This is a genomic window from Microbacterium tenebrionis, assembly GCF_020682665.1.
Lineage (GTDB): Bacteria > Actinomycetota > Actinomycetes > Actinomycetales > Microbacteriaceae > Microbacterium > Microbacterium tenebrionis.
In genome coordinates this window covers 505335-562353 of the sequence record NZ_JAGTTM010000001.1, presented here as the reverse complement: position 1 = coordinate 562353, position 57019 = coordinate 505335, and the positions used below count along the sequence as shown (strand labels likewise).

The window sequence follows — 57019 nt, the reverse complement described above, 5'->3', positions numbered from 1 at the left end:
CATCGTGCCCAACAGCTTCGTCGTGCGCCTGAGCGCCGACGACCACGACCGGATGCGCGCCCTCGGCGGCGCGCTCACCGACGAGCTGCACGCCCTGCTCACCAAGCACGCCAAGGCACAGGGATACAGCTTCGCCGGCCCCGTGTCGATCGCGCTCGAGTCCGACGAGAAGGTCGCCACCGGCACGGTGCGCGTGAGCTCCGGCACGATCGAGGGCCGCGTCAGCTGGCAGGCCGTGATCGACGTCGACGGACGCCGCCACCCGATCTCCCGTGCGCGCACCGTCATCGGCCGCGGCTCGGATGCCGACATCACCATCGCGGATGCCGGATCCAGCCGCAAGCACGTCGAGGTGCTGTGGGACGGCGAGCGCGCCATGATGCGCGACCTCGGCTCCACCAACGGCACCAAGGTCAACGGAGAGAAGGTGCGCGAGGCACCGCTGCCGACCGACACCACGATCACGATCGGCCGCACCGATCTCGTCTTCCGCGTCGTCGCGGTCGCCGACCCTTCGACGGGCCCAGGAAGCAGCGGCGGCTCAGGGAGCGGGGTGGCAACCCGATGAGTGAGCTCGTCCTCCTCCTGCTGCGCATCGGCTTCCTGGTGCTGCTGTGGTTCTTCGTCTTCGGCGTCGTCTACTCCCTCCGTGCCGACCTGTTCGGTGTGAAGGTGCGCAAGCTGCCCGCCGCGGCCGCCTCCGGCGGCGTCGCCCCGACCTCCGCGCCCTCCGCGCCGACAGCTGCGGTTCCGCGGTCGGCACCCCGGGGCGGCGCGCGCACGAGCGGCCCCGCCACGACCTCCACCGTCTCCAAACTCGTCATCACTTCGGGTCCGAAGGCGGGGCTCGAGCTGCCCCTGGGCACCGAGGCGATGACCATCGGCCGATCGAGCGAGTCGGGCCTCGTCATCCGCGACGACTACACGTCCAGCCACCACGCCCGCCTGCTGCTGCGCGGCGATGCCTGGGCGATCCAGGACCTCGACTCGACCAACGGCACCTTCCTCGGCGGAAAGCGCCTGGGCGGCACCCCGGCCCCCATCAGCATCGGCGACACGATCAAGGTCGGCGCAACGACCTTCGAGCTGCGGGCCTGAACCCGGCATGGTCTTCGAAGGATCCGCCTCCGCGATCTCCCACACCGGGAAGGTCCGGTCCAACAACCAGGATTCCGGTTACGCCGGAGCGAACCTGTTCGCCGTCGCCGACGGCATGGGCGGGCACGCGGGTGGCGACGTGGCATCCACGATCGCCATCCAGCACCTCGAGCGGCTCGACCAGGCCTTCTCCTCAACGGATGACGCGCAGGCCTCCCTGCAGGCCGCAGCGACCAGCGCAGCCGGCGACCTCATCCGCGCGGCCAAGGAGCAGCCCGAACTCGCGGGCCTGGGCACCACCGTCAGTGCGATCATCATGGTCGACGACCACGCGGTCATCGGGCACATCGGCGACTCGCGCATCTACCTCTATCGCGATGACGAGCTGACCCAGATCACCGCCGACCATACCTTCGTCCAGCGCCTGGTCGACTCCGGCCGCATCACGCCCGAAGAGGCGCGCTACCACCCCCGCCGCTCCGTGCTCATGCGGGTTCTCAGCGACATGGACAACGACCCCGAGCTCGACATGTTCGTCATGCCGACGCTCCCCGGCGACCGCTGGCTGCTGTGCTCCGACGGCCTCTCCGGCGTCGTCGACGAGGCCCACATCCTCAAGGCGATGCGCCTCGGTCTGCCGCCCGGCCGCACCGCCGACAACCTGCTCAAGCAGGCCCTCGACGGCGGAGCCCCCGACAACGTCACGATCGTGCTGGTCGACGTCGGAGGACAGCATCCGCTCTCCTCCGGCACGCCCACCATCGTCGGCGCGGCATCCACGCCTTCCGGCGTTCTCATCCCGCCGGAGCGCGCTCCCAGAACGAGCTGGCTGCACCCGGTGCGCCAGGCGGCCAACGAGCCGTCGCACTTCGAGCCGGCCGCCGACTACCTCGAAGAGCTCATCGAAGAGGATCGCCGTCGCGCACGGCGTCGCCGCATCGGCTGGATCGCCGCGCTCGTCGTGTTCGTGCTCTCGCTCACCGGAGCCGGCATCCTCGCGTACAACTGGACCCAGACCCGCTACTTCGTCGGCGCCGACGAGGACAGCGTCGTCATCTTCCAGGGAGTGCAGCAGAACATCGGGCCCATCTCACTGTCGGCCGAACTCGAGGACACCGGCATCCTGCTGGCGAACCTCCCCGCCTACCAGCGCGCCACCGTCGAGCGGACCATCACCGCCCGTTCGCTCTCCGACGCGATGGCGATCGTCGAGCGGCTGCGCGCCGGCGAAGAGGCCGTCGTCGGCCAGACGCCCTCCCCCGCCCCGACGACCTCGCCGGTACCACTGCCGACCGAGACCCCGAACGGCTCCCCGGCCGAGTCCGGCACCACCACGACGAACGACGGTGAGGTGATCGGATGAGCACCGACGTCTCCGCGGACACCGCCGTCATCAAGGCCCTCAAGCGCATGCGGATGCCGCAGACCCAGCGCAACCGCGAGTTCTGGCTGCTGCTCTTCGCCTGCGCCATCAGCGGTGCAGCCCTCGCGCTCGTGCAGCTGGGGGCGCTCGGCCTCATCGACCCGTTCATCCTCTTCATCGGCGGCGGACTCGTCGTACTCGTCTTCGCCCTGCACTTCGTGCTTCGCGCCGTGGCATCCGACGCCGACCCGTTCGTGCTCCCGATCGCGACGCTGTTGACGGGCCTGGGCATCGCGATGATCTACCGGCTCGACATCGCCGAGCACTACACGGGCTGGGCCGCCTTCTCGACCAAGCAGCTCGCCTGGACCGCGATCTCCCTCGCCGGCGCGATCGCCGTCGTCATCCTGCTGCGCAACTACCGGATCCTCTTCCGGTACACCTACCTGTTCGGCCTCGCCGGCATCCTGCTCCTGCTCCTGCCGTTCATCCCGGGTCTCGGCGTCTCCGAGGCGAACGCCGACGTGTGGGTGTCGATCGGCGGGATCTTCTCGTTCCAACCCGGTGAGATCGCCAAGATCTGCCTGGCGATCTTCTTCGCCGGCTACCTCGTCCGCACTCGCGAGAGCCTCGCCTCGGTCGGCAAGCGGTTCCTCGGCATCACCTGGCCGCGCATGCGCGAACTCGGACCCGTGATCGTCGTCTGGCTGATCTCGCTGGGCATCATCGTCATCCAACGCGATCTCGGCACCGGGATGCTCATCTTCGGCCTGTTCATCGCGATGCTCTACGTCGCCACGGGCAAGACGAGCTGGGTGCTCATCGGTCTCGGCATGGTCGCCGCCGGGGTCGCCGCCGCCACCCAGATCCTCCCGTACGTCCACGGGCGCTTCACGAACTGGCTCTACGCGTTCGACCCCGAGGTCGTCGACCCGCGCGGGCCCGGCTTCCAGCTCGTGCAGGGCATCTTCGGTCTCGCGCACGGCGGACTGATCGGAACGGGCCTCGGTCAGGGCCGCCCGCAGATCACCCCCCTGGCCGAGAGCGACTACATCATCCCGAGCCTGGGCGAAGAGCTGGGGCTGATCGGCCTGTTCGCGATCCTCTGCCTCTACATGGTCTTCATCAGCCGCGGCGTCCGCATCGGCATCGCAGGGCAGGACGACTTCGGCAAGCTCCTCGCGACCGGCCTGTCGTTCACGATCGGCCTGCAGGTGTTCATCATGGTCGGCGGAGTGACCCGCGTCATCCCCCTCACCGGTCTCACCACGCCCTTCCTCGCAGCGGGTGGATCGTCGCTCGTCGCGAACTGGCTCATCGTCGCACTGCTGCTGCGGATCTCCGACGGCGTGCGCCGCCAGCCCAGGGTGGTGATCGGCTGATGACGAAGGAGATGCGCCGCCTCAGCATCGTGATGCTGTTCATGTTCCTGTCGCTGTTCGTCGCGACGAGCTGGATCCAGGTCGTCGCGGCCGACGATCTCGCGCAGGCCGACGGCAACACCCGGTCGCTGCTGGACAGTTACGAGATCCAGCGCGGGTCGATCATCGTCGACGGGATGCCGATCGCGAGTTCCGTGCCTTCGGACGACGAGTACCAGTACCAGCGCGAGTACGTCGACTCACCGATGTGGTCGAACATCACCGGGTTCTTCAACCCCGCCCTGCAGTCGTCCACCGGTATCGAGAACGCCCTGAACGGCGACCTGTCGGGCACCGGTGCGAGCGCCTTCCTCGCCGAGATCGAGCGCATCGTCTCCGGTCAGCCGCAACGCGGATTCAGCGTCGAGCTGACCCCGGATGCCGATGCGCAGCGCGCCGCGTACGAGGCATTCGGCGACAAGCAGGGCGCGGCCGTCGCGATCGAGCCGTCGACCGGCCGCATCCTGGCGATGTACTCGACGCCCGGATACGACGCGAACGAGCTCGCCGTGCACAGCGCGGCGGAGGCCGAGCAGCGGTACAACGAGCTCGACGCCCTGAAGCCCAACCCGCTCGTGAACAACGCCACGGCCGACGTCAACCCTCCCGGCTCCACGTTCAAGGTGCTTGTCGCCGCCGCGGCGTACGCCACCGGTGAATGGACACCGGAGTCGACACTGCCCAACCCGGCCCGCTACGCGCTGCCCGGCTCGAACAACCAGGTGCGCAACGCGTGGGGCGGCACATGCGGATCCGGCGACACCGTCACGATCGCCGAGGCGATCAAGCTCAGCTGCAACATCCCGATGGCGGAGCTCGCCGTCGAGCTCGGCAGTGAGACGATCTTCGCCATGGCCGAGAAGTTCGGCTTCAACCAGGACTTCACCACGCCGCTCCCCGTCGCGGTCTCCAGCTACCCGCAGGGCCTGGACGACGCCCAGACGGCACTGAGCGGATTCGGGCAGGGCCAGGTGACCGCGACGGCGCTGCAGGTCGCGATGATCTCCGCCGGGCTCGCCAACGACGGCCTCATCATGAAGCCGAGGCTCGTGGATGCCGTGATCGGCAACGACCTGTCCACGGTGCGGGAGTATCCGGACGAGGAGTTCGGCCGCGCCGTCGATGCGGACGTCGCGAACGACGTGACCGCCGCCATGGTCGCCAGCGTCGCGGATGGCGCGGCGCAGGGTGCAAGAATAGACGGGGTCGAGGTCGCCGGTAAGACGGGAACGGCCGAGATGGGCGGCAGCAATCCGTACACACTGTGGTTCACCGGTTTCGCGCCGGCGGACGACCCGCAGATCGCGGTGGCCGTCGTCGTGGAAGACGGCGGCGGAATGGGACAGTCGGGATCCGGTGACACACTCGCCGCCCCGATCGCGAAGAAGATCATTGAGGCGGTGCTGAACAAATGAGGCCGACGCAGGGTGTGTCGTTCGGTGGTCGATACGAGCTGCAGTCGCGTATCGCGATCGGCGGTATGGGCGAGGTCTGGGAGGCGACGGATCACGTCATCGGGCGTACCGTCGCGATCAAGATCCTCAAGGACGAGTACATGGGGGATCCCGGATTCCTCGAGCGGTTCCGCGCTGAGGCGCGCCACGCCGCGCTCGTCAACCACGAGGGCATCGCGAGCGTCTTCGACTACGGCGAGGAGAACGGCTCAGCCTTCCTCGTCATGGAGCTCGTCCCCGGGGAGGCCCTCTCCACGATCATCGAGCGCGAGGGATCGCTCAGCGCCGACAAGACCCTCGACATCGTCGCCCAGACGGCATCCGCTCTGCAGGCGGCTCATGCCGCCGGTCTCGTGCACCGCGACATCAAGCCGGGCAACCTGCTGATCACCCCCGACGGCCGCGTCAAGATCACGGACTTCGGCATCGCGCGCATCGCCGACCAGGTGCCCCTGACCGCGACCGGTCAGGTCATGGGCACGGTGCAGTACCTCTCCCCCGAGCAGGCCTCTGGCCACCCGGCATCCCCGGCGACCGACATCTACTCGCTCGGCATCGTCGCGTACGAATGCCTGGCAGGCAAGCGCCCGTTCACCGGCGAATCGCAGGTCGCGATCGCGATGGCGCAGATCAACGAGCAGCCCCCGCCGCTGCCGGTGACCGTGCCGATACCGGTGCAGAACCTCGTCATGGCGATGATCGCCAAGAAGCCCGCCGATCGTCCGTCGTCGGCGGCGACCGTGGCGCGTGCTGCGCAGGCGCTGCGCCGCGGCGACCTCAACTCGGCCGCGATCGCCGTCCCGGCCATCGCCGGCGCCGCTGCCGGTGACGATGCGACCCGCATCCTCACCTCGGCCGCAGGCGACGGCACGACCCGCATCCTGCCGACCACCGCCCAGCTGCCCACCGAGCAGCAGGGCGAGGCCGAGGAGGGCAAGAAGAAGAAGCGCAGCCCGTGGACGTGGCCGCTCGTCGCCCTCATCGTCCTGCTCGTGATCGTGCTGGCAGGCACGCTGTTCGCACTGCTGAACCAGGGCGAACCCGAAGCCGACCCGTCGACGCCGCCGGCGACCACGGCATCCAAGTCCCCGTCGCAGACGCCATCGCAGACGCCGTCGGCCGAACCGGTGAACGTCGACGCGCTGAACCTCGTCGGCATGACGTGCGACCAGGCGACCTCCACGCTCGAGGCCGAGGGACTCGTGCCCAACTGCATAGCGGGCGATCCCGCGCCGCAGGAGTCCGACCAGGGCATCATCTACCGCGTCAACAGCGGCGGAAACCAGCCTGTCGGCGCGACGATCGACTTGCTCTACTACGGCGAGCAGACGCCCCTGCCCGACCCGACGGCCCCGAACCTCCCCGACACCGCCGATGCCGGCAGCGAGGTCCAGGTCACGTGGCCCGGCTACAGCTGCCCGTCCGGGCAGGGCCAGGTCAGCGCGTACAACTTCACGGTCAGCGGCGGCGTCTTCACGATCAACGACTCCGCGACGGCGACGTTCGGATCCGAGGACCGCACGGCCGCGATCTCGGTCACGGGCAACCCCGGTGAGGCCCTTGTCGTGAAGTACACGGTGACCTGCTCCGGCGGCAGCGCGGGTGCCCGCACAACCGTGGAGTCCCCCGAAGATGTCGCGTCGATCCAAGAGGGTGCCGCCCTGCCCGATCCCGGTGACGGGGTGACGCCTCCTCCCGCTGGATGACCAGGTTCCAGCGGATAGGGTTGCAGAGCTAGTCGGAGTGATTTTCCAGGGGGACGGACGTGTCAGCAGAGCCGCGCATCATCGCTGAGCGGTACCGCGTGGATGAGCTCATCGGCCACGGCGGCATGGCCAAGGTGTACCGCGGCTACGACCTGACCCTCGGCCGCGACGTCGCGATCAAGATCCTCGACCCCGAACTCGCCCGCGACACGGCCTTCCGCACGAGGTTCCGCCTCGAGGCGCAGGCGGCATCGCGCATGTCGCATCCCTCGATCGTGCGCGTGTTCGACGCCGGCGATCCCGGTTCCGCCGACGGCAGCACGGCCTCCACCAGCGAGCCGTACATCATCATGGAGCTCGTCCAGGGGCAACTGCTGAAGGACATCATCGCCGCCGGCCCCGTGCCCGTCGAGGACGCCGTGCGGTACATCGACGGCATCCTGGAGGCGCTGGACTACTCGCACCGCGCCGGTGTCGTGCACCGCGACATCAAGCCGGGCAACGTCATGGTCACCGCCGCCGGCAAGGTCAAGGTCATGGACTTCGGCATCGCCCGCGCGGTCTCGGACTCGTCGTCGACGGTCGCCGAGACGACCCAGATCCTCGGCACAGCCGCGTATTTCTCTCCGGAGCAGGCCAAGGGCGAACCGGTGGACGCCAGGGCCGACCTGTATTCGACGGGCGTCGTGCTGTACGAGCTGCTCACCGGGCGCCAGCCGTTCCGCGGCGATTCACCCGTGGCCGTCGCCTACCAGCACGTCAGCGAAGCGCCGGTTCCGCCGACCGAGGTGAACGAGGAGGCGCCGCGGACGCTCGACCCGATCGTGCTCCGCGCACTCGCGAAGGACCCCTACCAGCGGTATCCGGATGCCGCGAGCTTCCGCGTCGCGCTCGACTCGGCCGTGACCGGCAAGGCGCCGACGAAGAAGCAGCTGGGAGAGCTCACCAGCGAGCTGTACGGTCCGAGCCCGCGCCAGGCGCAGGAGACCGCGCGGTCACTGCGGCAGCTGAGCTCGGACACGACCATGACCCGCACGCAGTCCGGTCCGCCAGTGGCGTGGATCTGGGCCGGCGTCGCACTGCTGGCCGTCCTGCTCATCTCGGTGCTGCTGTGGGTCATCATGATGCCCCGCGGCGAGGAGATCCCGTCTTCATCGCGGATCATCCCCGACCTCGTCGACGTCTCGGCCGAGCGCGCGCAGGCAGACCTTGCCGACATGGACCTGCAGGCCGAGGTCGTCTACGAGGCGAGCTCCGACGTCAGCGAGGATAACGTCATCCGCACCGACCCCGAGGCGGGCCAGTCGGTGAAGGTGGGCGAGACGGTGACGCTGTACGTCTCGTCCGGCGCGGAGACCGTCGAGATTCCCCCGCTCGTGGGTCTCTCGCTCACTGCGGCGAAGCAGGAGATCGCGGATGCCGGACTCGAGCTCGGCAGCGTCACCCCGCGCAACGACCCCGAGAGCCAGACCGACACGGTGCTCGAGCTCACGGATGCGAATGAGGGTGACGAGGTCGCGCCGAACACGGTCGTGAACCTCGTCGTGGCCAGCGGACGGGTGACTCTTCCTGACGTGACCGGCTGGACGCTGGATGCCGCATCCGCCCAGCTCGAGGAGCTCGGGCTGAACGCCATCCCGATCGAGTCCGCGGACTGCCCGGCCACGAATCCGGCCACCGTCGCGTCGATGTCGGCCCCTCCGGGCGATGTCCCCGTGCAGTCCGACGTCGAGCTGCGCTACTGCACCGGCCAGTAGCGCAGGTCGTCCGGACCACTCAGCAGACGGAGCCGAGGGAGCCCAGCCAGTTCGCGAGCAGTCGGTGACCGTGCTCGGTGAGGATGCTCTCGGGATGGAACTGGACGCCCGTGATCGGCAGCTCGCGGTGCGTGACGGCCATGACCGTGCCCGAGTCACTGCGCGCCGTCACCCGCAGTGCGGCGGGCAGGTCCTCCTCGGCGAGCGCGAGCGAGTGGTAGCGTCCGACGTCGAAGGGCGAGGGGATGCCGTCGAACAGCCCCGTTCCGGTGTGCACGACGGACGACGCCATGCCGTGCATGAGCTCCGGCGCCTCGGAGACCTCTGTGCCGAAAGCCGCGCCGATCGCCTGATGCCCGAGGCACACGCCGAGCAGCGGCATCCCGATGTCGGCGCACAGATGCACGACGTCGACGGATGCTCCGGCATCCCGCGGCCTGCCGGGCCCCGGCGAGAGCATCACGCCGTCGTAGCGGGGCATCATCGCGGCGAACGCGCTCGCGTCCGCGGCATCCGCCTCGACCAGATCCACCGAGGCGCCGAGGTCGCGCAGGTACCCGACGAGGGTGTGCACGAAGCTGTCATGGTTGTCGACGACGAGGATGCGCGCGCTCACTCGAGATCGACCTCGTCGGGCGTGATGAGCGGGCTGACCCACGGGAACACATAGAAGAACAGGCCGTACAGGATCGCCGCGACGACGACGAGCAGGATCAGCACCCGTAGCCACCACGGGCCGGGGAGGATCCGCCAGAGCGCTGCATACATGAATACTCTCCTACCAGGACGGCGGGGCGACGTCGTCCACCGGGCTCAGGGATTCGGGTGCGCCCTCGGCGCGGGGCTGGAAGCCCTCGAACACGGCGTATCCGACGATGCGCTCGGCGAGCGAGTACAGCGGCGAGCAGGCGGTGAGGGTCAGGTACCGCTCCCCCGTCTTCACCTCGGGCATCTGCGGCACGTCCGCCAGGACGTCGACGGCGCTGGGCTTGACGTACTCGAGGTTGCGGAACCGGTAGGTGAACCAGCCTTCCGGGGTCTCGACCACGATGGCGTCGTCGACGCGCAGCTTGTCCATGCGGTTGAGTGGAGCGCCCCACGTGGTGCGGTGGCCGGCCACCGAGAAATTGCCGACCTGACCGGGCATCGCCGACTGATCGTACAGGCCGATCCATCCGTGGTCGAGGGTGATGGGCCTGGTCGTCCCGCCGGCGATCGCGACGTTGTAGTCCGAACCGAACCGAGGGATCAGCATCTGCGCGAAGCGGACGCCGGCGCCTGGATGCTCCAGCGTCGGCGGCTCGTACCAAACGGTGCCGTCCTCCTGCGGGGTCGCTGCCGGAGGCTCCGGTGCGGGCAGCGCCGCCCACTCCTGCGAGACGGCGTGACCCTCGTTGTTCTGCTGGGCCCCGATGATGATGTCGCCGATCCACATCTGCCAGGCGACGAACAGCAGCACCACGACGCCGGCCGTGAGGAGCAGCTCGCCGAGCACGCTCGTGAACGTCGCGCGTGAACGCGGACGACGTCGGCGGGACCGCGGCGGCGGCTGCGCGACGGATGCGGTCATAGGTGCGATCCTATCCGCGCCGGGTGACCGCCGATTCCGGGAATGGGAACGGGCGGGCTCTTGGGTAGAATGACGGCATGGCACGTGACCGGAAGAGCGAAGAGCCCATCGTCGAGCGCACCGAGAGCGAGCAGGCACCCAACGCCGTCTGGTTCAAGCCCGTCATGCTCGGCTTCATGCTGCTCGGCCTCGCCTGGATCCTCGTGTTCTACTTGTCGGGGGCGACCCTGCCGATTCCGGGCATCGGGTCGTGGAACCTCGCGATCGGCCTGGGCATCGCGCTCATCGGCTTCCTCATGACCACGCGCTGGCGCTGACCGCCTGCCAACCAAAGCCCTCCGGTTCGCCGGGGGGCTTTTTCGTGCTCCTGCGCGGGCGCGACCCAGATTTATCCACAGGCTTGTGCACAGGGTGGGGAGAATTACACCGGTGTTATTCACAGGGGTGGAGAACCCTGTTAACAACGCCTGACCAGGATTTCGCCGAGCTGCGCGGTGGTGGCCTACGCGGTGATGAGGATGGGGGGCACGACGAAGACGATGACGAGCAGCAGCACGGCGATGGCCGCGAGCAGGACGATCTGCCAGACGCGCTGATCCCTGCGGCGGGTGCGCGTGTAGACGAGCGCGACGATCGCGCCGACGATCGCACCGCCGAGGTGCGCCTGCCACGCGATCCCGCCGAAGACGAACCCGATCGCGAAGTTCACACCGAGCACGATGAGGATGCCGGTGACGTTCCCGCCGATGTGCCGGCCGATGATGAGCAGGGCCGCCATGAGACCGAAGATCGCACCGGATGCCCCGACGGTCGCGACGTTCGGAGCGAGGAGGGCGACCATGACCGAGCCCCCCAGGCCGCTGATCAGGTACAGGGCCAGGTAGCGGGCGCGTCCGAGCATCGGCTCAAGGATCTGGCCCAGCATCCAGAGCCCGAGCATGTTCAACGCAAGATGGATGAAGCTGCCGTGCACGAGCAGGGTCGTCAGCATCCGCCATGGCTGGAACGGAGCGCCGGACAGGTCGGGGTAGAGATACGCGGCGGCGAACAGCAGCGCGTCGCCCACGGCGTCGCCGACGCCGGGGATGAGCTGCACGAGGCTGATGAAGGACGTGATGATCAGCAGCGCGTAGGTGACGACGGGCTTGCCGCTGCGGGCTGTGGCGATCGGCGATGCGGATGCTCCGCCCCAACGCCGCGCGGCCTTCTTCTGCGCGGGGGAGCGATTCGCTCGGTCGTCCTTCATGCACTCCGGGCAGATCACGCCGACGGCGGCCTGCGTCTGGCATTCGGGGCAGATGGTGCGCATGCAGCGCTGGCAGAGCACGAAGCTCTGCCGATCCGGATGGCGATAGCAGTAGTTGTCGCTGTTGCTCGCGAACTCAGAGGACGTCATCCGGATCGGCCAGGCTTATCGCGTCAGACGGCGGCGATGTCGACGGAGTGCAGCACGACGGGCTCGACCGGGCGGTCGCCGGCGCCGGTGCGGACGGCGGCGATCTCGTCGACGACCTTCTTCGAGGCGTCGTCGGCGACCTCGCCGAAGATCGTGTGCTTGCCCATCAGCCACGGCGTCGGGTCGGTGGTGATGAAGAACTGCGAGCCGTTGGTGCCCTCGAGCTCGCCCGTGATGGCGTTGCGGCGCAGACCCGCGTTGGCCATGGCGAGGATGTAGGGCTCGTTGAAGTTCAGCTCGGGGTGGATCTCGTCGTTGAAGTTGTAGCCGGGGCCGCCGACGCCCTGACCGAGCGGGTCGCCGCCCTGGATCATGAAGTTCGGGATGATGCGGTGGAAGATGACGTCGGTGTACAGCGCGCCCTCGCCGGGCTTGCCGGTGGCCGGGTCGGTCCAGGCCTGCGTGCCGTCGGAGAGCCCGACGAAGTTCTTGACCGTCTTGGGGGCGTGGTCGCCGAACAGGTTGATGACGATGTCGCCGTGGTTGGTGTGCAGAGTTGCGACGTGAGAGTGCTGAGGCATGTGTCCATTCTCGCAGAGCATGCGGCGCGGCGGCCGGAACCGGGCCGGACAATAGCGGGGACGTCCCGTCGTGACAAGGGGCGGCAGAATCAGTGCCGGTACTCAGACTCTTCTGGCAAGATGGTGAACCCGTACTCCCCATCGACAGGAGAACAATCGTGAGTCTGACCCGCAAGCGCAAGAAGCAGCTGCGCCGTCTGCAGAACGACGCCAACGAGCTCTGGGAGCACCAGCAGGAGCTCGTCGGCCACGCCGCCGACATCGCTCGTGAAGCCGGTCGCCAGCTCGGCAACGTCGGCCGCGAGCAGGTTCTTCCCATCGTCCAGCATGCCTACAACCGCCGGGTCGCCCCGACCGTCGACCGCGGCATCAAGCTCGGCCGTCACGTCGTCGACGACAAGGTCGTGCCGATCGTCGGCGGTGTCGTCGGCAGCGCACTGTCGGCATGGGATGTCGCCAACGCGAAGCGCCAGGGACTGACCGTCTCGAAAGGCCGCATCGTCAAGAAGAAGCAGGGCCCGGGACTCGGGTCGATCATCGCGATCGTCCTCGGCGCCGCTGCGGCCGCCGGCGTGCTCTACGCCGCCTGGCAGGCGCTGCGCACCGACGACGAGCTCTGGGTCGCCGACGACCCGCTGTCCGCGCCCGACGCGTGACATCCGCACCGGCCGCTCCGCGCCCTGAGCCCGTCGAAGGGCCGGAGCGGCTTTCCCGCGTCCGGGATGCCGCGGCCGCCCGTGGTCTCGAGATCGAGATCCGCGAGCGGCCGAACGCGCGCAGTCTCCACGAAGCTGCGGAGCTGCTCGGCATCCCGGCATCCGGCATCGTCAAGACCCTCGTCGTGAAGCGCAGCGACGATACGTATCTCTTCGCGCTGGTCCCGGGCGGCCGATCGATCTCGTGGCCCAAGCTGCGCGCCGTCGTCGGCGTCAACAAGCTGCGCCTCCCTGAGCCCGAGCTCGCCCTGGCGGCGACCGGCTACGAGCGCGGCACCATCGTGCCGATCGGCAGCACGACGGACTGGCCGATCTACGCCGATGAGTCGATCGTCGGCCAGCGCATCGCGATGGGTACCGGCGCCCACGGCTACAGCCTGTTCGTGGATGCCGACGACCTCATCGCCGCCTACGGCGCGACGGTCGCCGACATCTCGGTTCCGGAGTAGTCGACGGTCAGAGAACGCCGCCCATCCGCAGCGCGATGTCGACGAGCTTGACGCGCTGCAGGTTCGCGACCTCGTCGAGCGTGAACCATCCGGCCATGTCGGTCGAGCCGTTCTCCTCGAAGCGGAGGCTGCCGCCGATGATGTCCGCCGCGTAGACGATGCGCAGGGTGTGCAGCGGAGCATCCGCGTGATGCGTGCGGCGTCCGGCCGGGATAACGCGCGAGTGGATGCCGAGCAGCTCGCCGACGCGCACCGCGTAACCGGTCTCCTCGTCGACCTCGCGGCGCACGGCGTCCTCCGGATCCTCACCCGGTTCGAGCCCGCCGCCCGGCATGGTCCAGGCGGCGCGGCGCCCCTCCGTCCAGCGCGCCAACAGCACCCTGCCGTCATCGTCAGTGATGACGGCGTACGCAGCGACGCGCAGATCCATGGGTTCACCATACTCGGCGCCGCAGGCATTCCTCTCCGCGGGAGGTGGCGTGAATCGTCAACTCACCGGACGCGACCGCTCGCGAGTCCTCCGGCCCGACGACCCGCGTTCAGCGATGCATCGCGTCGAGCGCAGCCTCCAGGCGGGCGACCGTGCCGTCGACGTCGGCGAGCTTGTCTAGTCCGAACAGGCCGATGCGGAACGTCGAGAACCCCTCGGGCTCGTCGCAGTGCAGCGGCACGCCGGCCGCGATCTGCAGACCCTGCTCCCTGAACGCCGCGCCGGACTTCAGAGCCGGGTCATCGGTGTGCACGACGACGACGCCGGGGGCGGCGAACCCGTCCGCGGCGACCGACGGCAGCCCGCGCGCGGCCAGCAGTTCGCGCACGCGCGACCCCAGCTCGACCTGCGCGTCTCTCAGGGCGGAGAAGCCCCGGTCACGCGTCTCGACCATGGCTGCGAGATTGCGCACCAGGGCATCCGTCGGCATCGTCGCGTGATAAGCAGGCCTACCAGCCCGGTACTCGTCGGCGATCGCGAGCCACCTGGCGAGGTCGATCGCGAAGCTCGTGGACGGGCGCGTGGTCACGGCCTCCCGCCCGGCCTCGCTGAGCATGACGTAGCCCGCAGCGGGTGTTCCGCTCCAGCCCTTCTGCGGCGCGCTGAGCAGCACGTCGACGCCGAGGTCCTTCATGTCGATCCACATCGCGCCCGAGGCGATGCAGTCGAGCACGAACAGACCGCCCACCTCGTGCACGGCATCGGCGAGCGCGCGGATGTAGTCGTCGGGGAGGATCATCCCGGCCGCGGTCTCGACGTGCGGTGCGAAGACGACCTCCGGGCGGCGAGCGCGGACGGCGGCCACCGCCTCGTCGATCGGGACGGGCGACCACGCCGCCTGGACGTCGTCGCCGTCGGGGCGCGCGGTGAGCACGGTGACGTCGTCGCTGATGCCGGCGGCATCCAGAATCTGCGACCAGCGGAACGAGAACAGTCCGTTTCGGATCACGAGGGTGCGGCGCCCGGTTGCCAGTTGACGGGCGACGGCCTCCATCGCGTACGTACCGCCACCGGGAACGACCGCGGATGTGTGGGAGGCGTACGCCTCGTCGAGGATGCCGAGCAGTTGCTGCATCGCATCGACGAAGCGCGCCGACATGTGGTTGAGGGACCGGTCGGTGAAGACCACGGAGTACTCGAGCAGGCCTTCGGGATCGACGTCGTCGTGCGGGAGGGTCATGCGCCCAGCATTCCATATCGCACGGCCGACGCCCCTCCTGATCGTCCCGCCCTGGGGGAGGCGTGGATCAGGAGGGGCGCCGGGGCTCAGCGGGCCCCGGGGAGCCCGCGACCATCAGGCCGCGTCCGGAGAGCGGCGGCGACGGAACAGGAACAGCGCTCCGCCGGTGACCAGCAGTCCGAGGATGACGATGAGGAGGGCGACCGGCACCGAGCCGCCCGTCGACGGCAGGCCGCCGTCCGCGCCGGCCGCCGCGGTGACCGCGAGCGCGGCCTCTGCGGACAGACCCGAGTCGGATCCGGTCACGACCAGCGTGTGATCGCCCACCGGCGCATCCAGCGGCACGGTCACCTGCGCCCGGAATGAGCCGGAGCCGTCGACGGTGACCTCGGCCAGCCGGATCGGGTCGGAGTGCAGGTCGACCTGCACGACCTCGCCCGCCTGGAATCCGCGGCCGATGACCTCGATGGATCCGCCCTGCACGACCGTGCTCGCCGACACGTCGATCTCGGCCTCGAGCACGGGAGCGTCGCGGACGGTGATCGTCAGCGTCTCCGACACGGATGCCTCGAACTCCTCAGGATCGGAAGGGGTGAACCGGGCGACGTAGGTGTGCTCGCCGGAGGTGGCGATGCGCACATCCGCGCTCGCGGTGCCGCCGGTGACGCTCGCCGCGCCGACCACGGTCTCGCCCTCGACGATCTCGACCTGTCCGGCAGCGGATGCCGGGTCGACCGTCGCGGTCAGGGTCACCCGGTCTCCGGCGACCGGGTCGGACGCGTCGGAGCGCAGGGCCGTCGTGGTCTTCTGCGCGCTCTCGGCCGGTGCCGTCACGCGGATCGTGGCGCTGGCCGGGGTCTCGGAGACCTCGCCGATCGCCGTGACCGGATACGCGCCGTCGGCAGCGGCATCCGGAACGACGACCTCGGCGGCGAGCGCGCCGTCGGCGTCCGCCTGCGCGCTCACATCCTCGCCGTCGCCGAACCGGACGGCGATGGCCTCCTCCGGAGCGAAGCCGGTGCCGGTGACCGCCACGACCTCACCCGGTGCCGCCTCATCCGCACCCAGCACGATCTCGGGGGCGTACTCGGGTGCGGGGTCGTTCACCTCGATCTTCACGGACGCGTCGGCCGACCGGACGCCGTCGTCCGCCGTGACGGACACCGTGTAGGTGCCGGCTGCGGCATAGGCGTGCGTTCCGACGATCGCGCCGTCGACGACCTCGACAGAGGTCACGGCCGAGCCGTCGCCCCAGTTGACGATCGCGGTCTGCCCGGGCTCGCCGCCCGTCGCCGTCGCCAGGGTCGCGGTGAACTCCTCACCCGTGATCTGCGCGTCGACCGCGGCGGGCTCGAGGGCGAGGGGAGTCGCGCCCGTGCGGTCTCCGTCGGATGCCACGGCGAACACGTGCACGCGTCCGTCGCGCAGCGTGCCGGCCTCGGTCGGCATCGTCAGCGACTCGACGATCTTCGGGGCTCCCGAGGCGTCCGTGTCGAGCATGATCGGGGCGGTGGCGTAGATCGCGGTGTTCTTCACCGTCGACTCGGCCGACGTGCCGGACAGGCGGCCCTCCGAGACGGCGACGACCGTGTTGCCGAACGCCGGGTTGCCGGATGCTCCCACCCAGTCGCCGAACGAGATCTTCACGGTCTGCTCGGTGCCGTCGGTGAAGTGCAGCACGGCCTCGGGCTCGCGGTTCTTCTCGGTCGCGGTCCCGACGAACCCGATCTGCGTCGCGCCCTCGCCGAGATCGATGCGGACCGTCTGACCCTCACCGGTGATGTTGTCGGGCTTGCCCGGCTCGATCGCGGGGAGGTCGTAGGTCAGGTCGGAGCCGGGAACCGTCACGGTCTCGCCCTGGACGAAGCCGTCAGCGGCGAGCTTGTCACGGAAGTAGCCGTAGTTCTGGCCGTCGCAGTTCGCAGCGGTGACGCCCAGGTCGCCGATGCAGACCACGTTGAAGGATCCTGCGAGCGTGTCGTCGCGGAACACCGTGATCGTCGTGGATGCCGCCGCGGCGGCTCCGCCGGAGTCACGGACGGTCACCGTCGCCGTGTAGACGCCCGGGGCCGTGAAGGTGTGCGGCGCGCGTACCTGCCATCCGCCAAGGTCGTCCCTCGTCAGCGTGACCTCGTCGACCTCCGAGCCGTCGCCGTAGTCGACCGAGACGTCGTATCCGGAGGCGTCGTCCTCGGTGCCGACGACCGTCGCGAGCACGCCTGTGAACGATGTGTCCACGGCCACCTGCTGGTCGGAGCCCGCCGTGACGGTGAGGCCGTCTGCGGCATCCGCTTCGGCGAACAGCTCGACCTCGGCGAGCGCGAGCGCGCCCTCCTGGGACGACGCCTGGAGTCGGATGCTCGTGAAGGCGCCCGTCGCCTGGGGGCTGAACGGCCGCGTCTGCGTGCCCCAGCCGAAGCTCTGGCCATCGCGGCTGTCGAGCTCGACCCAGTTCTCGCCGTCCATGGAGCCGGACAGCGTCCAGCTGCTCGGGGCCGACGCGGCCGCGGCGCTCGTCAGCGTGTACTGCCCGATGCTCACCGGGCCCGACTGGGAGGTCCACACGAGGTCGGCACTGCCGCCTGAGAACGTCGCCGAGGAGCGCATGCTGTCGTCCACGAGCGCAGCGACGTTCGTTCCGTCGGCGGCCGTGAGAGTGCCGCGCCCGGTCTTGGTCGCGTCGACCATGGTGTCGGGAACCGCGAGGTCCTCCTCGAGATCCTTGGCGCCCCACGAGCTGGCGGTGTCGCTCATCGAGAACTCCAGCGTGCCTCCTGCTCGCAGGAGGTCGCCGTCGAAGGTCGTCTGGTCGATCGGCTCGCCGTTCAGCGTCACGCCTTCGACGTAGGTCTTGCCCTCCGATGCACCGGGGGCCTTGATCACGATGTCGCGGTCGCCGAACGACAGGGTGGCGCTGTCGAACAGCGGAGTGCCGATCGTGTAGTCGCCGGAGCCGACCTCGAGCGGGTAGAAGCCGAGGGCCGAGAAGACGTACCAGGCCGAGAACTCGCCGTTGTCCTCATCGCCCGGGTACCCCTGACCGATGTCGGAGCCGACGAAGAGCCGGTTCTGGATGTCGCGGATGAGTTCCTGCGCCCCGCTCGGATCGCCGGCCTCGGCGAGCACGTACGGGATGTGGTGGGCGACCTGGTTCGACATGCCGAGCATCCCCAGACGCACGTCGCGCGCCTCGCGCGCCTCGTGGATGCCGGAGTGATCGGCCATCTCCCGCGTGGTCAGGAAGCTGTGCAGCTCGTCGACCAGACCGGCGCGCCCGCCGTAGAGGGCGGCGAGGCCGGCGACGTCGTGCGGTGCGTGGAAGGCGAAGGTCCAGCCGCTCGCCTCGGTGAACGCGCCGCCCCAGGCCTTCTTGTCGAAGTCGGCGCCGTCGGGCCAGCTGCCGTCGGCGTTGCGAGCCGTGAAGACCCCTGCATCGGGGTTGTACATCTCGGCGTAGTGCTGAGCACGCGCCTGGAAGTACTCGGCCTCCTCGAGCAGCTGGTCGACGCGGGCATCCGGGGTCTCCGGGTCCTCGGCGAGCGCCGCGGCCATCTCGGCGATGCCGAAGTCGTTGATGAAGCCCTCCAGGCCCCACGATGCGCTCTGATGAGTGCTCTCGGCCGTATAGCCGAGGAAGATCGACTGGTCGAGGCCCTTGCGGCCGACGGCGTTGCTCGCAGGCAGCACCGTTGCGTTCTTCAGGGCGGCGTCGTACGCCTCCAGCGCTGTGTCGGTGTCGAGCGCTCCGGCGAGGTACGCCTCGGCGAACGCGACGTCCGAACTCGTGCCGGTCATGAGATCGGCGTAGCCGGGCGAGGACCACCGGGCGATCCACCCGCTGTCGCGATACTGCTGCACGAAGCCGTCGACGAGTTCGTCGGTCACCTCGGGGTAGAGCAGCGAGTACAGCGGCCAGGCGGTGCGATAGGTGTCCCAGAAGCCGTTGTTGACGTAGATCTTGCCGTCGACGATCTTCGCGTTCGTGTTCGTGTCTGTGGCCGCGCCGGTGGTGCCGGCCACGGGGCTGGCGTACTTGTAGGCGGGATCGGCGGCGGTGCCGACGTTCTCGAACTGCGAGTTCGGGTACAGGTTCAGCCGGTACAGGCTCGAGTAGAGGTTGACGAGCTGGGCGTCGGTCGCGCCCTGAACGTCGTGGACGACCGAGAGGCGGTCGTTCCAAGCATCCTGAACCGCCTGGTGCGCCTCCTCGAACGAGACGCCGTCGAGCTCGAACCCGTGGTTCTTCTGCGCCTGCTCCTGCGAGATGAACGACGATGCGATGCGCAGCTCGACGGTCTTGTCGCCGGTGGTGTCGAACGCGGCGTAACGAGCGGTCTTGTTGCGGTTGCCGTTGGTGGTGGGGCCGGCGGCACCCGGAGCGGTGTCGAACGTGCCGTAGACGAACATGCGGGTGCGACCGGGCCATCCCGATCCGCCGTCGACCCAGCCCGAGACGGTGTCGCCGTGGATGGTGAGCTTGGACGAGTCGACGGTCTGGTCGACGAGCACGGATCCGGCGTCTCCGTCGAACGTGAAGCGATAGATGGCTCCGTGGTCGGTGGCGGTGACCTCGGTGCGGATGCCGTTGTCGAAGGTGACGTCGTAGATGTCGGGCCGTGCGGTCTCGTTCTCGCGGTGGAACGTCAGCCGACGGTCGTTCAGCGTCGAGGTCGGGTTCGCGTTGGCGGCGGGGAGCACGGCGAGCTGGTTTCGGTCGCCCATCCAGATGCTCGGCTCGTGCGAGAAGCCGATGCCCTGCAGCGCGGGCAGGTTCTGCGCGGTGTTCGCGCTCTGGTACTCGTACAGCGTGCCGACGCTGTTGGCGTTCGTCATCGGGGTGATGAAGTTGAACCCGTTGGGCACGGCGGTGGCGGGGAAGTTGTTGCCGCGCGAGAAGCTGCCGGACGAGTTGGTGCCGCGACGGGTATCGACGTACGACACGAGGCCGGCAGAGGTGTCGCGCGGTTCGAGCGCATCGATGGTGATGTCGTCGATCCAGCCCGACACCGAGGTGCCGGCGGCGGCCGGCTCGACGGCCGAGACCTCATCGCCGGGGTGGTCGTAGGAGAGCCGGATGCCGGTGACGGTCTTGCCCGCGAAGGCGCCGAGGTCGACGGTGACCTTGTTCCACTGATCGGGCCAGAGCGCGTTCGATGTGCCCTGGGCGCGTGCGTCGGCTGCATAGCCGTACGAGTCCACGGCCCCGGACTGCGACAGGGTCTCGCCGCCCGCGAACGTCAGGTCCACCGCGACGAACGTCGAAGCGTAGGTCTGCTCACCGTCGAGCTCGGGGAAGACGAGGTACGACAGGGCGGTGTCGGCCTCGACCGCGATGTCCAGGTCGTCGTAGAGCACGCTCGTCGAGGAGGCGGGCCCGTCGGCGATGTGCTGGCCGACGTAGTGCAGCGAGCGGACGCCGGTGAAGCCGACGCCGGTCTTGGCGGTGCTCGAGCTGCGCGGTCCGTCGCCGATCTCGAGCATGAGGTCGGAGGGCTCGAGTTCGGCGTCGAGGGACGTGATCGGCTCCCAGCCGGCGAGCTGGACGAGGCCGCCAGACTGGTTGGCGAGCACCTCGAGGCGGTAGTGCAGGTAGGGCGCGCTGGGCTCGTCGAGGTCGAAGACGCGGGTCTGGCCGCGGCCGGTGAAGGTCTCGCCGCTGCGCTGGTCGATCGTGGTCCACGTCGTGCCGTCGTCGGACCCCTGCACGCGGAAGTCGCGGGGATCGCGCTGGGCGGCATCGTTTCCCGACGTCAGGGTGTAGCGGGCGATCGGCTGGGCCTCATCGAGGTCGTACTGCGCCCATCCCGAGTTCTTGAACATCAGCCACTTCGACCCGGCGTTGCCGTCGGCGAGGTTCGCGGCGACCTCTCCGGGCGGGTTCTCCGCGGATGCGGTCACCTTCGTGACGTGCGAGAGGATGCTGCCCGGCGCGAACTTGGCTCCGGAGATGTTCACCGCGTCGCCCGTGCCGGTCAGGACGGGGGCCGCGTCGTCCGATTCGAAGGACGACGAGAACGAGGTCGCATCGTCCGCCGTCGCGGGGCTGGAGATCAGCATCGCCGCCGTCACCGACAGGGTGATCGCCGTTGCGATCGCTGCGCGCCGTGTGCGCGTCGCTCGTGTCCGGTTCGAAACCGTCATGCCCGCTCCTTGTGCATCGTTGCCCGGGGTCAATGACATCGCTGTCATACGATGAGAAACGTATCACAGCGGACGCGTGCGGGGGAAGGTGCAGTTCGCACCTCGCACCGCGAAGCACATCGCATCGCGTCATAATGAACCACCGGGTTACGGGGGACGAGGAGACCACATGAGCAGGACGGCCGATCCGGCATCCCCTCGGGCGACGCTGGCGCAGGTTGCCGAGCGGGCGGGGGTGAGCCTGAAGACGGCATCGCGCGCACTCGGCGGCGAGGACTATGTCAGCCAGGACACCCTTTCACGCGTGCTCGCCGCTGCCGCGCAGCTCGACTATCAGCGCAATGCCGCCGCGAGCCTGCTCGCCAGCGGGCGTCTCGCCGACTCGATCGGGCTGATCATGGGTGATTTCACGAACCCGTTCTACTCCGCACTCGCTCAGGCGATCGAGGACGAGGTGCGCCCGCGCGGCATCCATCTCTCCGTCGCGAACTCACGGGAGTCCGCCGACGAGGAGAGGCGGGTGGCGAGGGATTTCGCCGACCGGCAGACCAAGGCACTGATCGTCGTGTCAGCCCTGCACGACCACGCCGAATACGCGCAGCTGCAGGCTCGAGGCGTGCCGATCGTGTTCGTCGATCGCCCGGCCGAGAACCTCGCCGCCGACTCCGTCGTGTTCGACAACCGGGCCGGCGGACGGCTGGCGGCGCGTCACCTGCGCGACGCCGGACACTCGCGGATCGCCTTCATCGGCGATTTCGCGTGGCTTCCGACGTCCCGCGAGCGGATGGCCGGGATGGCCGATGTGCTCGACGGAGATGCCCCGGTCTGGCGCGAGCTGCTGCGTACGGACGTGCACGACGTCGCATCCGCGCGCGCGGCGACGGCGGGGCTGCTCGCGCTCGACGAACCGCCGACCGCAATCGTGGCGGGGAACAACCGCATTCTCCTGGGTGCGCGGGAGCAGATCGGCGAGGCCGCGGACGCCCCGGCGCTGGTCGGCTTCGACGACGCCGAATGGGCGCGGTTGCTGGGGATCAGCGTCGTGACCGGCGACGTCGAGGCGCTGGGCAGACGGGCCGCGGCACTGGCCGTGCACCTGCTGGGCGACCGTCGGCACGCCTCGGAGCAGGTCGTGCTGCCGATGACCCTGACCGTCCGGGAGTCGAGCGCCCGTCACGGGACTTCGCGCATGGGGTAGTGTTCTTCGCATGACAACCCGTTGGTATGCGTATTTCGAGTCGGCTCTGGAGGGGCCGGCGATGAACTGACGCATCCCGACACCTTCAGAGCCGACAAGCCAGAGCATTCGCTCTGGCTTTCGCCGTTTCGGCGGGCTCTGCATCCGGGTCCGCCCTCTCACCAGGACAGGACCCATGAGCACCATCACCGCAAGCGAGACCACCGCCGACCTGCACGTCTCGAGATTCACGACGCTCCCGTCGCCCCGCGACATCTCCGCCGATTTGCCGATCGGGGAGGAGCGGGCCGGCCTCATCGCCCGCACCCGTCACGAGGTCAGGGCGATCATGGCGGGGGAGGACGATCGGCTGCTCGTCGTCGCCGGCCCCTGCTCGATCCACGACACGGCGGCGGGACTCGAGTACGCCGGACGCCTCGTCCGAGCGGCCGAGGAGCACCGCGACGACCTGCTCATCGTCATGCGCACGTACTTCGAGAAGCCCCGCACCACGGTGGGGTGGAAGGGCCTCATCAACGACCCGCGCCTCGACGGCAGTCACGACATCGAGGCGGGGCTGCGGATGGCCCGCGGGTTCCTGCGCGATGTGACGGCTCTGGGGATGCCATGCGGCACCGAGTTCCTCGAACCGATCAGCCCGCAGTACACGGCCGACCTCATCACCTGGGGCGCGATCGGCGCGCGGACCACGGAGAGCCAGATCCATCGGCAGCTGGCATCCGGTCTGTCCATGCCGATCGGCTTCAAGAACGGCACCGACGGCGGGCTTCAGGTGGCGCTGGATGCTGCGGCCGCGGCATCCACCCCGCAGGCGTTCCTGGGGATCGGCGCCGACGGCCGTGCGAGCCTCGTGTCGACGACGGGCAACCCCGACACGTCGATCATTCTCCGAGGGGGAGCGGACGGCCCGAACTACGACGCAGCTCACGTCGCCGAGGCAGCCGCTCGACTGGATGCCGCGATGCTCACCCCGCGCGTGATCATCGATGCGAGCCACGCGAACAGCGGCAAGGACCACGTGCGTCAGGCGCTGGTCGCGGCGGAGCTCGGCGAGCAGATCGCGACCGACGGCGTCGCGATCGCCGGCGTCATGCTCGAGAGCAACCTCGTCGCCGGCGCCCAGAAGCTGGACGTCTCCGCACGGACGCGCCTTCAGTACGGGCAGAGCGTGACGGATGCCTGCATGGGGTGGGATGCCACGGCCGACGCGCTCGCCGCGCTGGCGGAGGGCGTGCGGCGGCGGCACGGTTGAGGCCCTGGCGCATCGAGACGGGGCTTAGCACGACGAATCAGGCCCTGCCAGCACAAGTCTCGTGCGGCAGGGGCCCGTTTCGAAGTATCTGTGGAGCCTAGGAGATTCGAACTCCTGACATCCTGCTTGCAAAGCAGGCGCTCTACCAACTGAGCTAAGGCCCCGAAGGGGTATTGAATTGGAGGGAACGGTGGGGCTACCAGGACTTGAACCTGGGACCTCTTCATTATCAGTGAAGCGCTCTAACCGCCTGAGCTATAGCCCCGTCAACCTCCAAGACTTTACCGGAGTTTGACGGAAAATCCGAATCGACGCTGATCAGTCCGCAGCCCGGAGTTCGACGCTCCCGGCGGACAGGTCGACCTCGACCGCGTTGCGGGCGCTCGACGAGGTGCTGAGCCCGTTGTCGAGCGATCCGGCGCTCACATCCTGGGTCACGTCGTACTCGACGTCGGGCAGCGTCAGCTCGAGCGATCCGGCGTTCACGCCCACCTTCACCTCGCTGGGAGCCGAGCCGGTGAGCGTTGCGATGAACTCGCCGGCGGACACCTCGAAGGATGCCGTGTCAGCGTCGGCGATCTCGACATCGGCGTTGCCGGCGCTCATGTCGGCGCTCACCGAGTCAGCACTGCCCGTCAGCCGCAGCGCCCCGGCCGAGACATCGACGTCGAGCTCGCCGAAGTCGCCCTCGACGTCCAGGCGTCCCGCGCTGAGGTCGAGTGCGGCATCCAGACCGGACAGATCCTGCGGCAGCACGAGCTCGACGCTCGCGTCGCTGTTCCAGTCGCCGAACCACGACCAGTCGCCGCCCCAGCCCCACCAGAGATCCGGGTTGTGCAGCCGCAGTGTGTCTCCGTCGCGCTCGATCTTCCAGTCGCGATCGCCCCCCGTCACGTGCAGTTCGGCCTCGTCGACGTCTCCGAAGCGGATCGTGACGTCGCCGGCCGATACGTCGGCATCGAGGTCGGTGACCCCGCTGGCGTCGACGGTGGCGGAACGATCCGCTCGGTCGACGACGGCGTTCACGGCGCCGAACGCGGCGGTCGTCCCCGCACCGGCGAGCGCGATGCTGCCGATCACCGCCGTGACGATCGCCACGGCCTTGAAGCCGGTGTTCTCCTGCTCGTTCATCGTTCTGCTCCTGTCTGCGTGGGCGCGCTTCCGCCCGAATTCTCGATGTGCGCCAGTGCTGCGAGCACGCGCCGGTTGCCCGACTCGTCCGGCTCGAAACCCAGCTTCTGGAAGATGGAGGTGATGTTCTTCTCGACACTCGCCTCCGAGAGGAACAGCAAACCCGCGATCGCCTGATTCGACTTGCCTTCGGCGATCAGGGCGAGCACCGTGCGCTCGCGTTCGGTGAGCTGCTGCATCCGATCATCCCGATTGCGCCGGGTGAGCAGCTGGGCGACGACCTCGGGGTCGAGGATCGTCGCCCCCTCGGCGATCCGCTCCACGGACGCCACGAACTCGGCCACGTCCGCCACCCGATCCTTCAGCAAGTAGCCGAGCGGACCTCCCTGTGCTGCGATGAGGTCGCTGGCGTACCGCTCCTCGACGTACTGCGAGAGGACGAGCAGCGGAAGGTGCGGGTGCGACGCCCGCAGGGCCAGCGCCGCGCGGATGCCCTCGTCGGTGAACGTCGGAGGGAGGCGCACATCAAGGATGCAGAGCTCGGGGTTCGTGGTCCGCACCGCCTCGGTCAGCGTCTCGGTATCGGCGAGAGCCGCGACCACGACGTGGCCGGAGTCCTCCAGCAGTCGCACGAGTCCCTCGCGCAGCAGCACCGAGTCCTCGCAGATCAGGATGCGCATGGCAAACTCACCTCCAGTGACGTCGGACCGCCCTGCGGGCTGTCCAGCCGGAAGGTGCCACCGGCCGCGAGCACCCGATTCGACACCCCGTCGAGTCCACCCCCGGGCTGCACCTGCGCGCCGCCCATGCCGTTGTCCTCGACCCGCGCCCAGAGCGTTCCGCCTTCGCGCAACCGCACCACGACCCGGCATTCGCTCGCCCGCGAATGCTTGGCGGCGTTGGTCAGCGACTCGGCGATGGAGAAGTACACGGCCGCCTCGGCATCCCGGCTGCACCGCCCATTCATGCGCACGTCGAGGCTCACGGGGATGTGCGATCGGCTCGCGAGCGCCGAGAGGGCGGCATCCAGTCCCCGGTCATCGAGCACGGACGCATGGATGCCGCGGGCGAGCTGCCGCAGCTCCGTGATCGCCGCCTTCGTCGAGGTGTGCGCCTCGCCGATCAGCTGCTTGGCGGCATCCGGGTCCGTGTCGATCTTCTGCTGGGCGAGCCCGAGCGTCATTCCGACCGAGACCAGCCGAGGCTGGACGCCGTCGTGCAGGTCGCGCTCGATGCGGGTGCGCTCGACATCGGCCGCGCGGACGGCGCCCTCGCGCTGCGCACTGGTCGTGCGCACCTGCTCGGTGAGCTCGGCCTCGCGGTTCGCGACGACGATCGCCCGGGTCAGCACACGGTGCAGCAGCGCCAGACCCACGATCGCCGCAGCAGACACCACCACGCCGATCGCACCGAGCACCGGTGCCCAGCCGATGGCCGTCTCCGCACCGAAGAACGGGATGGTGACCGTCTCGGCGCCCGTGAGGGGCGCGAAAGCCGCGATGGCCGAGCGGATCATGCCCTCGAACAGGCGCAGGACGATCGCACCCATGATGCACGCGATGACGAAGTTCGCGATCGCGCGCCACGTGCGCCCGTCGATCAGCTGCCGCCACAGCGAGTGCAGCCACCCGCCGAAACCGGTGTGCGGGCTGCCGCGCCAGCGCAGCGGAGGAAGATCGAGACGGTACAGGCTGCTGGCGCGGGCGACCTCGAACCATGCGGTCGCGTAGAAGAGGTACACGAAGCCGACAAGGAAGAGCAGTCCGACACCGACGACGAGGATGAGGCCGAGCCCCAGGCCCAGCAGCCCCGAGAGCATCGTGAGGGCGAATGCGCCGATGACGCCGAGCCCTGCCAGATGCAGGACGGTCATCAGGATGCGCAGCGGCGGAGTCTTCGCCGGGGCAGGCGCCGCGGGCGGAACCGGCGACGCGGGAGGGACGGTCTGAGTGGTCATGCCTCAAAGGTAGGCGGGGGTCCGGGGTCGCCGACACCGAGTCATCCCGAGAGCTGCGGTCGGGTTTTCCCTACCCGTGCGCCATCATGGTGGAGTGAGCGATACACATCCGAATGAACCCCATGGCGCCGGCCTCGGCCAGAGGCTGAATTGGCTGCGCGCCGGCGTCCTCGGCGCGAACGACGGCATCGTGTCCGTGGCATCCCTCGTGGTCGGGGTCGCCGGCGCCACCACCGCCAATGCGCCCGTGCTGCTGGCGGGCATCGCCGGCCTCGTCGGCGGCGCGATCTCGATGGCGCTCGGGGAGTACGTGTCGGTGAGCAGCCAGCGCGACTCCGAATGCGCGCTCATCGAGAAGGAGCGCGAGGAGCTCGAGACGCTCCCCGAAGAAGAGCTCGACGAACTCACCGAGCTCTACCGACAACGGGGACTCAGCGAGGACACCGCGCGCCAGGTCGCTGTCGAGCTCACCGAGCACGATGCTCTGGCCGCTCACCTCGAGGTGGAGCTGGGGATCGATCAGGACGACCTCGTGAACCCCTGGGACGCCGCGATCTCGTCGGCGATCTCGTTCACGATCGGCGCCCTGCTGCCGCTGCTGGCGATCCTCCTGCCGCCCGTGGAGTGGCGGATTCCGGTGACGTTCGTCGCTGTGCTCGTCGCACTCGCGGCGACCGGTGCGATCTCGGCAGGGATCGGCGGTGCGTCCCGTCTTCGCGCATCGATCCGCCTCGTCGTCGGCGGCGCGCTGGCACTCGCGGTCACCTGGGCCATCGGCACCCTGCTGGGCACGTCGGGCGTGGCCTGATCGGCGCCAGAGACGACGAACGGCGGATGCCGGAGCATCCGCCGTTCGTGAGGGGTTCTCAGTTCGACATGAAGCCGACAAGCAGCCCGCCGGTCACCTTCACCGCCAGGTTGTAGATACCGGCGACGACAGCGCCGAGCACCGTGAACACGATGAGGTTGAGGATCGAGACCACGGCAGCGAACGCCATGACCTGGGGCAGGCCCATCAGCGAGGCGAGCGAGACCGAGTTGTCGGTGATCTGGCCGACGAAGTCATCCGCACCGGCGAGCAGACCCGTGGTCTGGAGAACCAGGTAGATGAGGAAGAACGACACCATCGTGACGATGGCCATCGCAACCGCTGCCAGGAACGAGAGCTTCACCGCCGACCAGAAATCGACATAGACCAGGCGCAGGCGGACCTGCTTTCCACCGGTCTTGCGCGTGGACTTCTTCGCCAGCCTGTCGGCTACTGTGCTCATGCGTCTGTTTCCTCAGGGCTCGGGTTCGTTTCGGGGGCCGTGGCCGTTTCAGGGGCGTCGTTCTCTGTCGCCGCCTCCGCCTCGTCGTCGTCGAGGCCCCGCTCTCCGTTGCGGGCGATAGCGAGGATGCGGTCCTTCTCGGACGTGCGGGCGAAGAGCACACCCATGGTGTCTCGACCCTTCGCGGGCACCTCGGCCACGGCAGAGCGTACCACCTTGCCACTGGAGAGAACCACCAAGACCTCGTCGTCCTCGCTGACGATCAGACCGCCCGCCAGGACCCCCCGATCGTCGTTGAGCTTGGCCACCTTGATGCCGTATCCACCGCGGTTCTGCACGCGGTACTGCTCGACCTCGGTGCGCTTGGCGTACCCGCCGTCGGTCACGGTGAACACGAAGCCCTCGGGTGCGGCGACGGATGCCGACAGCAACCGGTCGTCGCCCTTGAACTTCATGCCGGTGACACCCGCGGTCGCGCGGCCCATCGGCCGCAGCGCGGCATCCGTCGCCTGGAAGCGGACCGACATGCCCTTGCGGCTGATGAGCAGGATGTCGTCGGTGGCGTCCACGATCATGGCGCTGACGAGTTCGTCGTCCTCGCGCAGTCGGATCGCGATGACGCCGCCCTGGCGGTTGGTGTCGTACTCGCTCAGGCGCGTCTTCTTCACCAGACCGTCGCGCGTCGCGAGCACGAGGTAGTCCGCGTCGTCGTAGCCGGACAGATCGAGGATCTGCGCGATGCCCTCGTCGGGCTGCAGCGCGAGCAGGTTCGCGACGTGCGTGCCCTTCGCGTCGCGGCCGGCCTCGGGGATCTCGTACGTCTTGGTGCGGTAGACCCGGCCCTTGTCGGTGAAGACCAGCAGCCAGTGGTGGGTCGTCGTGACGAAGAAGTGCTCGACGATGTCGTCGGCACGCAGCTGGGCGCCCTTGACGCCCTTGCCACCGCGGTGCTGCGAGCGGTAGTTGTCGCTGCGGGTGCGCTTGATGTAGCCGTCGCGGGTGACGGTGACGACCATCTCCTCCTCGGCGATGAGGTCTTCCATCGACACGTCGCCGTCGAAGCCGTGCAGGATGTGCGTGCGGCGCTCGTCGCCGAAGCGGTCGACGATCTCGGTGAGCTCTGCGCGGATGATGGCGCGCTGACGCGACTCGTCGGCGAGGATCGCCTTGAAATCGGCGATCTTGATCTCGAGCGCGTCGGCCTCGTCGATGATCTTCTGACGCTCGAGAGCGGCCAGACGGCGCAGCTGCATCTGCAGGATCGCGTCGGCCTGACCCTCGTCGATGTCGAGCAGCTTCTGCAGACCCTCGTTCGCCTCTTGAGGGGTGGGAGAGCGGCGGATCAGCGCGATGACCTCGTCGAGTGCGTCGAGCGCCTTGAGGTAGGCGCGCAGGATGTGCATGCGCTTCTCAGCCTCGCGCAGACGGAAGATCGTGCGCCGCACGATGACGTCGATCTGGTGCGTGATCCAGTTGGCGATGAAGCCGTCCAGCGCCAGGGTGCGCGGCACGCCGTCGACGATCGCGAGCATGTTGGCGCCGAAGTTGTCCTGCAGCTGGGTGTGCTTGTACAGGTTGTTCAGCACGACCTTGGCGACGGCGTCGCGCTTGAGGACGACGACGATCCGCTGACCGGTGCGGTCACTGGTCTCGTCGCGGATGTCGGCGATGCCGGTGACCTTGCCTTCACGGGCGAGGTCGCCGATTTTCACGGCGAGGTTGTCGGGGTTGACCTGGTAGGGCAGCTCGGTGATCACCAGGCACGTGCGGCCCTGGATCTCCTCGACGTCGACGACCGCGCGCATCGTGATCGATCCGCGGCCGGTGCGGTAGGCCTCGTGGATGCCCTTCGTGCCGAGGATCTGCGCCCCGGTCGGAAAGTCGGGACCGGGGACTCGCTTGATCAGGCCCTCGAGGAGCTCCTCGCGCGGAAGCTCGGGGTTGTCCAGCGCCCACAGCGCGGCATCCGCCACTTCCCGCAGGTTGTGCGGAGGGATGTTCGTCGCCATGCCGACCGCGATGCCGACGGACCCGTTGACGAGCAGGTTCGGGAACCGCGCCGGCAAGACGTCGGGCTCCTGGGTCTGGCCGTCGTAGTTCGGCGAGAAGTCGACGGTCTCCTCTTCGATGTCGCGCACCATCTCGAGCGCGAGCGGAGCCATCTTCGTCTCGGTGTACCGGGGGGCGGCGGCGCCCATGTTGCCCGGTGAGCCGAAGTTGCCCTGCCCGAGGGCCAGCGGATAGCGCAGCGCCCACGGCTGCACGAGGCGCACGAGGGTGTCGTAGATCGCCGTGTCGCCGTGCGGGTGGTACTGACCCATGACCTCGCCGACGACGCGGGCGCACTTCGAGAACGACTTGTCGGGCCGGTATCCGCCGTCGTACATGCCGTAGATCACGCGGCGGTGCACGGGCTTGAGGCCGTCGCGCACATCGGGCAGCGCACGGCCGACGATGACGGCCATGGCGTAGTCGAGATAGCTGCGCTGCATCTCGGACTGCAGGTCGACCTGGTCGATCTTGCCGTGCTCGTGCCCCTCGGGGCCGGTCATTGAGCCTGTCGAAATGTCGTCAGTCATGTGTTTCTTTCCGTCAGCGCCGTCGGCGTCAGATGTCGAGGAAGCGGACGTCCTTGGCGTTGCGCTGGATGAACGTGCGTCGCGATTCGACGTCCTCACCCATGAGCACGCTGAAGATCTCGTCCGCGCTGGCGGCGTCCTCGATGGTCACCTGGCGGAGAGTCCGCGTGGTGTGGTCCATCGTGGTCTCCCACAGCTCCTTGGCGTTCATCTCGCCCAGACCCTTGTAGCGCTGCACGCCGTTGTCCTTCGGGATGCGCTTGCCGTTGTCGAGACCGTGCTTGAGCAGCGCGTCGCGCTCGGCATCGGAGTACACGTACTCGTGCGGCTGGTTCGACCACTTCAGCCGGTACAGCGGCGGCATCGCGAGGTACACGAAACCGGCTTCGATGAGTCCGCGCATGTAGCGGAACAGCAGGGTCAGCAGCAGCGTCGTGATGTGCTGGCCGTCGACGTCGGCATCCGCCATCAGGACGATCTTGTGATAGCGGGCCTTCTCGATGTCGAAGTCCTCGCCGATGCCCGTGCCGAAGGCCTGGATCATCGCCTGGACCTCTTTGTTGGCGAGGGCCTTGTCGAGGCGGGCGCGCTCGACGTTGAGGATCTTGCCGCGCAGCGCCAGGATCGCCTGGGTGTGCGGGTCGCGGCCTTGCACGGCCGAGCCGCCGGCGGAGTCTCCCTCGACGAGGAAGATCTCGCTGATGGACGGATCCTTGCTCGTGCAGTCCTTGAGCTTGTCGGGCATGGCGGCCGATTCGAAAACGCTCTTGCGGCGCGCGGTCTCGCGCGCCTTGCGGGCCGCAAGGCGCGCGGTCGCGGCGTCGATCGCCTTGCGGACGACATTCTTCGCCTGCCCCGGGTTGCGCTCGAACCAGTCGCCGAGCTGATCCCCGACGACCTTCTGCACGAAGGCCTTCGCCTCGGTGTTGCCGAGTTTGGTCTTGGTCTGACCCTCGAACTGCGGCTCTCCGAGCTTGATCGAGATGACCGCGGTGAGCCCCTCGCGGACGTCGTCGCCGGAGAGGTTGTCGTCCTTCTCCTTGAGGAGGTTGTTCGCGCGGGCGTATCGGTTGACGAGCGTCGTGAGCGCTGCGCGGAAGCCCTCTTCGTGGGTTCCGCCCTCGTGCGTGTTGATCGTGTTCGCGTACGTGTAGACGTTCTCGGAGTACCCGGTCGTCCACTGCATCGCGATCTCCAGCGAGATCTTGCGCTCGGTGTCCTCGGCGTCGAAGTCGATGATCTCCTCGGTGACGACCTCGGCGTGACGCACCTTGTTCAGGTACTCGACGTAGTCGACGAGGCCGCGCTCGTAGAGGAAGACATCCTCGCGCTGCTTCGTGACGGTCTGCCCGTCCTCTTCGATCTCGTAGGTCGCGCCCTCGCGCTCATCGCGCAGCTCGATGCGCAGACCCTTGTTGAGGAAGGCCATCTGCTGGAAGCGGGTGCGCAGCACGTCGTATTCGAACTCGACGGACTCGGTGAAGATCTCGGGGTCCGGCCAGAAGGTGATGTCGGTGCCGGTCGCGTCGGTCGGCTCGCCCTTCTCGAGCTTCTGCTGCGGCACACCGCCGTCGGCGAAGCTGTGGTGCCAGGCGAAGCCCTTCTGCCTGACCGTGACGTCGAAACGGGTCGACAGCGCGTTCACGACGGACGAGCCGACGCCGTGCAGACCGCCGGAGACGGCGTAGGCGCCGCCGCCGAACTTTCCGCCGGCGTGGAGGATCGTGAGCACGACCTCGACAGTCGACTTGTTCGGGTCGGAGGAGTGCGGGTCGGTCGGGATGCCGCGGCCGTTGTCGACGACACGGACGCCGCCGTCGGCGAGCAGCGTCACGAGGATCGTGTCGGCGTAGCCGGCGAGCGCCTCGTCGACCGAGTTGTCGACGATCTCGTAGACGAGGTGGTGGAGGCCGCGCGGACCGGTGGACCCGATGTACATGCCGGGGCGCTTGCGCACGGCCTCGAGGCCTTCGAGGATCTGAATCTGGTCGGCACCGTAATCGGAGGACGGCGGCGTGGCCGCACTGGGTGCGGTTGTGGATTCAGGCTCGTCAGCAGGATTTTCAGGCGTCATCAGAGGGCGTTCTCCACATCGATATCTCGAATGCCCAGTCTACCCTCATCAGACCCGCTTCATCGCGCTGAACGGCCGTGTGTGGCCCTGAAATCGATCCGGACCCCTTCTGTGGTGTCCTACCCGTAGGTATCGCGCGGACCCCGCCCTGGGACGGCTCTGGGCCCCCATTTCCAAGAAGGGACGTCCGGACCGATGAAGCGGAGGTTCTCGACACCCGCCTGCGGATAGCGTCGTCCGATCTCGGTGAGAATGGTCGCGCGCATGAACTGCAGGTTCTTCGCCCAGGCCGTCGAATCGCACTTCACGGTCAGCATCCCGTTCGAAAGCGACACAGGTTCGGAGTGCTTCGCGGTGTCGGCGCCGGCGAGATCCGCCCACTGCCGGACGAGGTCCTCACGGGCCAGCGTGATGTCCCATCCGGACTCGCGGCTGAGCTTGTCGAGCACGGCACCGAGGGCTCCCGGATCACGACCGGGGGTGAACGGCGCGTTCTCGTCGTCGTCGCGGATGCGGCGCTTGCGCTTCCAGCTCTTCGAGCTGGGCTGGAGACCGCGCAGCCGGAGGTAGGTCGCGACGGTCTCTGGGGTGTCGGCATCCGTCACGGCGTCTCCTCCCCGTCATCCGTCGTGCGCTCGTCGCTCGTGCGGTCGTCGCTGATCGTACCCGCATGGATGCGGACGACGTGCCGGTGCAGGGGTTCGGGGATGTCTTCCTCGACCGCGGCTGTGACGATGACCTGCTCGTACCCGGCCGTGAGGCTCGCCAGGCGCTGACGCCGATCCGCGTCGAGCTCGGCGAAGACGTCGTCGAGGATGAGCACCGGGTCGCCGGCGGGGGACTCGGCCCTCAGCAGCTCGGCGGATGCCAGACGCAGCGCCAGCGCGACCGACCACGACTCGCCGTGCGACGCGTACCCCTTCACGGGAAGACCGCGGACCCGCAGCAGCAGATCGTCGCGGTGCGGCCCGACGAGGGTGAGCCCCCGGTCGAGCTCCTGCGTGCGCTTCGCCTGCAGCGCGGCGCGGAACTGATCCGCCAGTGCGCCGCGCGAATCGGATGCCTCGACCTCGCCCTCCTCCGGGTCGCCGCCGCGCACGGACAGTGCCCATTCGAGCTCGGGACTGTGGTCGGCCCCGGCGATCGCCGTGTAGGCATCCGCCAGCGGCTGCTGCAGATCGGATGCCAGACGCATCCGTGCCTCGATGATCTCGGAGCCGAGCGCGACGAGCTTGTCGTCCCACACGTCGAGCGTCGTGAGCGCGTCGCCGCGGATGCCGCGGGCGCGAGCCGACTTCAACAGCGCCGTGCGCTGCTTGAGCACCCGGTCGTAGTCGCCGAGAACCGCCGCCATGCGCGGAGTGCGCTGGATGAGCAGCTGGTCGGCGAAGCGCCTCCGCGACGACGGGTCGCCGCGGACGATCTGCAGGTCTTCTGGGGCGAACAGCACGACATGCGCGTAGCGGGGGAGTTCGCTCGTCTTCGACGGCGAGCCGTTGATTCGCGCTTTGTTCGACCCCTGCCGGTTGATCTGCACCTCGGTGAGGACCCGGCGCTCGCCGACCGAGAGCCGCGCACGGATGACGGCGAAATCCTGCCCGTCGCGGACCATCGGGGCATCCGCCGAAACGCGATGCGAACCGAGCGTCGCGAGGAAGACGACCGCCTCGGCGAGATTCGTCTTGCCCTGGCCGTTGCGGCCGACGAGGACGTTGGGCCCGCGGAGAAGAGTGAGATCGGCGGTCGCGTAATTGCGGAAGTCGACCAGATTCAGGTGCTCCACGATCACGGGTTCAGCCTACTTCGGGGGTGGGACAGGGGAATCGTCCCTGATCCTCTCGAACGGTCAGCGGAGGAGGAGGTTGGGCTGCAGCAAGTACTTGAACGAGTCCGAACCCGCCTGGTCGACCGACGTCTGGCTCGTGATCAGGACGGGGCTGAGCTTGTTCGCGTTGTCGCTCGAGGTGAACGTGACGCGGACGAACTCGCTCTTGACCGCGCCGAGTGCCTCGGTCAGGTACTGCGGGTTCAGGCCGAGCGTCACATCGTCGCCGCCGGAGAGGTGCGCATCGACCGACTCGGATGCGCGGGCCTGCTCGCTTCCCGAGGCATCCATCGTCACGCTGTCGGAGCTGAACGTGAACCGCAGCGGAGCCGCACGGTCGAGCACGAGCGAGACGCGGCGCACGGCCTCGATGAGATCCGCGGTGTTCACGACCGCGTAGTGCTCGGTCTGCTCGGGGAACAGCCGGCGGACGGGCGGGAAGTTGCCCTTGATCAGCAGCGAGGTCACGGTCTTGTTGCCGGCGGTGAAAGCGATGATCTCGCGGTCGCCGGTGCCGGAGAACGCGACCTGGATCGTTCCGGCGTGACCGAACGTCTTGCCGACCTCGGTCAGAGTGCGGGCGGGGACGAGCGCGGTCTGTTCGGACGCCTCGCCGTCCCAGGGGACATCGCGCAGCGACACGCGGTAGCGGTCGGTGGCGACCAGGCTGAGGCTCTGGCCCGAGACCTCGAGCTGCACGCCGGTGAGGACGGGGGTCACGTCATCGCGGGATGCCGCGAAGCCGACCTGCGCGATCGCGGTGCCGAAGTCGTCGGCCGGGACGACACCGGACGAACCGGAGACTTCGGGGATCGACGGGTACTCCTCGACGGGCATCGCAGCGAGGGTGAAGCGGGCGGATCCGCACGTCACGGCGATGCCGCCGTCGTCCTCGACGGCGATGTCGATCGGTGCGTTCGGTAGGCGGCTGGCGATGTCGGAGAGCAGACGGCCGTGGACGAGGATCGTGCCGGGCGTCTCGATGCTCGCCTCGATGGTCGTGCGAGCGGATGCTTCGTAGTCGAACGCCGAGAGGGTCAGTCCGCCGTCACCGGCTTCGATGAGCACACCGGCCAGGATCGGCTGAGGATTGCGCTGCGGGAGCAGCTTGACCACGAACGACACTGCTTCGCTGAAGACATCACGGCCTACCTGAAACCTCACGGGCTCTCCCTCGTCGTGAATGACATGACCTGAGCGGCGTGACCCACCTCAGGGGTTCCCATCGTAGCCGCAGAGCGCACATGCGCCATACGGCCCGTTTCCGCACACCCGACCGCGCTTCGAGGTGATGGGATGCCGTCTTCAGAGGAATGAGTTCTTAACGGTGTTAACAGCTGTGGATACTGTGGATAAGTCGGTGGATATCAGCATTCCGTAGGGAACTACACGGGTGTGACATGTGGAATCGGTGAGGAATCCGCGTGAATACGGCGGTGGCGCAGCATCCGCTTCTGACCGAGTTATCCACAGTATGCCGGGATCCGCACACATCCGTCCCGAACGCGGACCGCATTCATCCACAAGTTATCCACATGTGCAGAGCGGCATTTAAAGGGATGCCGATGCCCGCTGTCAACCCTTCGACGGGCTCAGGGATCAGCGACGGCCGAGCTGCGTGGTGATCTCGGTGACCTGGTTGTAGATCGAGCGGCGCTCCTTCATGAGGTCGCTGATCTTCTTGTACGCGTACATCACAGTCGTGTGATCTCGGTTGCCGAACAGCTGCCCGATCTTCGGGAGGGAGAGGTTGGTCCGCTCGCGGCACAGATACATGGCGATCTGGCGTGCCGTCGCGATCTGCTGCGACCGGCTTGAGCCGTACAGGTCGTCGACCGTGAGCTTGAAGTACTGCGCGGTGGCCGTGATGATGTCGGTCGGCGAGATGATGTTGTCCTCGGCCGTGTCGACGATGTCGCGCAGCACGGTCTGGGCGAGGGAGATGTCCAGCGGCGAGCGGTTCAGGCTCGCGAAGGCCGACACCCGGATGAGGGCGCCCTCGAGCTCGCGGATGTTCGACGAGACGATCGTCGCGATGTACTCGAGCACCTCGTCGGGGATGTGCAGCGCCTCGCTCTGCGCCTTCTTGCGGAGGATCGCGATGCGCGTCTCGAGGTCGGGGGCCTGCACGTCGGTGATCAGGCCCCACTCGAAGCGGCTGCGCATGCGGTCCTCGAAGCCGGTGAGGTGCTTGGGCGCGACATCGCTGGTGATCACGATCTGCTTGTTGTGATCGTGGAGCGTGTTGAACGTGTGGAAGAAGGTCTCCTGCGTCTCGGCACGGCCCTGCAGGAACTGGATGTCGTCGATGAGAAGGATGTCGACGTCGCGGTAGCGGGCCTGGAATGCGGAGCCCCGGTTGTTGGCGATCGAGTTGATGAAATCGTTCGTGAACTCCTCGCTCGAGACGTACCGGACCTTGACCCCGGTGTACAGCGACTGCGCATAGTCGCCGATCGCGTGCAGGAGGTGCGTCTTGCCCAGCCCGGAGTCGCCGTAGATGAACAGCGGGTTGTACGCCTTCGCCGGCGCCTCTGCGACCGCGACCGCTGCGGCGTGGGCGAACCGGTTGGACTGGCCGATGACGAAGTTGTCGAACGTGTACTTCGGATTCAGGCGCGACTCGTGGCGCATCTGCGTCGGCAGCTCGACAGGCAGGTCGGTGCGCGGCGCCTCGGGCCGGCCGAAGTCGGCGACCGCGATCGGCGCGGTCGGTTGCTCGGCGAGCTCATGGTTCACGACCACGCGGAAGGAGGTGACCTCTTCCCCGATGCGGGCGAGCCCCTCCATGAGCGGGACACGGAGCCGCTTGTTGATCTGCGCCGCTGTGAGATCGTTCGGGACGTCGAGGTAGAGCGTGCCGCTCATGACCCCGGCGGGGACTGCGAGACTCAGGAAGCCCTGGAGCTGCGGGGTGACGCGATCATCCTGATCGAGCAGGTCCAGCACCTGCGCCCAGATCGGAACGTCAGGCTGGGCGGGTGTCGACATGGTGCTCCGGGCGGTGGGTCGAGGAGGGCCGGACGATTCTCGCCCCGGCACCCCCTGTGGATAACTTCGGATGCCACGGTAGTCATCCCGGCCGCACGGGGCAACCTGCCTGTGGAGAACCCAGGTGTGTGCTTGCCTCGACAGGCCTCGCACTTGTGGATAATTGACGAACGACACGGGGTTCGTGCCGGGTGCTCAGCGCGGGGAATTTGCTCTCTGCGCCGCCAGGACGTAACCTTAATCGGTTGACTTATGCCCGGATCCGGGCAGTTTCCCCAATGTCTCCGGTCGTACTCATCCGGTGACGCCATTCCCGGAGTGATTCCATGAGCAAGCGTACGTTCCAGCCCAACAACCGTCGTCGCGCCAAGAAGCACGGCTTCCGCGCCCGCATGCGCACCCGCGCCGGCCGCAGCATCCTGTCGGCACGCCGCGCGAAGGGCCGCACCGAGCTCTCGGCGTAAGCCCTCGGCCCGAACCGCTGTGCTCGCCCGTCCGTTCCGACTGACGCGAGGCACTGACTACAGGTCAGTCGTCCGTCGCGGTGTCCGGTGCGGGGGCGGCCGAGTCGTCACCTCGATGCTGACGACCGGCGAAGCGCGCGAACCCCGGTTCGGGTTCATCATCAGCAAGCAGGTGGGTACCGCTGTGATCCGTAACACCGTGCGCCGACGGCTCAAAGCCGTGTGCGCGGACGCGATCGTAGACGTCCCTCAGGGCACGGATGTCGTCATCCGTGCCCTTCCTGCATCTGCGACAGCGACGTTCGCCGAGCTCCAGGCCGACGTGACGCGGTGCCTGGCCCGGCTGAGTCGTCCGGCGGCGAGGTCATGAGCGCCCTGCCGTCCTACGCGATGGGCGCAGGACATCTGCATGCCCGTGACCTCGGGCGCAGCATCCCCCTCATTCCCCGCAATCTCGTGCTCGGATTCCTCACCGCCTATCGCGCCGTGATCTCGCCCATCTACGGGGACGTGTGCGCGTACTACCCGTCGTGCTCGGCTTACGCTGTAGGAGCGGTGCAGCAGCACGGTGCGATCAAGGGAGCAGCGCTCTCGGCCTGGCGCATCCTGCGGTGCAACCCCTGGAGCAAAGGCGGCGTCGACGACGTGCGCCCTCACGACCATTTCCGACACGACCTGACCGCACGAGGTTTCGTCGTACCCTCCCGAAAGGACTGAACAGTGGGTCTTGACCTTCTGCTCGCCTCTGCGACACCCGCCGCTGGCGACACCGGTGGCGGCTTCGACCTCCTCGGCACGATCCTGTGGCCGCTGAAGTGGGCCGTCGAGCTCATCCTCGTGGCCTGGCACTGGCTGTTCACGGCCGTGGGCCTGCCGGCGGCATCCGGCATCACCTGGATCCTGTCGATCGTCGGCCTCGTCATCGTCGTGCGCGCCTCGGTATTTCCCCTGTTCGTGCGGCAAATCAAGAGCCAGCGCAAGATGATGGAAATCGCTCCTGAGATGAAGAAGATCCAGGAGAAGTACCGCGGCAAGAAGGATCAGCTCTCTCGCGAGGCGATGAGCCGCGAGACCATGGGCCTGTACAAGAAGCACGGCACCTCTCCGATGTCGAGCTGCCTGCCGCTGCTCATCCAGATGCCTATCTTCTTCGCGCTGTTCAGCGTGCTCAACGACGTGTCGAAGCACGCGGATGCCGGCATCGGCGGCGTCGGTCTTCTCAGCGCCGAGCTGACGAAGCAGTTCTACGACGCGACGATCTTCGGTTCTGTCTCGCTGCACGGGACCCTCGGTCAGGCCATCGAGACGCAGAACACCATCGCGATCGTTCTGCTCGTCATCCTCGTCGTGCTCATGATCGGGTCGCAGTTCTTCACCCAGCTGCAGATCATCTCGAAGAACCTGTCGCCCGAGGCCAAGACCGGCCAGGCCTACCAGATGCAGAAGATCATGCTCTACGTGCTGCCGCTGGGCTTCATCTTCTCGGGCGTCTTCTTCCCGCTCGGCGTTGTCGTCTACTGGTTCATCTCGAACCTGTGGACGATGGCCCAGCAGTTCCTCGTGATCCGCGAGATGCCGACCCCCGGTTCCGAGGCGGCCAAGGCCCGCGAAGAGCGTCTTGCTCGCAAGGGCAAGGCGATCGACTCCTCGGGCAAGGTCGTGCCGATGGCCGTCTACGAGGCTGAGCAGAAGCGGATGCTGGACGAGGTCGAGAAGGCCAAGCAGGCCGCTCCCAAGCGCGAGCAGCCGATGAGCAAGAAGCGCGCCAAGAAGAAGGGTTCGAACTGATGGCCGTGGAGAACGTCGCAGAGCGCTCGGAGCCGTCGATCGACGAGCTCGAGCACGAGGGTGATGTCGCCGCCGACTTCATCGAAGGGCTGCTCGACATCGCCGACATCGACGGAGACCTGAACCTCGACGTGCGTCAGGGCCGGGCTTACGTCTCGGTGGAGTCCGAGGACTCGAGCCTGTCGGTTCTCACTGACCCCGATACGGTGCAGGCGCTGCAGGAGATCACCCGCCTCGCCGTGCAGAGCAAGACGGGCGCGTTCTCGCGTCTCATCCTCGACGTCGGCGGATCGCGGGATGCGCGTCGTCGTCAGCTCGAGAAGCTGGTGGACGCCGCAGTCGCGAAGCTCGACGAGGGTGCATCGCAGGCGTCACTGCCGTCGATGTCGAGCTATGAGCGCAAGCTTGTGCACGACATCGTGGCCGACCGGAACCTCGTCTCAGAGTCGTACGGCGAGGGCGCGGACCGTCACACGGTCATCCGCCGGCGCTGATGTTTCACGTGAAACATCGCAGAGGATGCTGAGATGACTGTCGAGGTTGAGCCCGACGTCGCTGTGTCACTGTTCGGTGATCGTATCGAGGTGGCACGAGCCTTCACAACGAACCTCGCTGCGCAGGGGGAGGAGCGCGGACTGATCGGTCCGCTGGACTCCCGCGGCTGTGGACCCGACATGTGCTGAACAGTGCCATCGCCGCACCGCTCTTCCACGGTTCGGCTGCGGACGTCGGTTCCGGCGCCGGACTGCCCGGCCTCGTGCTGGCGATCGTCCGGCCGGATGTGTCGTGGACCCTGATCGAGCCCATGGAGCGTCGCGTCGCATGGCTGTCGGAGCAGGTGTCGGAGCTGGGCCTCTCGAATGCGACGGTGCTCCGATCTCGTGCGGAGGACGTGCCGGCGGGGCAGTTCGACGTGGTCACCGCTCGTGCCGTCAGTGCACTGCGCACTCTGTTGCCCTGGACTGCCCCACTGGTGCGCGACGGCGGCGAGCTCGTACTGCTCAAGGGTCAGAATGCGGAGGCCGAGATCGATGCCGCCGCCAAGCCGCTGAAGAAGTTCAAGGTGTCTGACGTTCGGGTCGAGGTTCTGGGTGAGGGAGTGCTCGCCGAGACGACTCGCGTCGTGCGGGGGACCGTTCGGGGCTGAGCCTGAATGGGCCGGTGTTTCACGTGAAACATCGTGGTCCACTGGGATCGTTTCGACGCGGTCGCGCCTCGCTCAACCCGCTTCGACTTGCTGCGCTCACTCAACGACCCGATAAGCAACAACCTCTCCTCTCGTTCCGTTGATCGTCGGGACGCTGCTTGCGGGTCGTTGAGCGGAGGGCGGAGCCAGTCGTTGAAGCTGTCTGGGTAGAGGATGTTTCACGTGAAACATCGACACCTGCTGCTGGCAAGGTTTCGGCTCGGCTGCGCCTCGCTCAACGACCCGCGATACACGCGACGAAGAGCCGTGCGGCGCGTTGATCGGACCGGAGCCCGGACGGTGCGGCGCTGCGATCAACGCGCCTCCTCTCTTCGCTCGCTCAACGACGCGATGGGAACTCTGGGGGGCGACACTTGCGGGTCGTTGAGGGAGCGGCCACAGGGCGAAGGCGAAACGGGGTGAGCGGAGGGCGAGGCCCGGAGTCGAAGCCGCACCAGCACGTCATGTTTCACGTGAAACATGACCGCGGATGCCCTGCGACTTCGGCGGATGCAGAACGGCAAGTAGAGTGGAACGCGGCCATCGAGAGGAGTGGATGTTTCACGTGAAACAGTCCGAAAAGACATCGCCGAACGAGGCTTTCGGGGTGGATACGCCCCTGGCACGCGAAATCGCCGACCTGAGCGCCCGCCGACGCAATCTGGAGGACGTGGATCTCCACTTCACCGGCTCGACCCGCGTCCTCACCGTGTCGAACCAGAAGGGCGGCGTCGGCAAGACGACCACCGCCGTCAACATCGCATCCGCGCTGGCATCCTTCGGTGCGAAGGTCCTCGTGATCGACCTGGATCCGCAAGGAAACGCATCCACGGCCCTCGGGGTTCCGCACAACGCCGAGACCGCGAGCATCTATGACGTCCTCATCGACGACGTTCCGCTCGCCGACGTGGTTCAATCGAGCCCGGAGTCCGAGACGTTGTTCTGCGCGCCCAGCACGATCCACCTCGCCGGCGCCGAAATCGAGCTGGTGTCGCAGGTAGCCCGTGAACACCGACTGCGCCGCGCGCTCGACCAGTACGTCGCCGACAACCCGGTCGATTTCGTCATCATCGACTGCCCGCCGTCGCTCGGTCTTCTCACGATCAACGCCTTCACGGCGGCATCCGAGGTGTTCATCCCCATCCAGTGCGAGTACTACGCGCTCGAAGGGCTCAGCCAACTGCTCGGCAGCATCCAGATGATTCAGAAGCACCTCAACCCCGGGCTTCACCTCTCGACGATCCTGCTCACGATGTACGACGGACGCACCCGTCTCGCGCAGCAGGTGGCCGATGAGGTCCGCAATCACTTCCCGGAGCAGGTGCTGAGCACGGTCATCCCGCGTTCGGTGCGTGTGTCCGAGGCCCCCAGCTTCGGCCAGACGGTCATCGCGTACGACGGGAACTCCGCCGGCGCGATCGCGTACCGCGAGGCCGCTGTCGAGATCGCGTCGAAGAGTCAGACGACGCAGAGCAAGGAGAACTGATGGCGAAGCGTACTGGACTGGGCCGAGGAATCGGAGCCCTCATCCCGACGGCAGATCAGACGACCCAGCGCCCGGTGGACGTGTTCTTCCCCGGTGCGCCGATCCAGGTCGCACCCGAGAAGCCCGATCTGCAGATAGATGACGCTGCTGAGCCGGAGCTGGAATCCGTCCCCGGCATCCACTTGATCCAGGTCGATCCGATGAAGATCGTCCCCAACCCGCGTCAGCCGCGCACGCACTTCGACCCGGAGGACCTGGCCGAGCTCGTCCACAGCGTTCGCGAGTTCGGGGTGCTGCAGCCGGTCATCGTCCGCCGCAACGGCGACGGCGACTACGAGCTCATCATGGGGGAGCGGCGTACCCGTGCCGCACGCGAGGCGGGCCTCGACGCCATTCCGGCGATCGTCCGCGACACCGCCGACGAGGATCTCCTCCGCGACGCACTGCTCGAGAACCTGCACCGTTCCGAGCTGAACCCGCTCGAAGAGGCATCCGCATACCAGCAGCTCCTCGAGGACTTCGGCATCACGCAGGAGGAGCTCGCCACGCGCATCGGCCGCTCCCGCCCGCAGATCAGCAATACGATCCGCCTGCTCCGCCTGCCCGTGCCCGTTCAACAGCGCGTCGCCGCCGGCGTTCTCTCTGCCGGCCACGCGCGCGCCCTGCTCTCCCTCGACGATCCCGAGCAGATGCAGCGGCTCGCCGACAAGGTCGTCAATGAGGACCTCTCCGTCCGCGCGACGGAAGAGGCCGCCAAGGCGCTCCCGGCATCCGGCGCGAAGAAGGTGAAGCCGCAGGCCGGCGCCCGACGGGCGTACCTCGACGAGGTGGCAGGCAACCTCGGCGACCGCCTGAACACGCGCGTCAAGATCACGCTCGGAGCACGAAAAGGCCAGGTCGCGATTGAATTCGCCTCGATCCAGGACCTGAATCGCATCCTCGCCGAACTCGGCGAACAGCAGTACGGATCCTGAACCGCGTCGCGATCCTCCCGCCGTCGCATCCCTCGCGCTCGTAGAGTGGGGAGTGAGCAGGGAGAGATACATGTCTCAGAACAAGGGCACATCAGGGCGCTTCAGTGCCCGTGTGATCGGCATCAGCATCGCGGCAGCGCTCGGCGGCTTCCTGTTCGGATTCGACACGGCCGTCATCAACGGCGCCGTGGATGCGCTGGCCGGGGCCTTCGACCTCGGCCCGGGGCTGCAGGGCTTCGCCGTGTCATCGGCGCTCCTCGGCTGCGCCGTCGGAGCATGGTTCGCGGGCAGCCTCGCGAACAGGCTCGGCCGCATCCCGGTCATGGTGATCGCCGCGATCATGTTCCTCGTGTCAGCGATCGGCTCCGGACTCGCCTTCGGCGTCATCGACCTCATCGTGTGGCGCGTGATCGGCGGTCTCGGCGTCGGTGCGGCATCCGTCATCGCCCCCGCCTACATCGCCGAGGTCTCGCCGGCCAAGGTGCGCGGGCGCCTCGGGTCGCTGCAGCAGCTCGCGATCGTGACCGGTATCTTCACCGCCCTGCTGTCGAACGCGCTGCTCGCGAACATCGCCGGGTCCGCGGCGAACGTGCTGTGGCTGGGCATCGACGCGTGGCGCTGGATGTTCATGGTCGAGGCCATCCCCGCCGTCGTCTACGGTCTCATGGCGCTGAGGCTCCCGGAGTCCCCGCGTTTCCTTGTCGCCAGAGGCAAGGTGGACAAGGCCTCGCAGGTGCTGTTCGACTTCACGGGCGAGACCGATGTGAATCTCAAGATCCAGGAGATCGAGGAGAGTCTCGGCGACGAGAAGAACGAGTCCCTGAAGGACCTGCGCGGCGAAAGGTTCGGGCTGAAGCCGATCGTGTGGGTCGGCATCCTGCTCAGCGTCTTCCAGCAGTTCGTCGGCATCAACGTCATCTTCTACTACTCGACGACGCTGTGGCTCTCCGTGGGCTTCGATGAGTCGAGCGCTCTCATGACGTCGGTCATCACGTCGATCACGAACATCGTCGTCACGATCATCGCGATCGTTCTCGTGGACCGGGTCGGCCGGCGACCGATGCTGCTGATCGGATCGGTCGGCATGGCGGTGACCCTCGGCATGATGGCCGTCGCCTTCTCGTTCGGGACGCTTCAGGACGGCGCCGTCACCCTCCCTGAACCGTGGTCGCTCATCGCGCTGATCTGCGCCAACGGGTTCGTGGTGTTCTTCGGCGCGACCTGGGGGCCGCTGGTGTGGGTGCTGCTGGGGGAGATGTTCCCCAACAAGATCCGTGCGGGCGCCCTCGCCGTCGCAGCCGCTGCCCAGTGGATCGCGAACTTCTTCATCTCGACGACCTTCCCGGCCTTCGCCGAGATCGGGCTGACCTTCGCCTACGGCTTCTACGCCTTCTTCGCCGTCGTGTCGTTCTTCTTCGTGTACTTCCAGGTGCCGGAGACGAAGGGCAAGGAGCTGGAGACGATGACGGATGTCGTGAACCTCCCGCGCCGTGGGGGCAGAAAGCGCGCGTAGGCTTGAGGTATGTCTGAAGCCGTCCCCCGCCGCGCAAGTCTCGAAGTGCTGCGCGCAGAGGCGTCGGACGAACTGGCCGTCCTCATTCAGGAGCGGCTGCTCAGCGGCGAGGACCCCTGGGACTTCATGGAGGATCTCCCGAGCGTCGACGAACTCGTCGTCTACCTGCTGCGCGCCGACAACATCGCCGCGAACGACGGGGTGCGGCCCAACGCGGCCAGGAACTACCGCGTGATGCGCCAGATCGCGCTGGAGTACCCCGAGCTCACGCCCGCCGTGTGGGGGCTCCTCGGCGAGGGGCCCCGCTACCGCCGGTGGGATGCCACGGTGGCCGACGCCTCCTGACGCTGGTCGCGGCGCGTCCTGACACCGCCACGACTGACCCGCAGACGCAGAGAAGGCGCGGACCGCACGGTCCGCGCCTTCTTCGTTCGTCCGGGGATCAGCCGATGAAAGCGGCGAGATCCTGCTCGAGAGCGGGCTTCGGCTTGGCGCCGATGATGGTCGTCTTGACGTCGCCGCCCTGGAAGACCTTCATCGCCGGGATCGACGTGATCTGGTACTTCATGGCCAGCTCAGGGTTCTCGTCGACGTTGAGCTTCATGATGGTGATCTTGTCGGGGTGCTCGGCCTGGATCTGGTCCAGGACAGGGGCGACCATGCGACACGGTCCGCACCACTCGGCCCAGAAGTCCACGAGGACGGGGCCCTCGGCCTGCAGGACGTCCTGCTCGAACGTCGCCTGGCTCGTTACCTTGGCAGTCATCTGCTTATCTCCTTGATCGAAGGTCACCTGCTGCAACAGCAGCGGTGTCGAAACTGTTCCCTACGCGATGATCGCGGCCGCTTCGGCGGCCGGGACCTCGACCGAGGCATCCTCGAGATCCGCGAGGAAGTTCTCGGCGTCCAGCGCCGCGACCGCTCCCGACCCGGCGGCCGTGATGGCCTGACGGTACGTCGGGTCGATGACGTCGCCGGCGGCGAAGACGCCGGGAACGGACGTGCGAGACGAGCGCCCGTCGACCCAGATCGTGCCCTCCGGAGTCAGGTCGAGCTTGTCGTGCACGAGGTGGGTGCGCGGGTCGTTTCCGATGGCGATGAACAGGCCGTCCAAGGCCAGCTCGCGCGACGAGCCGTCGACCGTGTCGCGCAGGGTCACGCCGGTGAGGGCATCGCCACCCTCGATGGAGGTCACCTCGCTGTTCCAGATGAACTCGATCTTCTCGTTCGCGAACGCGCGCTCCTGCATGATCTTGGATGCCCGGAGGGTGTCCTTGCGGTGGATCACGTAGACCTTGTCGGCGAAGCGGGTGAGGAACGTGGCCTCCTCCATCGCGGAGTCGCCGCCGCCGACGACCGCGATCGTCTTCTCACGGAAGAAGAAGCCGTCGCACGTGGCGCACCACGAGACGCCGTAGCCGGAGAGGCGCTCCTCGCCCTCGATGCCGAGCTTGCGGTAAGCGGAGCCGGTCGCGTAGATGACGGTGTGCGCCTCGTGCTCCGCGCCGCTGCCGAGGACGACCTTCTTCACCGGACCGTCCAGCGACAGCGAGGTGACGTCGTCGTAGACGACCTCGGTGCCGAACTTCTCGGCCTGCGCCTGGAACTTCGACATCAGGTCAGGGCCCTGGATGCCGTCGGGGAAGCCGGGGTAGTTCTCGACCTCGGTGGTGTTCATCAGCTCGCCGCCGACCTCGACCGAGCTCGCGATGAGGAGCGGCTCGAGGTTCGCGCGGGCCGCGTAGATCGCGGCGGTGAATCCGGCGGGGCCGGAGCCGATGATGATGACCTTGCGCATGTCCTCTTCCTTCTCGCGTGAAAACGCGTCAGAGTGTGAAACCCATGGTAACCGCGCGGCATTCCCCGGCAGCGTCATGCGTCGGAATCGGCGGCCTTGTCCTTGCGTCGGCGGACGACGGTGCGGATGATGCCCAGCACGAGCAGCAGGCCGATGACGCCGCCCAGGATGCCGAGGCCGATGCCCTCCCATTCGGCGCGCACGGTGACGGTCGCGGTCTGGTCGGTGCCGATGTGCACGCCGGTGGGCGAGACGAGCCCGAAACGCACGTCGAGCACGCCGCTGCCCACCCGGGCCGACACCGGCACCTTGACGCGGGTGTTGCTGGCGGGCTGGGCGACGACCTCGGTGCGCGGTTCGATGTCCAGACGCGCGTCCGACGGCCGCGAGGTCAGCGTGACGTTGACGGGCCACGGCAGGTCGTTGTGCACCCACACCGGCAGGGGGGCGGCCGCGGTGAACAACTGCACGGGGCTCGGCGGCTGCACGCCGACGGCGTTCAGGGTGGCCGTGGTCTCGGTGCGGTGCGTCGCGGTGCCGGGGACGAACTGGTCCGCGGTGCCGACGCCGATGAGGCGCAGGATCTCGATGCGCTCGGGGGAGAGCAGCACGAGCGGGTCGTCGAGGATCGTCGCGAACGACGTCAGGCGGGCCTCGTCGGCGAGCAGGTTCTCGAGGGCGTCCGCGCGGTCGCGCGAGTCGTCCGAGACGATCGTGGCGGATGCCGGGTCGGAGGCGCGCGCCTCCGACAGGGGCGTCAGGTCGGCGATGGAGGACAGCGCCAGGATCGTCTCGCGCAGCGCATCGGCCGTCCGCGTCTCGTCGCGATCGAGCCCGACGAGCAGCGACGCCTGCGGGACGAGGCTCAGCCGGGCGATGCCGGAGGTGATCGTCCGCTCACGGTCGGACTCATCGGCCGTGGCGGCCGCTTCGCTGAGCACGGCTGAGGCATCGGCATCCGAGACGAGGATCCGATGATCGTCGACCTCGACGAGCGCACCGGACTCGGAGGCTACCGACGTCGACGGCAGGATCGTGGTGACGTCGGTGCCGAGATAGTCGTCGAAGGCGGCGAGATCGGCGGTGCGGACATCGCCGAGGGGCCACAGCACGCCGGACTCGGCGCCGCCCAGGGCGGTCAGCTCGGCATCGCTGGGGAGCTCGGGGCCGGATGCCGTCGGCGTGGGGGCGGGGGTCTCGCCGTCAGCCGGCGGCGCTGTGAAGTCGGCGGGGTCGAGGTAGGGGGTCAGCGGCAGCGTCGAGAGCAGCTCGGGCAGTTCGGCACGGGCCTGGACGGTCGCATCCGCGTCGCCGGGCTGCAGGGCGAACCGCTGGTTCGAGAGCGACTCCAGCCGCGCGAGCCACGCCGTGGCATCCGCGGGTGCCGCTGTTCCGAGAGCACGGATCGCCGCGGGGATGAGCGGGTCGACGGCGAGGGCCGCGGAGGTTCCCGCCGCGCCGTCGAGCTGGGCCGTGAGGGCCCCGTCGGGGGCGGTGAGCGCGGTGAGCTCGTCGGCTGAGAGCAGGCCGCCGTCCGCAGGGGTGGCGGTGATCGGCACGACCACGGTCAGCTGCAGGTCGGTGTCGCCGGTGACGACGAGGACGCTGGTGGCTCCGGCGATGCCCGAGATCTTCGGGCCGGAGATCAGTGCGCGCAGGGGGTAGACGCCCTCGGTCAGGTCGCCGAGCACAGCCGAGGTCGCGCTGATCGACGTCGATGCGCTCTCGGATGCCGCGACGTCTCCGGACTCCTCGGATCCGATCGACGTGAAGGTCCCGTCGGCGTCGCCGCCGTTGAGCCAGGCGGTGAGGGATGCGGCATCCGCCAGCGGCGTCTTGTTGATCTCGACCGTGACGCGCCCTGCGGCGAGAGCCGCGTCGCTGCCGTTGTCGATCGTGACGGTGGCGGTGACGGGGGCGTCGGGGGCGACGACGCCGTGGATGCCGGCGGTCAGCGAGAGCTCGACCGTGCCGGTGTCCTCGGGGGTCTGGGTTTCGGCGGATGCGGATGCCGGGGCGAGGAGCTGCCCTGATGCGACCAGCCCGACGGCGAGGGCCGACGCCAGCACGCCGCGGATGCCGCGGTTCGCGCGCGCGCGTCTGCCGGTTCGGGGGCTGATCAAGTCTCTGGTCTTCCTCGGGGCGCGCAGGAGCGACCCGTGAGTGGTGACCCCGCAATTCTAGGTGTGCGGCTTCGGGGAACCCTGAAGGCGCGTAGAGTGACGGCCGTGTCCGACGCCCTCCCGCCTGTCCCGGATCCCGCTCTCGCCTCGGCGCTGGCCGCGGATCTGGATGCCGCCGACTTCCGCTCCGAACCGCTCCGGCGTCTGTGGGGAGAGGAGGCCGACGACGCACTCGGCCGGGGAGTCCGCGAGCCTGTCCTGCGGGCGATCGCCCGCGACGTCGGCCCGCTGGCGACCGCCGGCCGATTCTTCGTGCTCGGGATGCCCCAGCCGGCGTCCCTGGTCGACGCGGCGTTCGCTCGTGTCGGGGTGGACGGCCTTGTCGCCCTGGGACTTGCCCGCGTCGACGGCGCGGATGCGGTGCCGACCGCGCTGGTGCGCCCGCAGTCCTTCGTGGATGCCGACGGCGTCGGGGAATGGTGGATCGCCAGCGACCTCGACGAGCTGGCTCTCGGCACGGCGCTGCCGGCCGATCATGTTCTCGGGGTCGGTGGAGCATCGCGGACGCTCGCGGAGCTCGTCGTGCCCGTGCCGGTCGCGCGTGCACTGGACCTGGGGACGGGATGCGGCATCCAGGCGCTGCTCGTCGCCCGGCACGCCGGAGAGGTCGTCGCGACCGACATCTCCGAGCGCGCGCTGGCCTTCGCGGCGCTGAACGCCCGCCTGAACGGCGTGACGAACATCACGTTCCGTCAGGGCAGCATGTTCGAGCCGGTCGCCGGCGAGGCGTTCGACCTGATCGTGTCGAACCCGCCGTTCGTCATCACGCCGCGGGTGGAGGGCGTGACGGCCTACGAGTACCGCGACGGGGGACTGGTGGGGGATGCGCTGGTCGAGGCGTTCGTCCGGTCGGTCCCAGGCCATCTGACCCCCGGCGGCATCGCGCAGCTGCTCGGCAACTGGGAGTCACGGTCTTCGCTCCCTGAGCCTGTCGAAGGGTCGAAGACGACCCCCGGCCTCACCCGCCTGGAGTCCTGGATCGACCCCGCCCTCGACGCCTGGGTGATCGAGCGCGAAGAGCTCACCCCGCTCGCGTACGCCGAGCTGTGGGTCCGCGACGGCGGCACGACGCCACGCGAGGCGACGTTCGGGCGGATGCTGGAGGCGTGGCTCGACGACTTCACCGCCCGCGGGGTGACCGCAGTCGGATTCGGGTATGTGCTGCTGCGTCGTCCTGCGGCACCAGGGGAATCACTGCGCCGCTTCGAGAAGGTGTCGCAGCCGCTCGCGGCGCCCGGCGGTTCGCTCGGTCGGGCGCTGCGGGACGGCCTCGCGGCGCACGATGGGCTGCGCGACGGCGTCCCGCACATGCTCGTGACGGCGCCCGATGTCACCGAGGCGCGGCACTACCTGCCCGGCAACGACGATCCGAGTGTGATCGAGCTGCGGCAGGGCGGCGGTTTCGGTCGCACCGTCGAAGTCGATCCGGCGCTCGCCGGTTTCGTCGGGGCGTGCGACGGCGAGTTGTCGGTCATGCAGATCGTCTCGGCGATCGCCGACCTGTTCGAGGTGCCGCTGGTGGATCTGTGGGCGGACCTCGAGCCGCGCATCCGCGAGCTCGTGCTCGACGGGTTCCTCGTCCCGGCGCCATGAAGGGGGAATGCCACCGGCATCCATTCGGTTGCATACGACCATGAAGGCTTTCGGATTCCTCTCCTTCGGGCACTACGCGCCCGTGCCCGGTTCGGGCACCCGTACGGCGGCGGACATGCTGCACCAGACGATCGACCTCGCCGTCGGTGCGGATGAGATCGGCGTCAACGGTGCCTACGTCCGCGTGCACCACTTCGCCCGTCAGGCCGCGTCGCCCATGCCGCTGCTGGCCGCGATGGCCGCGAAGACCGAGCGCATCGAGGTCGGCACGGGCGTCATCGACATGCGGTACGAGAACCCGCTGCAGTTCGCCGAGGAGGCTGCCGCGCTCGACCTCATCGCACGCGGACGCATCGCGCTCGGCATCAGCCGCGGATCACCCGAGACCGCGCTGCGCGGCTACGAGGCGTTCGGCTACGTCGGGTCGGAGGATCCGCGCGGCGCCGACCTCGCCCGTGACAAGTTCGAGCTGTTCCTCGAGGCGATCGATGGTGCAGGAGTGGTCCAGGGAGATCCGCAGCAGGTCGGCGAGGGCAGGTACCTGGCGATCGAGCCGCGCTCCGAGACGTTGCGCGACCACATCTGGTGGGGATCCGGATCGCGCGCCACGGCCGAGGAGACCGGCCGCAAGGGTCTGAACCTCATGAGCTCGACGCTGCTGACCGAGGCCACCGGCGCGCAGTTCCATGAGCTGCAGCGCGAGCAGATCGATCTGTATCGCGCGGCGTACAAAGCGGCGGGCCACACCGGGACGCCGCGGGTGTCGGTCAGTCGCAGCATCTTCCCGCTCGTGTCCGATATGGACCGCGCGTACTTCGGGCTGCGCAGCGCCGAGAACGGCGACCAGGTCGGGATCATCGACGGCTTCCGCTCCACGTTCGGCAAGACCTACGCCGCGGAACCCGACGTGCTCATCGAGCAGCTGCTCGCCGATGAAGCCGTGATGGCCGCCGACACCCTGATGCTGACGATCCCGAACCAATTGGGAGTTGCTTATTGTGTACATATTTTGGAGTCGTTCGCGAAGCATGTAGCTCCTGCGCTCGGATGGAAGCCGAACACAGACGGCCCCGTCGAGGGATACGCGATCTGAATACAGTCGATGGCACGACCCCGGATACGCTTGTGGCAAGCATCAGGTCGTTCCAGGCAAAGGCGCGGTGAACCATGGGAATCTACAACCCACCGAAGAAGCGTGTCCACAGAGGGTATGTATATCTTGACGACGCCACCGTAATCAATAGTCTCTCCGCCATTGAATCGGGGAAGATCGATGAAGTGGTGGCGAAGATCGCCCAAGCACGCGACGGTGGCTTCTCGGGCGGTCTCAACGCGGGCACGGCTGCGTTGGGCGGAAAAATCGAAGGTGGTAAGAAGACCACGGCTTCCTTCGAAGAGGAGGTTGTTCGGACACGAACTCGCTTCTCCATTTTTGAGCTCTGGTATCAGAAGATCGTTGACGAGAAGGCTCTCGGCACTTTCGATGGCTGGGGCGAGAGCGCGATCTCCTCGGTAAAACCCGGCGACACTGTCGAAATCACGGGGACCCTCCAGATCGTTCCGCTTCAAACACTGCTGCGCTTGTTTAGATGGTTTGCTGCACAGGCTCAAGATCAGAGCTCACCGTTCTCGCAGAAAGGCGACGAGCTCAAGGCGACGAAGGCCGGACTCAAGAACCTAGAAGCTCTACTCGGCGGAACCGACGAGGTTCTAGCAATGCTCCACCCTGAAGGTGAAGACGGTCCAGCCGTTGCTGTTGTTCTTGACGCCAATTGGCTCATCGGCGCGCTCGGAAGACTCGATGGCACCTACACAGTGGTTGCGCAGGTTGAGATGGTTCTGGGAGTAGAGGACAAATGGCCCACTGTGCGACTGACGGCAGAGGCTCCAGTGACGAAGCTTGAGCGAGAAACCCTCACGGAAGTCGTGGGCAACTTCGTTGAACCAGCGAAGGCTCTTGGCGTCTCGATTACGGCCAACGAGGCCGAACTCGCAGGACCGGCCTTGTTGTTGCGGGCAATCGCTGTCTATCGGTAGCGAAGAGCAGCAATCTTCGATTGCTCAGCGGTGCCCGACCAGCTGGGCGTCGACTACAACCTGCACGTGCTGCAGGCGTTCGCCGAACACGTCGCCCCTGCTCTGGGCTGGAAGCCCAACACCGAGGGCCCGGTGCAGGGCGACCCCGCCTGAACTCCTCCCCTGCACAGCTCCTCTCGTGCACAACTTCGGATTTCGGGCCCGACACGCGGGGCCGGATGCCGGATGCCGCGGCGTGTCGCCCGCGGCATCCGAAGCTGTGCACAGGGAACGGGGCGGGGCGGCTACTGCGCGGGCTGCTCCAGAGGCACGAGCACCCAGGTGGCGCCGTTCAGCGTGAGCTGGGCATCCTCGGGCCCGGTGTACTGACTGTCGATCACCGTGATCAGGCGAGTGGACGCCTGCAGGTTGGCGGTGAAGCTCTCCAACGCGGCGCGGTCGCCCTGCGCGCTCAGGCTCACCGCGATCGCCACGAGCGTCCCGCTGGACGCGGTGTCCAGCGACACCCCGACCGGCGCGACGTAGGCCTGCGCGGGCTCGAATCGCAGCGCCGTCATGGTGACCCCTGCGCTGCCGGCCGCCGCGTTGATCTGATCGATCAGCGCCTGCTGCGAGCGTGCGGCGGGGATCTCGGCCTGCGTGCTCGCCAACTGCGCCTTGTACTCGTCGAGGTGCGCATCGTCCTCGGCGAGGGCGGTGTTCTTCGCCTGCTGGATCTGGTTCAGCTGCCGCACGCTGTCGGTCTGCGTGTTCGCCGTCGAGATCCGGTCGAGCTGCGGCTGCACGCCAATGAACCATCCGCCGATGAGGACCAGGAAGGCCAGCAGGCCGACGACGATGAGGCTGAAGCGGTATCTGGACATGGTGTCATTCCTCCGGGTTCGTCAGATCGTCGGTGGATCCGGCGTCCGCGATCGCGGAGCTCTCGTCGGGAGCGGCTGGTGCCGGCGGTGCGATGACCGAGGATTCGAGTTCGCTGCGGAGCGTCGCGAGGCGGTCCTGGTCAAGGCGCTCGGTGCGTGCCGTGCCGCCCAGGGCCGAGGAGTTCAGCTGGATGACGCCGGTGATGAGGTACCCCTCGTCGTCGCCGGCGACCGCGTCGACGGTCGCGCTCGCATAGCCGGTGATCTCCTGCAGCCGGTTCAGGAGCGGGGTGGGCGAGTCGAAGACGCTCGCCGTGGCCGTGAAGGTGATCTCGATGACTCCCGGTGAGTCGAGACCGGCGGTGGGGGCGGCCGTCGAGGATGCTGCGGCGCCGAGCACGCCCTTCACCGTGATCACCTCGGATGCGAGCGTGACGCCTTCCGGCATGGCGCCGTCGAGCTCGCGCATGATGCGCGACCAGTCCGCCTCGGAGTACAGCGCCGACATCGCGGCGATCTCGTAGTCGCCGAGCAGGGCCCGCACGTTCGCCACCTCGGTGTAGCGGTTCTGCTCGACGATCAGCTGGGCGCTCAGCGCCTGCTCCTTCGCGAGTGTCTGCTCGGAGCCGTTCGCGAGGAACGACGCGGCGAGGCTCCCGGCCGCCACGACGACGGCCAGGCCCACAAGACCCGCCATCAGACCGCGGATGCGCGCGTTCTCGGTGCGCCGCACCTCGATGATCGGCGGGATCAGGTCGACTCTGGCGACGGATGCCACGTTCGCAGAGCCGCGGCGCGGCGCAGGTGTCTTGGTCGTCTTCATCACTTCTCTCCCACCGTGACGCCCAGCGGCGCGGCCAGTTCGAGCGCCCAGTTCTCGACGCCGGACGCCCGCACCTTGCTGCTCACCGAGAACGCCGCGAGCGGGTCTCCGTGCACGGTCGGCACGCCGAGGGCCCGCGTGAGCACCGGCGCGAGGCCCATCAGCCGGCTGCCGCCGCCGGTGAGCAAGACCTGGGCGATGGGCCGCTCGGGGTGCGCGCCGGCGTAGAAGTTCAGGGTGTTGCGGATGCTGTCGATCAGCGCCGCCACGTTCTCGCGGAGCACCGTCTCGGCCTCGATGTCGTGGGCGCTGGTGGCGCCGCCCTGCAGGCCGCGGTTGATCTTGTCGTTCTCGGCCTCGGCGAAGGAGATGCTCAGTGCGCGCTCGATCGCGTGCGTGACGTCGTCGCCGCCGCTGGGCACCATGCGCACGAACTCGGGCATCGAACCGGTCGCGACGACGACGGTGGTGCTGGCGGCGCCGATGTTGATGATCGCCTGCGTGCCGCTGTTCGCATTCGAGAGCGTGCGCAGCAGCGAGAAGCCCGAGAAGTCGACGGCGTCGATGGACCGGCCGGCCTTCTCGATGGCGTTCACGGTGCTCTCGAGGCTGGCGCGGGCGGTGGCCACGAGCAGTCCTTCGTGGCGGGGCTCGTTGTGTTCGGTGACGGCGCGCAGCGGCAGGAAGTCGAGGATCGAGTCGTCGAGGTCGATCGGGATGTGACCTTCGACGGCGAATCGCAGCGCCGACTTGCGCTGAGCGGCGGGCATTGCCGGCAGCGTCATCTCGCGCACGACCACCTTGCGGTTGCCGATGCCGAAGGCGACCTTGTTGGTCGTGAAGCCGGCCGACTTCCACAGCTGCTTGATCGCGGCCGCGCCGCGGCGTTCGTCGGTGATCTCGCCGTCGAAGACCGTGCCCTCGGTGACGCCGACCGCCCCGAAGCGCGTGATCTTGGGGCGGTTCGAGTACGCGCCGTCGACCTGCACCCCTCGCAGCCCGCGTCTGCCGATGTCGAGTGCGACTACTCCTGCCATGGGGATCCTCCGTGAGATGTGGATGCTGGGGCGCGGCCGGTCATGCCAGACCCACCGCGGACAGATAGAGGTCGGCGATCGCGGCGCCGGCGAACACGCCGGTCCACGCGCCGATGATCATGAACGGCCCGAACGGGACGCCCGACTTGCGGCCGGCCTTCCGGGTCGCGATCAGCACCGCGCCGACGATGCCGCCGATGACGAACGCACTGAACCCGCCGACGATGAGCTGCGGCCACCCGAGCCAGCCCAGTGTCAGGCCGAGCGCGCCGGCGAGCTTCACATCGCCCCAGCCCATGCCGTCGCGCCACCCGAGCGCGAGCAGCAGGTACAGGCCCCCGAGGGCGACCAGACCCACGCCGGCAGAGATGAGACGCGCCGGCTCGTCGGTGAGGGCGGTGGCCAGCACGATGAGGACGGCGCTGACGGCGTACGAGGGCAGCGTGATCACGTCGGGCAGCCGGTGATGGTCGAGATCGATGAGTGCCAGGGCGATGCCGGCCGCCGTCCAGTACAGCAGCAGCGGCAGGATCGCCGCAGGGTAGACCGCGCCGTAGGCACCGGCCACGACGCCGGCGAAGGCCAGCGCGGTGAGCAGTTCGACGGCGGGGTACCGCAGCGAGATGCGCGCACCGCAGCGGCGGCAGCGGCCCCGCAGGATCAGGTACGACAGCACCGGCAGGTTGTCGTACCAGGCGATCGCGTGACCGCAGTGCGGGCAGGCGCTTCCGGGGCGCACGATGCTCATGCCCTGCGGCACGCGCCAGATCACGACGTTGAGGAACGACCCGATGAGCGCGCCGAAGACGGCAGCCACCGGGATCGCGAACCACGCGGGGATCAGCGGATCCGTCATCCGATCTCCTTGTAGTCGCCGAAGGTCGAACCGCTCGTCATGGCCGGGGCGTTCCATTTCTGGGTCGCCGAGCCGTTGCAGGTGATCAGGCGCAGGTGCGACCAGGCGTAACCGGGCTCGGGGACGGCAGCCAGGCACATGCTCGGGTTGCTGGCGAGCTGGAACGTGTAGGCGTTCAGGGCGTTGACGGTGTCGGTGTTGCGGATGAACTTCTGCTGGTTGTTCAGCGAGGAGGCGTTGGTCGGGTTGCTGCAGGCGACGAAGTAGACGTCGGTGTTGCCGCTGCTGAGCGTCCGGGTCGTCAGGCAGTAGTACTTGTTGTCCGCGGCGCGGACGTAGATGGCCTGGGCCGCCGAGCTCTTGGCGGAGCCCGTCGGCTCGGAGTAGTTCCACTTGTGGTTCCACCGGAGGTCGTTGCCGGTGCCGGTCGGGTCCTGCTTGCACGGGTAGATGATCATGAAGCTCTTGCTGATCTGCTCGTCGGTCACATCCATGCAGCGGCCGAACTCGCTGAAGTTCACGATCTGCTTCGTGTCGATGCTCGCAGCCCCCGCGCCGACGCTCGGGCTCGGTTCGAAGGAGGCGGCCGCGCTCGTGCTCTCGATCACGGTCGTTCCGCTGATGCCGAGCCATCGCCCGCCGCGGCTCGTGTTCGCCTCGTTCTGGCTCACCCACGACCCCGGGGGCTCCCAGCTCCACAGCTGGTTGCCGTGAGCGGCCTTGTTGGTGGCGGCGCACGCCCGCAGCGTCGCATTGACCTGGTTCGCGCTGGTGCCCCACTGACGTCCCGTGATGCACAGCACCGTGGCCGACTTGAC

The 57019-nt window shown here is 68.0% G+C and carries 51 protein-coding genes, 2 tRNA genes and 2 pseudogenes (2 of these 55 only partly in view); 27 read left to right on the top strand and 28 right to left on the bottom strand.

Translation table 11 applies throughout. The annotated features are described in order from the left end of the window. The 7 genes in view from KEC56_RS02805 to pknB are tightly spaced (at most 59 nt apart) and all read left to right on the top strand, a layout consistent with a single transcriptional unit that may run on beyond the window. On the top strand, window positions 1-568 hold the 3' portion of the coding sequence (locus KEC56_RS02805) for an FHA domain-containing protein (protein WP_175987891.1). The gene continues 155 nt to the left of window position 1, outside the view; the window shows 568 of its 723 coding nt (coding positions 156-723); its start codon lies beyond the left edge, outside the window; its stop codon occupies window positions 566-568. Further along, complete coding sequence (locus KEC56_RS02800; RefSeq protein ID WP_175987889.1) at window positions 565-1098, top strand: FHA domain-containing protein FhaB/FipA; 534 nt, start codon at window positions 565-567, stop codon at window positions 1096-1098. The genes KEC56_RS02805 and KEC56_RS02800 overlap by 4 nt, the downstream gene beginning before the upstream one ends. Window positions 1099-1105: 7 nt before the next feature. Next, window positions 1106-2461 carry a PP2C family protein-serine/threonine phosphatase gene (locus KEC56_RS02795; protein ID WP_227529716.1) on the top strand — a complete coding sequence of 452 codons (1356 nt, stop codon included), beginning with the start codon at window positions 1106-1108 and terminating at the stop codon, window positions 2459-2461. After that, entirely contained in the window at window positions 2458-3843 is a 1386-nt protein-coding gene (locus tag KEC56_RS02790) for an FtsW/RodA/SpoVE family cell cycle protein (protein WP_227529715.1), read from the top strand. The genes KEC56_RS02795 and KEC56_RS02790 overlap by 4 nt, the downstream gene beginning before the upstream one ends. Beyond that, a complete protein-coding gene (locus tag KEC56_RS02785) occupies window positions 3843-5297 on the top strand; it encodes a peptidoglycan D,D-transpeptidase FtsI family protein (protein ID WP_227529714.1) in 1455 nt (484 codons plus the stop codon). Before KEC56_RS02790 ends, KEC56_RS02785 begins: the two co-directional genes overlap by 1 nt. Then, window positions 5294-7042, top strand: coding sequence for a protein kinase domain-containing protein (locus tag KEC56_RS02780; protein WP_227529713.1), 1749 nt, complete (start codon window positions 5294-5296; stop codon window positions 7040-7042). The genes KEC56_RS02785 and KEC56_RS02780 overlap by 4 nt, the downstream gene beginning before the upstream one ends. A 59-nt stretch (window positions 7043-7101) precedes the next feature. Continuing rightward, a complete protein-coding gene (gene pknB / locus KEC56_RS02775) occupies window positions 7102-8799 on the top strand; it encodes a Stk1 family PASTA domain-containing Ser/Thr kinase (protein ID WP_227529712.1) in 1698 nt (565 codons plus the stop codon). Window positions 8800-8818: 19 nt separating this feature from the next. Here the strand turns inward: pknB and KEC56_RS02770 are convergent, their stop codons facing one another. Genes KEC56_RS02770 through KEC56_RS02760 form a run of 3 tightly spaced genes read right to left on the bottom strand, consistent with a single transcriptional unit; the run spans window position 8819 to window position 10369 of the window. Next, entirely contained in the window at window positions 8819-9415 is a 597-nt protein-coding gene (locus tag KEC56_RS02770; RefSeq protein WP_227529711.1) for an anthranilate synthase component II, read from the bottom strand. Continuing rightward, on the bottom strand, window positions 9412-9567 hold the full coding sequence (locus KEC56_RS02765; protein ID WP_227529710.1) for a hypothetical protein: 156 nt from the start codon (window positions 9565-9567) through the stop codon (window positions 9412-9414). The genes KEC56_RS02770 and KEC56_RS02765 overlap by 4 nt, the downstream gene beginning before the upstream one ends. Window positions 9568-9577: 10 nt before the next feature. Beyond that, window positions 9578-10369, bottom strand: a complete 792-nt coding sequence (locus KEC56_RS02760; RefSeq protein ID WP_175987876.1) for a class E sortase — start codon at window positions 10367-10369, stop codon at window positions 9578-9580. A 77-nt stretch (window positions 10370-10446) separates the two neighbouring features. Between KEC56_RS02760 and KEC56_RS02755 the strand changes: the two genes are divergently transcribed. Next, a complete protein-coding gene (locus KEC56_RS02755) occupies window positions 10447-10686 on the top strand; it encodes a cell division protein CrgA (protein WP_175987874.1) in 240 nt (79 codons plus the stop codon). 185 nt (window positions 10687-10871) lie between these two features. Here KEC56_RS02755 and KEC56_RS02750 read toward each other — a convergent pair whose 3' ends face one another. Then, window positions 10872-11765, bottom strand: a complete 894-nt coding sequence (locus KEC56_RS02750; protein ID WP_227529709.1) for a rhomboid family intramembrane serine protease — start codon at window positions 11763-11765, stop codon at window positions 10872-10874. A gap of 23 nt (window positions 11766-11788) precedes the next feature. Continuing rightward, the gene (locus KEC56_RS02745) at window positions 11789-12346 is read right to left on the bottom strand and encodes a peptidylprolyl isomerase (RefSeq protein WP_175987870.1); all 558 of its coding nucleotides are present in this window, start codon (window positions 12344-12346) and stop codon (window positions 11789-11791) included. A 158-nt stretch (window positions 12347-12504) separates the two neighbouring features. Here KEC56_RS02745 and KEC56_RS02740 point away from each other — a divergent pair, with 158 nt between their 5' ends. Then, window positions 12505-13002, top strand: coding sequence for a DNA helicase (locus KEC56_RS02740; protein WP_175987868.1), 498 nt, complete (start codon window positions 12505-12507; stop codon window positions 13000-13002). 92 nt (window positions 13003-13094) lie between these two features. Then, on the top strand, window positions 13095-13511 hold the full coding sequence (locus tag KEC56_RS02735; RefSeq protein ID WP_227530130.1) for an aminoacyl-tRNA deacylase: 417 nt from the start codon (window positions 13095-13097) through the stop codon (window positions 13509-13511). 7 nt (window positions 13512-13518) lie between these two features. Here the strand turns inward: KEC56_RS02735 and KEC56_RS02730 are convergent, their stop codons facing one another. From KEC56_RS02730 to KEC56_RS02720, 3 genes are all read right to left on the bottom strand, one after another. After that, window positions 13519-13941: an NUDIX hydrolase gene (locus tag KEC56_RS02730; RefSeq protein WP_227529708.1), complete on the bottom strand. Its 423-nt coding sequence runs from the start codon at window positions 13939-13941 to the stop codon at window positions 13519-13521. A 109-nt stretch (window positions 13942-14050) separates the two neighbouring features. Continuing rightward, window positions 14051-15181, bottom strand: a complete 1131-nt coding sequence (locus tag KEC56_RS02725) for an aminotransferase class V-fold PLP-dependent enzyme (RefSeq protein WP_227529707.1) — start codon at window positions 15179-15181, stop codon at window positions 14051-14053. Window positions 15182-15295: 114 nt separating this feature from the next. Further along, a complete protein-coding gene (locus tag KEC56_RS02720; protein ID WP_227529706.1) occupies window positions 15296-21322 on the bottom strand; it encodes a GH92 family glycosyl hydrolase in 6027 nt (2008 codons plus the stop codon). 169 nt (window positions 21323-21491) lie between these two features. On the opposite strand from KEC56_RS02720, the gene KEC56_RS02715 reads away from it, so the two are divergent. Beyond that, complete coding sequence (locus KEC56_RS02715) at window positions 21492-22520, top strand: LacI family DNA-binding transcriptional regulator (protein WP_227529705.1); 1029 nt, start codon at window positions 21492-21494, stop codon at window positions 22518-22520. Window positions 22521-22695: 175 nt separating this feature from the next. Then, entirely contained in the window at window positions 22696-23772 is a 1077-nt protein-coding gene (locus KEC56_RS02710; RefSeq protein ID WP_227529704.1) for a 3-deoxy-7-phosphoheptulonate synthase, read from the top strand. A gap of 91 nt (window positions 23773-23863) precedes the next feature. Here the strand turns inward: KEC56_RS02710 and KEC56_RS02705 are convergent. The 5 genes from KEC56_RS02705 to KEC56_RS02685 all read right to left on the bottom strand — a co-directional run bounded on the left by KEC56_RS02705 (window position 23864) and on the right by KEC56_RS02685 (window position 26860). After that, window positions 23864-23936: transfer RNA gene (locus KEC56_RS02705), tRNA-Ala, on the bottom strand. 27 nt (window positions 23937-23963) lie between these two features. Then, window positions 23964-24037 (bottom strand) — tRNA-Ile (locus KEC56_RS02700). A gap of 53 nt (window positions 24038-24090) precedes the next feature. After that, on the bottom strand, window positions 24091-24903 hold the full coding sequence (locus KEC56_RS02695) for a DUF4097 family beta strand repeat-containing protein (protein ID WP_227529703.1): 813 nt from the start codon (window positions 24901-24903) through the stop codon (window positions 24091-24093). After that, window positions 24900-25583 (bottom strand): response regulator, encoded by a 684-nt coding sequence (locus KEC56_RS02690; RefSeq protein ID WP_227529702.1) that lies wholly within the window; start codon window positions 25581-25583, stop codon window positions 24900-24902. The genes KEC56_RS02695 and KEC56_RS02690 overlap by 4 nt, the downstream gene beginning before the upstream one ends. After that, window positions 25571-26860 carry a sensor histidine kinase gene (locus tag KEC56_RS02685; RefSeq protein WP_227529701.1) on the bottom strand — a complete coding sequence of 430 codons (1290 nt, stop codon included), beginning with the start codon at window positions 26858-26860 and terminating at the stop codon, window positions 25571-25573. Before KEC56_RS02685 ends, KEC56_RS02690 begins: the two co-directional genes overlap by 13 nt. Before the next feature lie 94 nt (window positions 26861-26954). Between KEC56_RS02685 and KEC56_RS02680 the strand changes: the two genes are divergently transcribed. Continuing rightward, window positions 26955-27668 (top strand): VIT1/CCC1 transporter family protein, encoded by a 714-nt coding sequence (locus tag KEC56_RS02680; RefSeq protein WP_227529700.1) that lies wholly within the window; start codon window positions 26955-26957, stop codon window positions 27666-27668. Between the two features lie 58 nt (window positions 27669-27726). On the opposite strand, the gene KEC56_RS02675 is transcribed toward KEC56_RS02680, so the two are convergent. The 7 genes from KEC56_RS02675 to dnaA form a co-directional block, all read right to left on the bottom strand. After that, window positions 27727-28131 (bottom strand): DUF3566 domain-containing protein, encoded by a 405-nt coding sequence (locus KEC56_RS02675; RefSeq protein ID WP_227529699.1) that lies wholly within the window; start codon window positions 28129-28131, stop codon window positions 27727-27729. Further along, complete coding sequence (gene gyrA, locus KEC56_RS02670; protein ID WP_227529698.1) at window positions 28128-30710, bottom strand: DNA gyrase subunit A; 2583 nt, start codon at window positions 30708-30710, stop codon at window positions 28128-28130. Before gyrA ends, KEC56_RS02675 begins: the two co-directional genes overlap by 4 nt. A 28-nt stretch (window positions 30711-30738) precedes the next feature. Continuing rightward, the gene (gene gyrB / locus KEC56_RS02665; RefSeq protein ID WP_227529697.1) at window positions 30739-32784 is read right to left on the bottom strand and encodes a DNA topoisomerase (ATP-hydrolyzing) subunit B; all 2046 of its coding nucleotides are present in this window, start codon (window positions 32782-32784) and stop codon (window positions 30739-30741) included. A gap of 119 nt (window positions 32785-32903) precedes the next feature. Beyond that, a complete protein-coding gene (locus KEC56_RS02660; protein ID WP_175987848.1) occupies window positions 32904-33389 on the bottom strand; it encodes a DciA family protein in 486 nt (161 codons plus the stop codon). Then, window positions 33386-34573, bottom strand: coding sequence for a DNA replication/repair protein RecF (recF, locus tag KEC56_RS02655; protein ID WP_227529696.1), 1188 nt, complete (start codon window positions 34571-34573; stop codon window positions 33386-33388). The genes KEC56_RS02660 and recF overlap by 4 nt, the downstream gene beginning before the upstream one ends. A gap of 57 nt (window positions 34574-34630) precedes the next feature. Further along, window positions 34631-35773 carry a DNA polymerase III subunit beta gene (dnaN, locus tag KEC56_RS02650; protein WP_227529695.1) on the bottom strand — a complete coding sequence of 381 codons (1143 nt, stop codon included), beginning with the start codon at window positions 35771-35773 and terminating at the stop codon, window positions 34631-34633. A 435-nt stretch (window positions 35774-36208) separates the two neighbouring features. Further along, entirely contained in the window at window positions 36209-37600 is a 1392-nt protein-coding gene (gene dnaA / locus KEC56_RS02645; RefSeq protein WP_175987842.1) for a chromosomal replication initiator protein DnaA, read from the bottom strand. A gap of 326 nt (window positions 37601-37926) precedes the next feature. On the opposite strand from dnaA, the gene rpmH reads away from it, so the two are divergent. From rpmH to KEC56_RS02595, 10 genes and pseudogenes are all read left to right on the top strand, one after another. Beyond that, window positions 37927-38064: a 50S ribosomal protein L34 gene (gene rpmH / locus KEC56_RS02640; RefSeq protein WP_005054680.1), complete on the top strand. Its 138-nt coding sequence runs from the start codon at window positions 37927-37929 to the stop codon at window positions 38062-38064. A gap of 19 nt (window positions 38065-38083) precedes the next feature. Beyond that, on the top strand, window positions 38084-38434 hold the full coding sequence (rnpA, locus tag KEC56_RS02635) for a ribonuclease P protein component (RefSeq protein ID WP_227529694.1): 351 nt from the start codon (window positions 38084-38086) through the stop codon (window positions 38432-38434). Beyond that, on the top strand, window positions 38431-38781 hold the full coding sequence (yidD, locus tag KEC56_RS02630; RefSeq protein WP_175987838.1) for a membrane protein insertion efficiency factor YidD: 351 nt from the start codon (window positions 38431-38433) through the stop codon (window positions 38779-38781). Before rnpA ends, yidD begins: the two co-directional genes overlap by 4 nt. Window positions 38782-38784: 3 nt before the next feature. Continuing rightward, window positions 38785-39852, top strand: coding sequence for a membrane protein insertase YidC (yidC, locus tag KEC56_RS02625; protein ID WP_227529693.1), 1068 nt, complete (start codon window positions 38785-38787; stop codon window positions 39850-39852). Then, window positions 39852-40346 carry a Jag family protein gene (locus tag KEC56_RS02620; RefSeq protein WP_227529692.1) on the top strand — a complete coding sequence of 165 codons (495 nt, stop codon included), beginning with the start codon at window positions 39852-39854 and terminating at the stop codon, window positions 40344-40346. The genes yidC and KEC56_RS02620 overlap by 1 nt, the downstream gene beginning before the upstream one ends. A gap of 33 nt (window positions 40347-40379) precedes the next feature. Then, window positions 40380-40999 (top strand): annotated as a pseudogene (gene rsmG / locus KEC56_RS02615) (16S rRNA (guanine(527)-N(7))-methyltransferase RsmG). A gap of 595 nt (window positions 41000-41594) precedes the next feature. Then, entirely contained in the window at window positions 41595-42524 is a 930-nt protein-coding gene (locus KEC56_RS02610) for a ParA family protein (RefSeq protein ID WP_227529691.1), read from the top strand. Continuing rightward, a complete protein-coding gene (locus tag KEC56_RS02605; RefSeq protein ID WP_227529690.1) occupies window positions 42524-43498 on the top strand; it encodes a ParB/RepB/Spo0J family partition protein in 975 nt (324 codons plus the stop codon). The genes KEC56_RS02610 and KEC56_RS02605 overlap by 1 nt, the downstream gene beginning before the upstream one ends. Before the next feature lie 70 nt (window positions 43499-43568). Beyond that, on the top strand, window positions 43569-45011 hold the full coding sequence (locus KEC56_RS02600) for a sugar porter family MFS transporter (RefSeq protein ID WP_227529689.1): 1443 nt from the start codon (window positions 43569-43571) through the stop codon (window positions 45009-45011). Window positions 45012-45020: 9 nt separating this feature from the next. Then, window positions 45021-45356 carry a tryptophan synthase subunit alpha gene (locus KEC56_RS02595; RefSeq protein WP_227529688.1) on the top strand — a complete coding sequence of 112 codons (336 nt, stop codon included), beginning with the start codon at window positions 45021-45023 and terminating at the stop codon, window positions 45354-45356. A gap of 97 nt (window positions 45357-45453) precedes the next feature. Here KEC56_RS02595 and trxA read toward each other — a convergent pair whose 3' ends face one another. The 3 genes from trxA to KEC56_RS02580 all read right to left on the bottom strand — a co-directional run bounded on the left by trxA (window position 45454) and on the right by KEC56_RS02580 (window position 48932). Further along, a complete protein-coding gene (gene trxA, locus KEC56_RS02590) occupies window positions 45454-45777 on the bottom strand; it encodes a thioredoxin (protein WP_175987824.1) in 324 nt (107 codons plus the stop codon). A 60-nt stretch (window positions 45778-45837) separates the two neighbouring features. Beyond that, on the bottom strand, window positions 45838-46809 hold the full coding sequence (gene trxB / locus KEC56_RS02585; protein ID WP_175987822.1) for a thioredoxin-disulfide reductase: 972 nt from the start codon (window positions 46807-46809) through the stop codon (window positions 45838-45840). A 74-nt stretch (window positions 46810-46883) separates the two neighbouring features. Continuing rightward, a complete protein-coding gene (locus tag KEC56_RS02580) occupies window positions 46884-48932 on the bottom strand; it encodes a DUF6049 family protein (protein WP_227529687.1) in 2049 nt (682 codons plus the stop codon). A 96-nt stretch (window positions 48933-49028) separates the two neighbouring features. Here KEC56_RS02580 and KEC56_RS02575 point away from each other — a divergent pair, with 96 nt between their 5' ends. From KEC56_RS02575 to KEC56_RS02560, 4 genes and pseudogenes are all read left to right on the top strand, one after another. Beyond that, window positions 49029-50585, top strand: coding sequence for a DUF7059 domain-containing protein (locus tag KEC56_RS02575; RefSeq protein ID WP_227529686.1), 1557 nt, complete (start codon window positions 49029-49031; stop codon window positions 50583-50585). Between the two features lie 40 nt (window positions 50586-50625). Further along, complete coding sequence (locus KEC56_RS02570) at window positions 50626-51678, top strand: LLM class flavin-dependent oxidoreductase (RefSeq protein ID WP_227529685.1); 1053 nt, start codon at window positions 50626-50628, stop codon at window positions 51676-51678. 74 nt (window positions 51679-51752) lie between these two features. Beyond that, a complete protein-coding gene (locus tag KEC56_RS02565; protein WP_227529684.1) occupies window positions 51753-52622 on the top strand; it encodes a DUF6414 family protein in 870 nt (289 codons plus the stop codon). 30 nt (window positions 52623-52652) lie between these two features. Further along, window positions 52653-52775: pseudogene (locus KEC56_RS02560) on the top strand (LLM class flavin-dependent oxidoreductase); the annotation flags it as partial. 131 nt (window positions 52776-52906) lie between these two features. Here KEC56_RS02560 and KEC56_RS02555 read toward each other — a convergent pair. The 5 genes in view from KEC56_RS02555 to KEC56_RS02535 are tightly spaced (at most 40 nt apart) and all read right to left on the bottom strand, a layout consistent with a single transcriptional unit that may run on beyond the window. After that, a complete protein-coding gene (locus tag KEC56_RS02555) occupies window positions 52907-53485 on the bottom strand; it encodes a hypothetical protein (protein ID WP_175987814.1) in 579 nt (192 codons plus the stop codon). Between the two features lie 4 nt (window positions 53486-53489). Continuing rightward, window positions 53490-54308 (bottom strand): PilN family protein, encoded by an 819-nt coding sequence (locus KEC56_RS02550; protein WP_227529683.1) that lies wholly within the window; start codon window positions 54306-54308, stop codon window positions 53490-53492. After that, window positions 54308-55345, bottom strand: a complete 1038-nt coding sequence (pilM, locus tag KEC56_RS02545) for a type IV pilus assembly protein PilM (protein ID WP_227529682.1) — start codon at window positions 55343-55345, stop codon at window positions 54308-54310. The genes KEC56_RS02550 and pilM overlap by 1 nt, the downstream gene beginning before the upstream one ends. Window positions 55346-55385: 40 nt before the next feature. Beyond that, window positions 55386-56201: a prepilin peptidase gene (locus KEC56_RS02540; protein ID WP_227529681.1), complete on the bottom strand. Its 816-nt coding sequence runs from the start codon at window positions 56199-56201 to the stop codon at window positions 55386-55388. Beyond that, window positions 56198-57019, bottom strand: the 3' portion of a protein-coding gene (locus KEC56_RS02535) for a DNA-directed RNA polymerase subunit beta family protein (RefSeq protein WP_227529680.1). Its footprint extends 723 nt past the window's final position; the window shows 822 of its 1545 coding nt (coding positions 724-1545); its start codon lies beyond the right edge, outside the window — the gene reads right to left on this strand; it ends in the stop codon at window positions 56198-56200. The genes KEC56_RS02540 and KEC56_RS02535 overlap by 4 nt, the downstream gene beginning before the upstream one ends.

Bases quoted from the DNA above. Each gene is read 5' to 3' on its own strand.
- KEC56_RS02800 (WP_175987889.1), top strand. From the start codon at position 565: ATGAGTGAGCTCGTCCTCCTCCTGCTGCGCATCGGCTTCCTGGTGCTG.
- KEC56_RS02795 (WP_227529716.1), top strand. From the start codon at position 1,106: ATGGTCTTCGAAGGATCCGCCTCCGCGATCTCCCACACCGGGAAGGTC.
- KEC56_RS02790 (WP_227529715.1), top strand. From the start codon at position 2,458: ATGAGCACCGACGTCTCCGCGGACACCGCCGTCATCAAGGCCCTCAAG.
- KEC56_RS02785 (WP_227529714.1), top strand. From the start codon at position 3,843: ATGACGAAGGAGATGCGCCGCCTCAGCATCGTGATGCTGTTCATGTTC.
- KEC56_RS02780 (WP_227529713.1), top strand. From the start codon at position 5,294: ATGAGGCCGACGCAGGGTGTGTCGTTCGGTGGTCGATACGAGCTGCAG.
- KEC56_RS02765 (WP_227529710.1), bottom strand. From the start codon at position 9,567: ATGTATGCAGCGCTCTGGCGGATCCTCCCCGGCCCGTGGTGGCTACGG.
- KEC56_RS02760 (WP_175987876.1), bottom strand. From the start codon at position 10,369: ATGACCGCATCCGTCGCGCAGCCGCCGCCGCGGTCCCGCCGACGTCGT.
- KEC56_RS02755 (WP_175987874.1), top strand. From the start codon at position 10,447: ATGGCACGTGACCGGAAGAGCGAAGAGCCCATCGTCGAGCGCACCGAG.
- KEC56_RS02750 (WP_227529709.1), bottom strand. From the start codon at position 11,765: ATGACGTCCTCTGAGTTCGCGAGCAACAGCGACAACTACTGCTATCGC.
- KEC56_RS02745 (WP_175987870.1), bottom strand. From the start codon at position 12,346: ATGCCTCAGCACTCTCACGTCGCAACTCTGCACACCAACCACGGCGAC.
- KEC56_RS02730 (WP_227529708.1), bottom strand. From the start codon at position 13,941: ATGGATCTGCGCGTCGCTGCGTACGCCGTCATCACTGACGATGACGGC.
- KEC56_RS02725 (WP_227529707.1), bottom strand. From the start codon at position 15,181: ATGACCCTCCCGCACGACGACGTCGATCCCGAAGGCCTGCTCGAGTAC.
- KEC56_RS02720 (WP_227529706.1), bottom strand. From the start codon at position 21,322: ATGACGGTTTCGAACCGGACACGAGCGACGCGCACACGGCGCGCAGCG.
- KEC56_RS02715 (WP_227529705.1), top strand. From the start codon at position 21,492: ATGAGCAGGACGGCCGATCCGGCATCCCCTCGGGCGACGCTGGCGCAG.
- KEC56_RS02710 (WP_227529704.1), top strand. From the start codon at position 22,696: ATGAGCACCATCACCGCAAGCGAGACCACCGCCGACCTGCACGTCTCG.
- KEC56_RS02695 (WP_227529703.1), bottom strand. From the start codon at position 24,903: ATGAACGAGCAGGAGAACACCGGCTTCAAGGCCGTGGCGATCGTCACG.
- KEC56_RS02690 (WP_227529702.1), bottom strand. From the start codon at position 25,583: ATGCGCATCCTGATCTGCGAGGACTCGGTGCTGCTGCGCGAGGGACTC.
- KEC56_RS02685 (WP_227529701.1), bottom strand. From the start codon at position 26,860: ATGACCACTCAGACCGTCCCTCCCGCGTCGCCGGTTCCGCCCGCGGCG.
- KEC56_RS02675 (WP_227529699.1), bottom strand. From the start codon at position 28,131: ATGAGCACAGTAGCCGACAGGCTGGCGAAGAAGTCCACGCGCAAGACC.
- gyrA (WP_227529698.1), bottom strand. From the start codon at position 30,710: ATGACTGACGACATTTCGACAGGCTCAATGACCGGCCCCGAGGGGCAC.
- gyrB (WP_227529697.1), bottom strand. From the start codon at position 32,784: ATGACGCCTGAAAATCCTGCTGACGAGCCTGAATCCACAACCGCACCC.
- dnaA (WP_175987842.1), bottom strand. From the start codon at position 37,600: ATGTCGACACCCGCCCAGCCTGACGTTCCGATCTGGGCGCAGGTGCTG.
- rpmH (WP_005054680.1), top strand. From the start codon at position 37,927: ATGAGCAAGCGTACGTTCCAGCCCAACAACCGTCGTCGCGCCAAGAAG.
- yidD (WP_175987838.1), top strand. From the start codon at position 38,431: ATGAGCGCCCTGCCGTCCTACGCGATGGGCGCAGGACATCTGCATGCC.
- KEC56_RS02620 (WP_227529692.1), top strand. From the start codon at position 39,852: ATGGCCGTGGAGAACGTCGCAGAGCGCTCGGAGCCGTCGATCGACGAG.
- KEC56_RS02610 (WP_227529691.1), top strand. From the start codon at position 41,595: ATGTTTCACGTGAAACAGTCCGAAAAGACATCGCCGAACGAGGCTTTC.
- KEC56_RS02605 (WP_227529690.1), top strand. From the start codon at position 42,524: ATGGCGAAGCGTACTGGACTGGGCCGAGGAATCGGAGCCCTCATCCCG.
- KEC56_RS02600 (WP_227529689.1), top strand. From the start codon at position 43,569: ATGTCTCAGAACAAGGGCACATCAGGGCGCTTCAGTGCCCGTGTGATC.
- KEC56_RS02595 (WP_227529688.1), top strand. From the start codon at position 45,021: ATGTCTGAAGCCGTCCCCCGCCGCGCAAGTCTCGAAGTGCTGCGCGCA.
- trxA (WP_175987824.1), bottom strand. From the start codon at position 45,777: ATGACTGCCAAGGTAACGAGCCAGGCGACGTTCGAGCAGGACGTCCTG.
- trxB (WP_175987822.1), bottom strand. From the start codon at position 46,809: ATGCGCAAGGTCATCATCATCGGCTCCGGCCCCGCCGGATTCACCGCC.
- KEC56_RS02570 (WP_227529685.1), top strand. From the start codon at position 50,626: ATGAAGGCTTTCGGATTCCTCTCCTTCGGGCACTACGCGCCCGTGCCC.
- KEC56_RS02565 (WP_227529684.1), top strand. From the start codon at position 51,753: ATGGGAATCTACAACCCACCGAAGAAGCGTGTCCACAGAGGGTATGTA.
- KEC56_RS02555 (WP_175987814.1), bottom strand. From the start codon at position 53,485: ATGTCCAGATACCGCTTCAGCCTCATCGTCGTCGGCCTGCTGGCCTTC.
- KEC56_RS02550 (WP_227529683.1), bottom strand. From the start codon at position 54,308: ATGAAGACGACCAAGACACCTGCGCCGCGCCGCGGCTCTGCGAACGTG.
- pilM (WP_227529682.1), bottom strand. From the start codon at position 55,345: ATGGCAGGAGTAGTCGCACTCGACATCGGCAGACGCGGGCTGCGAGGG.
- KEC56_RS02540 (WP_227529681.1), bottom strand. From the start codon at position 56,201: ATGACGGATCCGCTGATCCCCGCGTGGTTCGCGATCCCGGTGGCTGCC.